The 57,671-nt window shown below is 62.2% G+C and carries 51 protein-coding genes, 1 rRNA gene and 2 pseudogenes (2 of these 54 only partly in view); 20 read left to right on the forward strand and 34 right to left on the reverse strand.

What is annotated here, in order from left to right; genetic code table 11:
• The 3 genes from KZ498_RS13870 to KZ498_RS13880 all read right to left on the reverse strand — a co-directional run.
• On the reverse strand, positions 1 to 1,229 hold the 5' portion of the coding sequence (locus tag KZ498_RS13870; protein ID WP_312619548.1) for a proton-conducting transporter membrane subunit. 259 nt of this gene lie to the left of the window's left edge; the window shows 1,229 of its 1,488 coding nt (coding positions 1-1,229); the start codon lies at positions 1,227 to 1,229; its stop codon lies off the left edge, out of view.
• A gap of 425 nt (positions 1,230 to 1,654) precedes the next feature.
• Positions 1,655 to 2,128 carry a winged helix-turn-helix transcriptional regulator gene (locus tag KZ498_RS13875; RefSeq protein WP_312619550.1) on the reverse strand — a complete coding sequence of 158 codons (474 nt, stop codon included), beginning with the start codon at positions 2,126 to 2,128 and terminating at the stop codon, positions 1,655 to 1,657.
• A 277-nt stretch (positions 2,129 to 2,405) separates the two neighbouring features.
• Positions 2,406 to 2,759 carry a winged helix-turn-helix domain-containing protein gene (locus KZ498_RS13880; RefSeq protein WP_312619551.1) on the reverse strand — a complete coding sequence of 118 codons (354 nt, stop codon included), beginning with the start codon at positions 2,757 to 2,759 and terminating at the stop codon, positions 2,406 to 2,408.
• Positions 2,760 to 2,907: 148 nt separating this feature from the next.
• Between KZ498_RS13880 and KZ498_RS13885 the strand changes: the two genes are divergently transcribed.
• Positions 2,908 to 3,411: a MarR family transcriptional regulator gene (locus KZ498_RS13885; protein ID WP_312619553.1), complete on the forward strand. Its 504-nt coding sequence runs from the start codon at positions 2,908 to 2,910 to the stop codon at positions 3,409 to 3,411.
• A gap of 8 nt (positions 3,412 to 3,419) precedes the next feature.
• On the opposite strand, the gene KZ498_RS13890 is transcribed toward KZ498_RS13885, so the two are convergent.
• The 6 genes from KZ498_RS13890 to KZ498_RS13915 form a co-directional block, all read right to left on the reverse strand.
• Positions 3,420 to 3,971, reverse strand: coding sequence for a hypothetical protein (locus tag KZ498_RS13890; protein WP_312619555.1), 552 nt, complete (start codon positions 3,969 to 3,971; stop codon positions 3,420 to 3,422).
• 132 nt (positions 3,972 to 4,103) lie between these two features.
• Entirely contained in the window at positions 4,104 to 5,147 is a 1,044-nt protein-coding gene (locus tag KZ498_RS13895; protein WP_312619557.1) for an ABC transporter permease, read from the reverse strand.
• Positions 5,147 to 6,220 carry an ABC transporter permease gene (locus tag KZ498_RS13900; protein WP_396276133.1) on the reverse strand — a complete coding sequence of 358 codons (1,074 nt, stop codon included), beginning with the start codon at positions 6,218 to 6,220 and terminating at the stop codon, positions 5,147 to 5,149. Before KZ498_RS13900 ends, KZ498_RS13895 begins: the two co-directional genes overlap by 1 nt.
• Before the next feature lie 53 nt (positions 6,221 to 6,273).
• Positions 6,274 to 7,899, reverse strand: a complete 1,626-nt coding sequence (locus KZ498_RS13905) for an ABC transporter ATP-binding protein (RefSeq protein ID WP_312619559.1) — start codon at positions 7,897 to 7,899, stop codon at positions 6,274 to 6,276.
• Positions 7,900 to 7,936: 37 nt separating this feature from the next.
• The gene (locus KZ498_RS13910; protein WP_396276134.1) at positions 7,937 to 9,031 is read right to left on the reverse strand and encodes a BMP family protein; all 1,095 of its coding nucleotides are present in this window, start codon (positions 9,029 to 9,031) and stop codon (positions 7,937 to 7,939) included.
• 220 nt (positions 9,032 to 9,251) lie between these two features.
• Complete coding sequence (locus tag KZ498_RS13915; protein ID WP_312619561.1) at positions 9,252 to 10,061, reverse strand: hypothetical protein; 810 nt, start codon at positions 10,059 to 10,061, stop codon at positions 9,252 to 9,254.
• A 175-nt stretch (positions 10,062 to 10,236) separates the two neighbouring features.
• On the opposite strand from KZ498_RS13915, the gene rrf reads away from it, so the two are divergent.
• Both rrf and KZ498_RS13925 read left to right on the forward strand, forming a co-directional pair.
• A 5S ribosomal RNA gene (gene rrf, locus KZ498_RS13920) occupies positions 10,237 to 10,359 on the forward strand.
• A gap of 182 nt (positions 10,360 to 10,541) precedes the next feature.
• Positions 10,542 to 11,366 (forward strand): hypothetical protein, encoded by an 825-nt coding sequence (locus KZ498_RS13925; protein WP_312619562.1) that lies wholly within the window; start codon positions 10,542 to 10,544, stop codon positions 11,364 to 11,366.
• 77 nt (positions 11,367 to 11,443) lie between these two features.
• Here the strand turns inward: KZ498_RS13925 and KZ498_RS13930 are convergent, their stop codons facing one another.
• The 4 genes and pseudogenes from KZ498_RS13930 to KZ498_RS13945 form a co-directional block, all read right to left on the reverse strand.
• Positions 11,444 to 12,454: a hypothetical protein gene (locus KZ498_RS13930; RefSeq protein WP_312619563.1), complete on the reverse strand. Its 1,011-nt coding sequence runs from the start codon at positions 12,452 to 12,454 to the stop codon at positions 11,444 to 11,446.
• A 313-nt stretch (positions 12,455 to 12,767) separates the two neighbouring features.
• Positions 12,768 to 13,082 (reverse strand): annotated as a pseudogene (locus KZ498_RS13935) (cytochrome C biogenesis protein); the annotation flags it as partial.
• Between the two features lie 352 nt (positions 13,083 to 13,434).
• Positions 13,435 to 14,169, reverse strand: coding sequence for a universal stress protein (locus KZ498_RS13940; RefSeq protein WP_312619564.1), 735 nt, complete (start codon positions 14,167 to 14,169; stop codon positions 13,435 to 13,437).
• A 2-nt stretch (positions 14,170 to 14,171) separates the two neighbouring features.
• A complete protein-coding gene (locus KZ498_RS13945; RefSeq protein WP_312619565.1) occupies positions 14,172 to 15,602 on the reverse strand; it encodes an APC family permease in 1,431 nt (476 codons plus the stop codon).
• Positions 15,603 to 15,763: 161 nt separating this feature from the next.
• On the opposite strand from KZ498_RS13945, the gene KZ498_RS13950 reads away from it, so the two are divergent.
• Both KZ498_RS13950 and KZ498_RS13955 read left to right on the forward strand, forming a co-directional pair.
• Positions 15,764 to 17,017 carry an inorganic phosphate transporter gene (locus KZ498_RS13950; protein WP_312619566.1) on the forward strand — a complete coding sequence of 418 codons (1,254 nt, stop codon included), beginning with the start codon at positions 15,764 to 15,766 and terminating at the stop codon, positions 17,015 to 17,017.
• 36 nt (positions 17,018 to 17,053) lie between these two features.
• Positions 17,054 to 17,530 carry a Mov34/MPN/PAD-1 family protein gene (locus tag KZ498_RS13955; RefSeq protein WP_396276130.1) on the forward strand — a complete coding sequence of 159 codons (477 nt, stop codon included), beginning with the start codon at positions 17,054 to 17,056 and terminating at the stop codon, positions 17,528 to 17,530.
• Positions 17,531 to 17,617: 87 nt separating this feature from the next.
• On the opposite strand, the gene KZ498_RS13960 is transcribed toward KZ498_RS13955, so the two are convergent.
• Complete coding sequence (locus KZ498_RS13960; protein ID WP_312619568.1) at positions 17,618 to 19,180, reverse strand: sodium:solute symporter family protein; 1,563 nt, start codon at positions 19,178 to 19,180, stop codon at positions 17,618 to 17,620.
• A 419-nt stretch (positions 19,181 to 19,599) separates the two neighbouring features.
• Between KZ498_RS13960 and KZ498_RS13965 the strand changes: the two genes are divergently transcribed.
• The 3 genes from KZ498_RS13965 to KZ498_RS13975 all read left to right on the forward strand — a co-directional run bounded on the left by KZ498_RS13965 (position 19,600) and on the right by KZ498_RS13975 (position 22,706).
• Positions 19,600 to 20,616 (forward strand): phosphate uptake regulator PhoU, encoded by a 1,017-nt coding sequence (locus KZ498_RS13965; protein ID WP_312619569.1) that lies wholly within the window; start codon positions 19,600 to 19,602, stop codon positions 20,614 to 20,616.
• Between the two features lie 194 nt (positions 20,617 to 20,810).
• Complete coding sequence (locus KZ498_RS13970) at positions 20,811 to 21,917, forward strand: agmatinase family protein (protein WP_312619722.1); 1,107 nt, start codon at positions 20,811 to 20,813, stop codon at positions 21,915 to 21,917.
• A 90-nt stretch (positions 21,918 to 22,007) separates the two neighbouring features.
• Complete coding sequence (locus KZ498_RS13975) at positions 22,008 to 22,706, forward strand: SDR family oxidoreductase (protein WP_312619723.1); 699 nt, start codon at positions 22,008 to 22,010, stop codon at positions 22,704 to 22,706.
• Between the two features lie 6 nt (positions 22,707 to 22,712).
• On the opposite strand, the gene KZ498_RS13980 is transcribed toward KZ498_RS13975, so the two are convergent.
• Positions 22,713 to 22,889: a hypothetical protein gene (locus tag KZ498_RS13980; RefSeq protein ID WP_312619570.1), complete on the reverse strand. Its 177-nt coding sequence runs from the start codon at positions 22,887 to 22,889 to the stop codon at positions 22,713 to 22,715.
• Positions 22,890 to 22,986: 97 nt separating this feature from the next.
• A complete protein-coding gene (locus KZ498_RS13985; RefSeq protein ID WP_312619571.1) occupies positions 22,987 to 24,195 on the reverse strand; it encodes a PQQ-dependent sugar dehydrogenase in 1,209 nt (402 codons plus the stop codon).
• Between the two features lie 161 nt (positions 24,196 to 24,356).
• On the opposite strand from KZ498_RS13985, the gene KZ498_RS13990 reads away from it, so the two are divergent.
• Positions 24,357 to 25,031: a ribonuclease HI family protein gene (locus tag KZ498_RS13990; protein WP_312619573.1), complete on the forward strand. Its 675-nt coding sequence runs from the start codon at positions 24,357 to 24,359 to the stop codon at positions 25,029 to 25,031.
• A gap of 121 nt (positions 25,032 to 25,152) precedes the next feature.
• The gene (locus KZ498_RS13995) at positions 25,153 to 26,220 is read left to right on the forward strand and encodes an NAD(P)/FAD-dependent oxidoreductase (RefSeq protein WP_312619575.1); all 1,068 of its coding nucleotides are present in this window, start codon (positions 25,153 to 25,155) and stop codon (positions 26,218 to 26,220) included.
• Positions 26,221 to 26,381: 161 nt separating this feature from the next.
• On the opposite strand, the gene KZ498_RS14000 is transcribed toward KZ498_RS13995, so the two are convergent.
• Complete coding sequence (locus KZ498_RS14000) at positions 26,382 to 26,807, reverse strand: transcriptional regulator (protein ID WP_312619576.1); 426 nt, start codon at positions 26,805 to 26,807, stop codon at positions 26,382 to 26,384.
• A 578-nt stretch (positions 26,808 to 27,385) separates the two neighbouring features.
• Between KZ498_RS14000 and KZ498_RS14005 the strand changes: the two genes are divergently transcribed.
• A complete protein-coding gene (locus KZ498_RS14005) occupies positions 27,386 to 27,985 on the forward strand; it encodes a TVP38/TMEM64 family protein (RefSeq protein ID WP_312619577.1) in 600 nt (199 codons plus the stop codon).
• Positions 27,986 to 27,993: 8 nt separating this feature from the next.
• Here KZ498_RS14005 and KZ498_RS14010 read toward each other — a convergent pair whose 3' ends face one another.
• Positions 27,994 to 28,383 (reverse strand): hypothetical protein, encoded by a 390-nt coding sequence (locus tag KZ498_RS14010; protein WP_312619578.1) that lies wholly within the window; start codon positions 28,381 to 28,383, stop codon positions 27,994 to 27,996.
• Positions 28,384 to 29,039: 656 nt separating this feature from the next.
• Between KZ498_RS14010 and KZ498_RS14015 the strand changes: the two genes are divergently transcribed.
• Positions 29,040 to 29,960 carry a sodium:calcium antiporter gene (locus tag KZ498_RS14015; protein WP_312619579.1) on the forward strand — a complete coding sequence of 307 codons (921 nt, stop codon included), beginning with the start codon at positions 29,040 to 29,042 and terminating at the stop codon, positions 29,958 to 29,960.
• Between the two features lie 55 nt (positions 29,961 to 30,015).
• Here KZ498_RS14015 and KZ498_RS14020 read toward each other — a convergent pair whose 3' ends face one another.
• A complete protein-coding gene (locus KZ498_RS14020) occupies positions 30,016 to 31,572 on the reverse strand; it encodes a DASS family sodium-coupled anion symporter (RefSeq protein WP_312619580.1) in 1,557 nt (518 codons plus the stop codon).
• 255 nt (positions 31,573 to 31,827) lie between these two features.
• On the opposite strand from KZ498_RS14020, the pseudogene KZ498_RS14025 reads away from it, so the two are divergent.
• Positions 31,828 to 31,974: pseudogene (locus tag KZ498_RS14025) on the forward strand (IS5/IS1182 family transposase); the annotation flags it as partial.
• 816 nt (positions 31,975 to 32,790) lie between these two features.
• Here KZ498_RS14025 and KZ498_RS14030 read toward each other — a convergent pair.
• From KZ498_RS14030 to KZ498_RS14060, 7 genes are all read right to left on the reverse strand, one after another.
• Entirely contained in the window at positions 32,791 to 33,645 is an 855-nt protein-coding gene (locus KZ498_RS14030) for a DMT family transporter (RefSeq protein ID WP_312619581.1), read from the reverse strand.
• 387 nt (positions 33,646 to 34,032) lie between these two features.
• A complete protein-coding gene (locus KZ498_RS14035) occupies positions 34,033 to 36,195 on the reverse strand; it encodes a type B DNA-directed DNA polymerase (protein ID WP_312619582.1) in 2,163 nt (720 codons plus the stop codon).
• A gap of 2 nt (positions 36,196 to 36,197) precedes the next feature.
• The gene (locus KZ498_RS14040) at positions 36,198 to 36,503 is read right to left on the reverse strand and encodes a hypothetical protein (protein ID WP_312619583.1); all 306 of its coding nucleotides are present in this window, start codon (positions 36,501 to 36,503) and stop codon (positions 36,198 to 36,200) included.
• A 2-nt stretch (positions 36,504 to 36,505) separates the two neighbouring features.
• Positions 36,506 to 37,435, reverse strand: a complete 930-nt coding sequence (locus KZ498_RS14045) for a hypothetical protein (protein WP_312619584.1) — start codon at positions 37,433 to 37,435, stop codon at positions 36,506 to 36,508.
• A 502-nt stretch (positions 37,436 to 37,937) separates the two neighbouring features.
• Positions 37,938 to 38,345, reverse strand: coding sequence for a PIN domain-containing protein (locus KZ498_RS14050; RefSeq protein WP_312619585.1), 408 nt, complete (start codon positions 38,343 to 38,345; stop codon positions 37,938 to 37,940).
• Positions 38,342 to 38,572 (reverse strand): antitoxin VapB family protein, encoded by a 231-nt coding sequence (locus KZ498_RS14055; RefSeq protein ID WP_312619587.1) that lies wholly within the window; start codon positions 38,570 to 38,572, stop codon positions 38,342 to 38,344. The genes KZ498_RS14050 and KZ498_RS14055 overlap by 4 nt, the downstream gene beginning before the upstream one ends.
• A 245-nt stretch (positions 38,573 to 38,817) precedes the next feature.
• Positions 38,818 to 39,711, reverse strand: a complete 894-nt coding sequence (locus tag KZ498_RS14060) for a GRP family sugar transporter (protein WP_312619588.1) — start codon at positions 39,709 to 39,711, stop codon at positions 38,818 to 38,820.
• Between the two features lie 968 nt (positions 39,712 to 40,679).
• On the opposite strand from KZ498_RS14060, the gene KZ498_RS14065 reads away from it, so the two are divergent.
• Positions 40,680 to 41,987, forward strand: coding sequence for an MFS transporter (locus KZ498_RS14065; protein WP_312619589.1), 1,308 nt, complete (start codon positions 40,680 to 40,682; stop codon positions 41,985 to 41,987).
• Positions 41,984 to 42,856, forward strand: coding sequence for a polymer-forming cytoskeletal protein (locus tag KZ498_RS14070; protein ID WP_312619590.1), 873 nt, complete (start codon positions 41,984 to 41,986; stop codon positions 42,854 to 42,856). The genes KZ498_RS14065 and KZ498_RS14070 overlap by 4 nt, the downstream gene beginning before the upstream one ends.
• 319 nt (positions 42,857 to 43,175) lie before the next feature.
• Here the strand turns inward: KZ498_RS14070 and KZ498_RS14075 are convergent, their stop codons facing one another.
• The gene (locus KZ498_RS14075) at positions 43,176 to 43,688 is read right to left on the reverse strand and encodes a TspO/MBR family protein (RefSeq protein WP_312619591.1); all 513 of its coding nucleotides are present in this window, start codon (positions 43,686 to 43,688) and stop codon (positions 43,176 to 43,178) included.
• A gap of 373 nt (positions 43,689 to 44,061) precedes the next feature.
• Between KZ498_RS14075 and KZ498_RS14080 the strand changes: the two genes are divergently transcribed.
• On the forward strand, positions 44,062 to 44,778 hold the full coding sequence (locus KZ498_RS14080; protein WP_312619592.1) for a hypothetical protein: 717 nt from the start codon (positions 44,062 to 44,064) through the stop codon (positions 44,776 to 44,778).
• Positions 44,779 to 45,318: 540 nt separating this feature from the next.
• Entirely contained in the window at positions 45,319 to 46,206 is an 888-nt protein-coding gene (locus tag KZ498_RS14085; RefSeq protein ID WP_312619594.1) for a type II CAAX endopeptidase family protein, read from the forward strand.
• 338 nt (positions 46,207 to 46,544) lie between these two features.
• Here KZ498_RS14085 and KZ498_RS14090 read toward each other — a convergent pair whose 3' ends face one another.
• Complete coding sequence (locus tag KZ498_RS14090) at positions 46,545 to 47,414, reverse strand: CPBP family intramembrane glutamic endopeptidase (protein ID WP_312619595.1); 870 nt, start codon at positions 47,412 to 47,414, stop codon at positions 46,545 to 46,547.
• Positions 47,415 to 47,698: 284 nt separating this feature from the next.
• Between KZ498_RS14090 and KZ498_RS14095 the strand changes: the two genes are divergently transcribed.
• Positions 47,699 to 48,586 carry a type II CAAX endopeptidase family protein gene (locus KZ498_RS14095; protein WP_312619596.1) on the forward strand — a complete coding sequence of 296 codons (888 nt, stop codon included), beginning with the start codon at positions 47,699 to 47,701 and terminating at the stop codon, positions 48,584 to 48,586.
• A gap of 287 nt (positions 48,587 to 48,873) precedes the next feature.
• Here the strand turns inward: KZ498_RS14095 and KZ498_RS14100 are convergent, their stop codons facing one another.
• Positions 48,874 to 49,434 carry a DUF2703 domain-containing protein gene (locus KZ498_RS14100; RefSeq protein ID WP_312619598.1) on the reverse strand — a complete coding sequence of 187 codons (561 nt, stop codon included), beginning with the start codon at positions 49,432 to 49,434 and terminating at the stop codon, positions 48,874 to 48,876.
• 138 nt (positions 49,435 to 49,572) lie between these two features.
• Here KZ498_RS14100 and KZ498_RS14105 point away from each other — a divergent pair, with 138 nt between their 5' ends.
• Positions 49,573 to 49,986: a helix-turn-helix domain-containing protein gene (locus KZ498_RS14105; RefSeq protein ID WP_312619600.1), complete on the forward strand. Its 414-nt coding sequence runs from the start codon at positions 49,573 to 49,575 to the stop codon at positions 49,984 to 49,986.
• Positions 49,987 to 50,191: 205 nt separating this feature from the next.
• Here KZ498_RS14105 and KZ498_RS14110 read toward each other — a convergent pair whose 3' ends face one another.
• Together KZ498_RS14110 and KZ498_RS14115 are read right to left on the reverse strand one after the other, a co-directional pair.
• Complete coding sequence (locus tag KZ498_RS14110) at positions 50,192 to 51,169, reverse strand: endonuclease/exonuclease/phosphatase family protein (RefSeq protein WP_312619602.1); 978 nt, start codon at positions 51,167 to 51,169, stop codon at positions 50,192 to 50,194.
• Between the two features lie 25 nt (positions 51,170 to 51,194).
• Entirely contained in the window at positions 51,195 to 52,145 is a 951-nt protein-coding gene (locus tag KZ498_RS14115) for a DUF5995 family protein (RefSeq protein ID WP_312619603.1), read from the reverse strand.
• Between the two features lie 863 nt (positions 52,146 to 53,008).
• Between KZ498_RS14115 and KZ498_RS14120 the strand changes: the two genes are divergently transcribed.
• On the forward strand, positions 53,009 to 53,959 hold the full coding sequence (locus KZ498_RS14120; RefSeq protein WP_312619605.1) for a patatin-like phospholipase family protein: 951 nt from the start codon (positions 53,009 to 53,011) through the stop codon (positions 53,957 to 53,959).
• An 811-nt stretch (positions 53,960 to 54,770) separates the two neighbouring features.
• Here the strand turns inward: KZ498_RS14120 and KZ498_RS14125 are convergent.
• The 3 genes from KZ498_RS14125 to KZ498_RS14135 form a co-directional block, all read right to left on the reverse strand.
• The gene (locus KZ498_RS14125; RefSeq protein ID WP_312619607.1) at positions 54,771 to 55,373 is read right to left on the reverse strand and encodes a hypothetical protein; all 603 of its coding nucleotides are present in this window, start codon (positions 55,371 to 55,373) and stop codon (positions 54,771 to 54,773) included.
• A 278-nt stretch (positions 55,374 to 55,651) separates the two neighbouring features.
• The gene (locus KZ498_RS14130) at positions 55,652 to 56,737 is read right to left on the reverse strand and encodes a hypothetical protein (protein ID WP_312619609.1); all 1,086 of its coding nucleotides are present in this window, start codon (positions 56,735 to 56,737) and stop codon (positions 55,652 to 55,654) included.
• A 136-nt stretch (positions 56,738 to 56,873) separates the two neighbouring features.
• On the reverse strand, positions 56,874 to 57,671 hold the end of the coding sequence (locus tag KZ498_RS14135) for a hypothetical protein (RefSeq protein WP_312619611.1). The gene runs 885 nt beyond the window's last position; 798 of the gene's 1,683 nt are visible here — the last part of the coding sequence; its start codon lies off the right edge, out of view; it ends in the stop codon at positions 56,874 to 56,876.

Raw genomic sequence — 57,671 nt, forward strand, 5'->3', positions numbered from 1 at the left:
ACGGCCCCGTAGCGGGCCGCCGTCGGAAGCGAGGCGTGTTGCACGGCGTTGCGCGCCGCGTGGAGCGTCGTGAAAACCACGAAGAAGGTCAGCAGGAGGCCGCTGTCGACCTGCGTCCCTTTCCCCGTCAGCACTGCGAACAGTGCGCCGCCGGCGAGGCCGGTCAGCAGTGTCACGCCGACGCCGACGGCGCTCGTCACGCGACCGGTCGTGTGTCTGTTCCCCTCGCTCGGGCTCGTGTGTTCGACCTGGTCGCCTGCGCTGAGGAACTGGTAGGCCTTGTAGAAGCCGTGCAGGATGAGGTGGGTGATTGCGGCCCCGAAGAAGCCGAGGCCGGCCTGCATGATCATAAAACCCATCTGGCCGACCGTCGAACAGCCGAGTTTGCCCTTGATGTCCGTCTGGACCGACTTCAGGAGTTTCCCGCCGATAGCGCTGGCACCACCGACGGCGACGACCGCGAGCATGAGCGCGGGGTCGACGGTGATGACCGGCGCGAAGCGGGCCAGCAGGATGCCGCCAGCGTTGACGAACCCGGCGTGCATCAGCGCCGACGCGGGCGTCGGGGCGGTCATCGAGGAGAGGAGCCAGCCGTGGAACGGAACCAGGGCGGACTGAATCATCGCCGCGAGCACGAGGGCGCCGGCGGCGACCAGCCACACCGGGCCGCCAAGCGTGTCAGCGGCTGCGCCGACTCCCGAAACCGTGGTCGCGCCGGTGGCCCACCACAGTGCCGTCAGCGCGACGACGAGGAGCGCGCTGCTGGCAACGAAGTACCTGCGGGCGACCGTCGCGGCCGCCTGCGCCTGTTCCCACCCGCTGACGATACCGATGAGCCTCGCCATCAACAGCCCCATCGCGAGCCACAGCGCCCCGAACAGGGCGAGGTGGTCAGCCGCGACCAGCCCCATCACGGCCACCGTGAAACCGAACACGGTGACGAAAAAGGACGTCTTGAGGCGACTGCCCGCCATATAGCGGCGCGAATAGCTGTGAACGATGCCACTGAAGAAGGTGACGACCACCCACATCAGAACTGTCAGCCCGTCGACGGCGACAACGCCGGGTAGCTCCCACGCGAACCCGGTTCGGACTCGGACGGCAAGCGCGGCGATGCTCGCGGCGAACATCGCCCACACGAGCCACGTGAGTGCGACGGGCACGAGCGGCGACGCCGCCGTCGTGTCCGGAAGTGATCCAACCGTCGTCGTTGAGTTGCGTCCTGACATCGTTGTTCGCTCGCGACCTCTCACGGCAACCTTGGAACCTGATTGACCGCTTCTGGTCGTCTTCGTCTCCATCACGAACGTACTGGTTATTAAATCCTTCTATATTACCAAAACGTTCTAAATAAGGTGGATTATAGAACATTATGTTTTTCTAGGGGGCCTCAGGACGAGAACCCCGACCGAGGGGGAGGTACGGAAACTTGCGACCCGTCCCATCGCTGTGAGACGAACTTCCGTTCGCACTCAGTGGCCTCGAATATCGGAACTAATCAGCTACTATACCGGACAGATATTACCGAACCGTTCGACAGGAGAGGTTAGAATACCAGGTCGCTATGAACCCCGATTCGGTCACGCTGGCAACGAATCCGACCGGGTCGTTCGGCGTCCACAGTCGTCGGCCCCGACACCGGACGCGGCGTCAGCTAGCTCCCGTTCCCGGAATCGAATTTGCCGAAGGGTGTCGTCTCGTGACTCCGAACAAGTACTTCGTCGGCCACCGTCAGGCCCATATCGAGCAGTGCCTGCGCGACGGGCGTGATGTCGCTGTCCGACTCACCGACGGCCGTCACGAGGAGATTCTGTTCGCCGGTGACCAGTTCCTGTACCGACACGACACCGTCTATGTCCAGTATCTCGGGGATCAGTTCGCCTCGTTCGGGAATCGACGCAGTGCAGAAGAGCAACATCCGGAGCGGATAGCCCGCCCGCTGATAGTCGACGTCGGCGCTGTAGCCTTTGATTATGTCGTCGGACTCCAGGCGGTTGATGCGCTTGCGGACGGTGCTGTCCGACGTACCGGTTCGCTCTGCGATATCTCCGGACGATGTGTTCCGAGCGTCCGCCTGTAATGCGTACAGAATCGCTCTATCCACCTCGTCGATCTCCTCGTCAGCCATACTGGTGTGTCCGCGACAAAGGCACTTTACTGTTGTACGTTACTCGGATAGTACGCCGAGATTTTCATCGTGTGCCAGTGTGGGATTACTCGCGCGCGCAGGATGCGGGTCCATATCGGGTCCCGGCCGTCGCGCTTGTTCGCTGCTCCGTGCCCTGTTCGTTCACATTCAGCGTTCAGTTGGATTCGAGCAGGTCCGTTCGTTGGAAGAGTCGACGACCCCTCGAGCTCCGACTGAAAACACCGCCTACGAATTGGGCTCGCACCGGCGGGTGATGCTACACGGACCGGTCGGTGGCGTCACCGAACTGCACGACGAGCCGTTCCGTGGCGAGGGCGTACACCGTCATCTCCGTCCCTTTCTCCGAGTACCACGTCTCGACGGGTTCGATGAGGCCAGCCTCAGCAAGACGGTCGAGGTGATAGGATACGCTCTGGAGCGAGCGGTCGACGGCGTCCGCGATATCCGATGCGGTCCTCGGTTCGTCTCTGAGCGCTCCCAGTATCTCCTGGGCGGCCTCGGAGGAGAGAATCTGAAGCACGTCGGTCGGTTCGGTACCGTCGACTACGACGTTCGTCTGCTCTCGGGGGACATACTCAACTGACGGCTGGTGGGGGAAGACGCTTGCCATGGGTTGTGTGGGGGTGGTGTTGCCGGACGGTATTGTTTGTTCGGCTCAATCCGAACAAATCAATCAAACAATTTAATACTTACGGAATCATTAGTAGGAGGTGTGACACAGCAGGGCCTGCGGCAAACAGAGCAGCCAGTTCCGACACATGAGTGGTGACGACAGCGCGGTCGCACGCGAACGAGTCATCGAATCGATGGAGCAATCGGCCGAGGTGTACGGCCTCAGCCGAAGCGCCGGCCGTATCTACGGTGTGCTGTATTTCGCGGGGGAGCCGCTCTCGATCCCGGAACTCGTCGATGAAACCGGGTACGCGAAATCGACGGTGAGTACCGTCACACGGACGCTGTCGCGTATCGGCCTCATCCACCGCAGGTCGTCGGAGGGCGGCGGGAGGCGAGTCCGGTTCGAGGCCGAACGGGAGGTCTGGTTCATCCTGCAGGACGTCTTCCAGCAATACATCCAGCGGGAGGTCCAGACGACGCTCCGTACCATCCGCCGAGCAGAACAACAGGCGCCCGCGGATGCCCGCGAGCGAGAGCGCATCCGGAACCTCCGGGCGACGTACGAGGACCTGGAGGAGATCGTCCAACTCGCATCGGAGTACTCCGCTGCGGAACTCCGTGAAGCGCTCGAGAGCTACGAGCGGTAGTCACCGCGCTACCAGTAAACCGTGTAGGCGCAGGTATCGTCCCCGTTCCGGCGACACGTCTCGCCCGTCTCTTCGATGAACACGAACGAGCCGACCGGCGCGTACTGCTGGGCGACGCCCCGGATGAGACCACGGTCGAACGGGCACGGATACGGGGTCTCGCAGGTCACCTCACCGGCCTGCTCGCCCACGGATTCGAAGCGGTAGTGCCCGATCTCCCCGCCGCGGTGATTGCGCTGGTAGGCCTCGTCTATCGACCGGAGCCCCTCCGGAACAGTGTCGAAATCGTTCGGCCAGTCGGCCACGCGCGGTAGCTGTTCGCCGAGCCGGTCGAGGACGTGCGGTTGCAGGTCCTCGGCGATGGTCTCGAACGCGTTCAGCCAGGCCTGTTGCGGGTACCACTCGTCAGCCGCGGGGTCGGTGATTCCCTCCGCAGCGAGCGCTGTTAGCGCCCGCTCCCGGTAGTCGTCTGAGAACTTCCCCATCGCCTCCTCGACTATCGTGAGAACCGTTTGACCGTTGACTTCGACGGTCCGGTCAAACGCGTCGTAGGATGCCATTCTGTCAGAACGTTCGCGGGCAAGGAAATAAAACCGGCCAAACACGCGGCAGGCGTGGCGCTTTCAGCCCGCCGAGGGAGTACCGGGACTCCGTTTCGACGTTACTTCCTGTATCGCCCGGTCTCTGGCCGCTCAGTCATCACTCTCGTAAGGCTCACCCAGCGCCGACGGCATCCGCGTCGAACTCCAGACCGTGAGTACGACGACGACAGCGGCGTAGGGAAACAGATTGACCAGCCGGTTCGGGACCTGGATACCGACGGTCTGGAACTGGATCTGGAGCATGTCGAGACCGCCGAAAAGCAGCGCGGCGGCGGCTGCCCCCAGCGGGTTGTAGTTGCCGAACAGGTAGGCGACGATACCGATCCAGCCGCGGCCGTTGACCATCGTCTGGCCGGTCCCGGTGAACGACCCCGAGTGAGCGAGCAACACGGCGCCGGCGAGTCCGGCCATCGCACCCGAGAATATCACTGCCGCGTATCGGACGCGGGTGACGCTGACGCCGGCGGTGTCCAGCGCTTTGGGGTTCTCACCGGCCGCCTGCAGCCAGTAGCCGTAGCGGGTCCGATACAGGAACACCCAGGCCGCGACCGCAACGAAGATTGTCAGCAGCACGAGCGGCGACGTATCGAACAGGACCGGACCGACGACCGGTACCCCGGCGAGGCCCGGCACGGTCACGTCGGCGACGCTCACGAGACCAGGGCTGTTGCGGTTCCCCCAGACGAGCACCGCGGTGAACGGACCGAACCCCAGCCCGATGAACCAGACGGCCAGCCCCGCGACGATCTGATTGGCCCTGTACCGGATGAGCAGGACGGCGAAAAACACTGTGTACGCGATGCTGAGCGCGACTGCGAGTCCCATCGCCACCCACAGGTCCGCCTGGGTTGGCGACGCACCGCCGAGCAGCCACACGAGCGCGCCGGTATTCGCTGCCCCGAATATCATGAACCCTTCGAGGCCGATGTTGAACACGCCGCTCTTCTCGGCATAGAGCCCGCCGAGCGACGCCAGCGCGATCGGCGTCGCCGCCTGGAGGGTCCGCTCGACGAACCCGACGGTCACGATATCCGCAAGCGGCCAGCCAAGCGCGAACGCCGCCGCAAGCGCCAGCACGACTGTCGCGACTGCCGCTCCGAGGCGGAGTCGCGTCCCGCGGTCGTTGCGGTCCATCAGTTCTCACCACCTAGTCCAGTCCGTTCAGCGGCCATGCGGAACAGTTCCGGCACGGCGACGAACAGGACGACGAGCCCGATGATGCCGTCGATCAACTGGACCGGCACGTCGCTGTTGATCCGGATATGGCTGCCAGCCGAATCGAGTGCGCCGAAGAGAAAGCCCGCGGGCACGACACCCAGCGGGTTGTTTGCCGCGAGCAAACTCACCGCGATGGCGTCGAACCCGTACGTTCCGATACCGGCGGGGTCGCTGTAGTAGCCCTGTATCATGATGGCAAAGAGCGCGCCCGCGACGCCGGCGACCATCCCGGAGAGCGTCATCGTCGCGACGACGGTCCGCCTGGCGTTTACCCCCGAGAAGGCCGCGGCAGCTACCTGGTGGCCGCTCGTCACCATGTCGTATCCGAACCGCGTTCGCGCCAGGACCCACGCGATGGCACCCACGACCACGAGCGTGACTGCGAGGCCGACGACCGAGAAGTCGGGGACGTCGAAGACGACCCGCGGTAGCGAGACGTACTCGGGAATCCGGGCCGTGTTGGGCGCGCGGTTCCCCTCGCCGCGGAACGGGCCGTCGACGAGGTAGCCCACGGCGCCGGTCGCGATGAAGTTCAGCATGATGGTCGTGACGATCTCGTTCGCGTCCCCGTAGGCTTTCAGTATGCCCGGGAGCGCGCCGTAGGCACCGCCGGCGACGACACCAGCGACGGTCCCGAGTAGCATCAGCAAAACGCCGCCGGTAGTTCCCGTCGGGAGCACTGGCGCGAACTGTAGAATGGCGACGACAGTCGCGAACCCTCCCACGACGAACTGGCCCTGTACGCCGATGTTGAACACGCCCGCGCGGAACGCGATGGCGACGGCGACCCCGGTCAGGATGAAAAGCGTCGTGAACTTGAGCGTCCGCGCGAGCGCGTTGGCGTCCCCGAACGCCCCGACAACGACGTTCCGGAGGAACTGCACCGGATCGTAGCCCGCAAACGCGACGACAAGCAGCCCGATCAGTATCGCAAGCGTCATCGACGCGGCCCCGATGGCGATGCGTTCAGCGACCGAGACGTCCAGCATCCGGGCGGCGATGCTATCTAGAACGGCACGGGCGCGTTTCGACCCGGCACCGCTCACGACTCATCCCTCCGGTCACCGGCCGGCGTCCCGCCGTCGCTCCAGCCGCTCTGTGGGGCCGGTTGGTCCGCAACCGCATCGGGGTCGGCCCCGGTCATCAGCAGGCCGAGGTCCTCCTCGGTGACGGCCTCGGGGTCGACGATATCGACGAACTCCCCCTCGTACATGACGGCGATACGGTCAGAGAGCGTCCTGACTTCTTCTAACTTCGAGGAGACGAACGCGACCGCGAGACCGGCGTCCCGCAGCTCCAGGAGGCGGTCGTGGATGAACTCTATCGACCCGATGTCCACGCCACGCGTGGGATGGGACGCGACCATCACCGCCGGCTCGTGTTCTATCTCCCGGCCGACGACGAACTTCTGCTGGTTGCCGCCCGACAGCGACGACGCCTCGGTCGTCGCATCGGGCGGCTGTACGTCGTACTCCTCGACGATTCCCTCGGCGTGGTCCCGGACGGCCGACCAGTCGACGACGCCGCGCTCGACGTATGGTTCGGTCGTCTGGAAGCCCAGAAGCGAGTTCCGGATCAGGTCGTAGTCCATCACGATGCCCTCCTCCTGGCGGTCCTCCGGGATGTAGGCGATTCCCTTCTCGATGCGGTCGCGGCGACTCGTCCCGGTGATGTCCGCCCCGTCGAACCGGACTGTCCCCGACTCGACCGGACGAAGCCCGGTCAGCGCCTCGACCAGTTCGGTCTGCCCGTTGCCCTGTACGCCTGCAATCCCGAGTATCTCGCCCTCCCGGACGGTGAAGTCGACGCCGCTGACCTGTTCGAGTCCCCGGTCGCCACTGACATACAGGTCAGCGATTTCGAGGACCGGGTCGCCGATAGTGGTCTCGCGTGGCTGCCTGTCGAAATCGATCTCGCGACCGACCATCAGCCGCGCCAGTTCCTGCTCGGTCGCGTCGGCGGCGTCGACAGTGCCGGCGACTCCGCCGTCGCGCAACACGGTGATTTCGTCGGCGGCGGTCAGTGCCTCGTCGAGCTTGTGCGTGATGAAGACGAGCGAGTGACCCGACGCCGTCAGTTCCGCCATCACGTCGAACAGCCCCTCGACTTCCTGGGGCGTGAGGACGGCCGTCGGCTCGTCGAGGACCAGGATCTCCGCGCCGCGATAGAGGCTCTTGACGATTTCGACGCGCTGTTGAACGCCCACGTCTAAATCCCGGACTGGTACGTCGAGATACTCGTCGACGTCGAACCCGTAACGGTCGGTTATCGCCTTGACGTCTGTGCGGGCGCTCTCGATATCCACCAGCCCGTGGTCGGTGGGTTCGTGTCCGAGGACGATGTTCTGGAGAACGGTCATCGGCTCGACTAGCTGGAAGTGCTGGTGTATCATGCCGATCCCAACGTCCATCGCGTCCCGGGGCGAGTCGAACTCCTGGCGGTCCCCGCGGACGTAGATGTCGCCGTCGTCCTGGTCGTACAGCCCGTAGAGGACGCTCATCAGGGTCGTCTTGCCCGAGCCGTTCTCGCCGAGCAGGGCGTGGACGGACCCCTTCTCGAGCGTGAGGTCGACGCCATCGTTGGCGACGACGTCACCGAACCGCTTCGTTATCCCGCTCAGTCGGACATCGGGAACAGGGTGGTCGTCGTCCCGTTCACTCTCGGCCATGGTGGAAGTGGTTGGACATCGGAGAGGAGAAGGTGGGTTAGTTACAGCCGGCGGCGGTACACGGCACCTCGATATCGCCGTCGAGGATGGCCTGCTTGGCCTCCGAGAGGTTCTGGCCGACGACATCGGGGAGCTGGTCCTGGAACGCCTGCCCGATTACACAGTCGACGGCCTCGTCTTCGAGGCCCAGCGTGTTGGCGCCCGAGACAGCCGACCAGTTGTCCTCGGCGACGGCGGCGGCCACCTCGCGGGTGCCCTCGTTGATGTACTTGACCGCCGAACCGAGGATGACGTCCTGGAAGTCCGGCAGCGTCTGTGACTGGTCGGCGTCGACACCGATAGCGAAGCGTTCGTTCTCCTGAGCGGCCTCGAACACGCCCCGACCAGCAGCAGCTGCGGCGTGATAGACGATGTCGGCACCGTCGTTGTACTGCGAACTGGCGATGTCCGCCGCGGTGTCCGTGTCGGTGTAGTTGCCGATGTAGCCGACGTTGACGTCGACGTCTCCGTTGACCCATTCGGCACCGGCGACGTACGACCGTTCGAAGGCGTTGATCAGGGACCCGTCGACGCCGCCGACGAAGCCGACCTGGGAGCTGTCGGGGGCAGTCGACCCGGCGTCGGTGGACAGTTCTTCCGTGGTCATCGTCCCCGCGAGGACACCTGCGAGGTACGACATCTGATGGTTCGCCCAGGTGTACCCCGTAACGTTTGGCTCGTCGACGTAGTCGTTGATGAGCATCCAGTACTGGTCCTCGTACTCGGGCGCGTTCTGGGACAGCGCCTCCGTGTGGTTGTACGAGACCAGGACGATCAGGTCGTAGTCGCCGCTCTGTGCGAGTTCGGCCTGGACGGACTGGTACTGGGACTGCTCGGTCTCCTCGACCTGGTTGATGCTGATGTCGTACTCCTCGGTGGCCGTCTGTAACCCCTCCAGTGCGAGGTCGTTGAACGCGTTGTCGTCGAACCCCGCCGGGCTCGACACGATTGCGATGTTCGTCGTTTCGCTGCCACCGCTGTCCCCGTCACCCCCATCACCGTCGGTGCCTCCGCCACCATCGCCGCCGTCACCGTTGCCGCTACAGCCTGCAAGCAACGCACTGCCCACGATGGCAGACCCGGACGCGAGCAGGGTCCGTCGGTCCATCGTCGGTGTCATCTTGCTCCGTGACTCCTCGGAGGCGTCGTTGTTTCCAGACCCATTCAACATAATTGTTTATACTATTTATGGATGTATGATAAAAAGATTTCGCAGACTACAGTTTGCGCCGAAACACACCACTGGAGACGGTTTCACAGCGACCGTCGCAGATAGTTCTCCCGCTACGGCAGGTCCCGCTTCGACTGACCGGCTACGATTCGGGTCGCGCCTCAGTGACCCACGCCGGCCGGTTCACCGTGGTCTCGCCCGAGTCGAACTCGAAGGAAAGGTCGTACGTTTTCGGGGCGTCGCTCGTCAGTCTGACCAGCCCGAATTCCGCGTACGTCCCCGCAGGCCTCGTCTGGTTCCACGTGACTGCCGCGGAACGAACGGCGGTCGTGTCGGCGGCTGTTCGCACTTCACCTGTCGCCGCCGTGATGCGATACGGTTCTGTCCCCTCGTACCACCCGTCTCTCGGGCCGTACACGTTCACTTCCCGGGACTGGTCGGCTTTGCGTTCGTATCCGGTGACGTATAGGCTCCTGACGACCACCGACCCCGTCCCGGAAACAGCGGCCGCCACGTCCCCGGACCCCTCCCTGACGACGAACGTGACAGTCTCACCAGTCCGGTTCTCCCGGAGAAGTTCCCGGTCGGTATCGCTCTGAATCCGGTCCAGTCGTCGGTCGGTACTGCCGTCGCCCTCGACGACTATCCGGCTGTAGACCGGGCTGGTCGGCGACGCCTGGTACTGTTCAGTTCGAACGTCGCCTTCGTCGACAAAGTGGTAGCGTCCGCCGTCGGCGGTCACAGAGCCCTCGAATTCCAGCGCTGTCGTCCCGTCCACGACGACCGCCCCCGTCGCCCGGTATTCGGCAGACTCCGGCACGCTGAACCGTTCGTCGACTGGGTTTTCCGAGTGCGGGCTCGCAGTGGTCAAGGGGTACACAGCGGCGAAGACGAGCGCGAGACAGCACAGCGCCAACACGCCTGTCAGTGCCCTCGCAGTACGACGGTCCATACGCCAGGACAACTACTAATCGAGAAAAGCCATTCGGAAACCGCGATGCGGTCCATGATGTTCGTGTCCTATATGCGGACATACCAGGGATGCAGACGTCCGATTCCGGACCGCCTTCCCGGGGTTCCCGTCTCCGAGTAGCTACGTTTATACGTATGGCTGTCAGAGGTGGAGTACAGGCGGCCACAGCGGTGGGGTCCCCTCCCGTACCCATCTCGAACACGGAAGATAAGCCCACCAGCGTTCCGGCGAGTACTGGAGTGCGCGAGCCTCTGGGAAACCCGGTTCGCCGCCACCATTCATACCTATTGTCCCGGTGAGCGACGCGAGTGTGTTGTCCCCGGGACGGATTCCCTGTCACCGTAGCCGGCGGACCCGCCTATGTCCCGTGGTTGGGGTTCAGTTTGTGCCGCCGAGTGACACACAAGTTCAGTTTTGAGTCTTGGGCACTTACTTACTGACGCTGTGATTTGACTCGGTATGGACCGCCGCTACGCCATTGGCCTCGTGGCGCTCGTCGCAGTCGGTGTCGGAGTGGTCGCTTTCACGACCTTCTGGTCTCCGCAGGCACCCGCTCCTGGTTCCGACCAGCCGTATCCTTCGGGGGCAGGACCGGACCAGATCAACTTCACGGCGCTCGAAGCAGACGATACGAACGTTTCGCACACCCCGCGGTCATACTGGGACTCCTACGCCATCGTCTACACCGCACCACCCGACCGCCCACTCATCGAGGGCGATTATTACATCAACTCCGCCACGGGCGAGATACTCGCCGACCGGTGGCACAACGCCACAGTCTATCGGAACGGGACGACGTATGCGGCCGTCCAACCGGCCGACGGTATCCCGAACGAGCGCCAGAGAGAGCAACTGGAATCGGACGACAGCTACGTCTACGACAACGCCACCGACGCCTTTTACCGATACGACCCGTACTACGGACAGATTGCGCCCACGAACATCGGTCGACACCCGGACCTCCTCGAAGGGTACACGTGGACGGCCACCAACACGACGACCCACCACGGTGTCCCCGTCATAACGTATCGCGTCACCGGCAAACGGGCGACCGCCGCCGACGCCCCGACGCCTCGCAACGGCACGCTCAAACTCGGGGCCGAGGATGGGGTCGTCTACGCGTTCGACATCACGTTCGAAAGCGGCGAGCGCGTAGACCGGTACACCTACCAGGTACGTCCCGCGCCCTTCCCTGACCACAGCTGGGTCGACTCTGCCCGCGAGGTCGCTTCCGGGAACGCTACCGAGACCACTACCCGGCGACAACCGTCCCAACCGCGATAACTCCACGCCCTGTGTTTCTCAGCGCAACAGCGAACAGCGTATGCTCTCCCCGCGGAGTTCCAGCGACTGACCGCCAGTCAGGGCGTCACGATCAGGCTGAACCGATAGACCGTGCCCTGGTATTCGGCCACGACGCCCCGGAAGTCGACTCGACCGTCGTAGCTGTCTATCTGCTGGAGGTCATCCGCGATACCGAACGCGTCCAGGACTTCGGCGAGTCCGTCGGAGGGAGGTGCGCCCTCTTCGTACCGGCGGGGCTCCTCGCTTATCGCGTCGTCTATCACCCCACGGGCGGCCTCCGAGAGGTCGCGCGAACTCAGGTCCAGTTCCAGAATCGCCGTTCGCGCGTGCTCCTCGAACTCCGCCCGATTGTCCGTGATCTCGTCGATAGCGTATGTCCACTCCGGAACAGTCACGGTCCGTTGCTCCGTGACAGGCCGGAAGTATTCGTCACTGTACTCGATGAAATCAAACGGTGGTGACGGGACGAGTTCGCTGGCGCCGGCGTCGAGGTGGCGGTGATACTCGACGGTCTGTAGCCCCTCGAACTGAGGCTCGCCCAGAAACCCGTCGCTGCCCGCATAGACCGCGTCGAGCGCTGCCTCGAGGACGCGTCTGTCCTGTGCTGAGCGGTCGAACGGTGGTCTCTCGACCGTCGCGTCCTCTGGCGGCGTCTCGTCAGTCCGCGTGACCGCAAAGTGCCAGCGTTCCCGTTCGAGATGCCGCTCTGCGCTGATCCGGACCTGATAAAAGACGCCGTCCTGCCGGAGGAACGACGGGCGCGGCCGCGTGTCCTTCCCCCACTGGTCCCGTCCGACGAGCGGCCACTGCTGGACGGTAACGCTGCCGGTGTCGTACAGTTCGGAGAGATACCCCTGCTTCGTCTCGGCAGTAAAGTCGACCCGGGTGGTCGCCGCAATAGCGGTCGGGTCGGGCCAGAGATACGGCCGCCCTACTGTCGAGAGGTCCTGTTCGCTGGCGATGAGCGCGTAGTCGTCGAGACCGCCGGGGTTCAGACAGCCGGCGCTTGCGGTGAGCACCCCGGACGCGCCGATGAGTCGGAGGGCGTGGCGGCGGGAGCAACGCATTGCTGTCCAGAAGTAATCAATAATCCGATAAATCGCTTGTGGTGTAGGCTCCGCCCACCGGTGTGAGTTTCGATGGGGAGCCACTCGTCGCCGTGGCGCGGTCACCCCACGTACGTCGCTGGCTCCTGACTATCAAGCTTAACTGGGACTGGGCTGTGCAGACAGGCTCGTCGTAGCGACGACCGACTGGCCGGATACGCTCGCTCGCCTTCCAGTGTCAGCCGCTCAGCTACTCCCGCGCCGCTGAACCCTCACCGCCTGATACTGTCCGTGACGACGTTCGCGTATGAAACACGCGGCCACTCGAACTATACTACAGCACGCCGAGTTCGAACACCGCGAGGTAGACCTGTCCGCCACCGGCCAGTATCGTCACAACGGCTGTGGCCTGTTGCATCCGTCTCACGTACATCCCGACGGTGTGCCAGAGGCCGACCCCAGCGCCCGCAAGCAGTGTCACGCCGACGAGCGGGAGCGCTACCCCGAGAGCGTACACTGTCAGGACGCGGATACTCGAGTGGACTGGCAACGCGAGCGCCTGGGAGACCACGCCGAAGAACAGCGGTACGACACATCCCGCTGGGGCGACAGCGTAGACAGCACCGAACACGCCGAAGCCGGTCACCGACCATCGGTCTAACCACACCGGTCGATTTGAGAACCGTCTGTCGGTGTATAGCCGGTACTTACGGCGTCGAATAGTTGGGAAATCTGGTGTGACTCTCGTAAACCGTCTTTCGCTGCGGTAGCACGATTTCGGGCTGTGTATGTGTGACAAATCCCCAGAGAAGCCAGGATGAGACGGCTTCCGCGGTCCGACCGGAATCCGGCGGGCCAGCGTGCTCCAAGGTCTTGCACAGCAGCAATATACCGGATGGGGACCCCGCCGACGCGATCCGTGGGCAGTGAGGCACGGAGTCTGCGCCTGGCTCGCCCACGCGAATAGCCATCCGGCCCACCGGACCCTGGACCTGACTGGGTCACTCGTCCTCGTCGCCCGGCGCTGGCTCGCGCTGGACCACGAACACCGGCCCGAGGAACCTATCGGCGACCTGGTCGGCTGGCATCCCGAACACGAACGTCGCAAGGGACGGGTCGGTTTCACCCATGACGACCGTATCGAACGACTCGGCCACGTCCGCGATGGCATCGAGTGGGTCTTGGTCGTGCTCGATTCGCGTCTCGACCCTCGAGGGGTCCATCCCGAACTCCGCCAATCGGTCCACCATCCCATTGAGAAGCGTCTGGACCTCCTCGTCTGTCGCGTCCTCGTCCGCGACGTGATACACCGTAACGGCAGCGTCCGTGTTTCCGAACACGCGGGCGACGACACGGGCGAGACGGTCGACTCCGATGGCCCCACGGACCGGAACAAGTACGTTTTCCACCGTCCCCGTCGCGTTCGGAACGAGAACGGCCATGCAGTCGTGCTCGACGGTCATGCGGTCGATCGTCTTCTGCCCGTTGTGTGTGAACACAAGCCGTCGCTCGACGGTCGCTCCGGCCGCCTCGAACATCTCCTCGTACATGTCGAGCCGTTCTACGGCTCGGTCCTCGAACTGCATCCTGGCCTGTCCGGGGGCAGTCTGTTCCGGGATGACGTGGTATCCCAGCAGGACGACGTGGGCATGCGCGAGAAGCTTGGGGACGCCCTCGGGGACCGATTCGCCTTCGAGCACGCGGATCGGGACGAGTATCGATGGTCGGTCCGTCATAGTCAGATGTCTCCTTTAAGGGTGACGTCCCCAGCGTAATAACGATACCAGAGGTACGAGACGAGCATGACCACGATGCCGATGCCGATCGACGCGGGCTGCATGAAGGCAATCAGTCCGAAGCTCGCGAGCGCACCCACGGCCGGGACCACCGGATAGCCCGGCACCTGATAGCTGGGTGAGTACCACTCGGGGTTCCGACGCCGCAACACTATCAGGGCGATACACATCAGCCCGTACATGATCAGGTGGAGAAACGACGCGACTTCGGCGAGGAGTTCGACCCGACCCGTCCCGACGAGGACGAGGATCGGACCGCCAGCAGCGAGCAACGCGACGTGTGGTGTGCCATACCGGAGGTTGACCTCGCTGGCCTTTCTTGGGAGCAAGGCATCGCGGCTCAGTGCGTACACCGCCCGCGAGGCGCTGAGAATCGACGCGTTCGCGCTCGAGAACGTCGCCAGCAGGCCGGCACCCAGAATCGCGACCGCACCGGGCAACCCGAGGAAGTCTCTGGCGACTTCGACCATTGCCGTCTCCCCGAACTCCCCCAGCCGGTCGGCGCCGAACGCGCTGGTCGCGACGAAGATCGTCACCACGTAAAAAACCGTCACGACCAGGACCGAGCCGACCATCGCCAGCGGGAGGTTCCGGCCCGGCCGTTTGATCTCACCCGCGACCGTTGCGACCTGGGCGAACCCCAGATACGACGTGAACACGAGCGCTGCGGTCGTCAACACCGGGAAGTATCCCCTGGAGAAGAACTGCTCCGGAACGGTTCCGCCGCCGAACACGCCCACGGCGTCGAGCACTCCGTAGGAGAGAAACCCCGTGAGCACCACGAGGAGAACTCCCACCACCACGTTCTGAATCTTCGCGGTGTTTTCGGTGCCGCCGATGCTCAGTGCCGTCAGTGCAACCCCGAACAACAGCCCGATGCCGATGACGGGACTGAACGGGAGCGCGACGCCGAGTTCGGCGAACACGGCGCTCGCGTAGTGACCGAGCCCGACCAGGTAGAACGCGGAGGCGAACATCAGGCCCAGCCACAGCCCGAGGCCGACGATCGAGCCGTAGGCCGTCCCCATTCCCCGCGAGATGAAGTAGTACCCGCCGCCGCTCCGTGGCATCGCCGTCGCGAGCTCCGACGTCGGAAGTGCCACGAGCAACGCGATCAGGCCGCCGATCGCAAACGAGAGGGTGGCAGCGAGGCCGGCGTTGGCGGCCGCCAGCCCAGGGAACACGAAGATTCCGGCTCCGATCATCGTCCCGATTCCGATCGCCAGCCCACCGACCAGCCCGATGGTCCGTTCGAGTTCGACGTCGTCGTCGTGGACCGTCGTGTCGTCGGTGACGGCTTCCGGCTCCGCGGCAGGCGATTCCCCGGCAACGTTCTCTCCCGCTGGTTCGACGTCGACCGGCTGGTCATTCATATGACAAGATAGTTTTAACTGTCGGATAAAACCGCCGACGGGGCATGTGGCTGACGCTGCAGACAGCGAAGCTCATCGGGGCGACATACACCGCACAACTCGAACTTAAATGAACAGGCCATTATGTCTGTATCCGAAATGGCGCGTAGAGAATCGCGTTCATGGTTTCGCTGCTTGTCATCTTCGGCCTCCTCGTCGCCGTGTTCGTGGGGTTCAACATCGGCGGCTCGTCGACAGGGGTCGCGTTCGGACCAGCCGTCGGGAGCAAGCTGGTCAGAAAGGTAACAGCGGCAGCCCTCTTCAGCGTGTTCGCGTTCATCGGGGCGTGGACGGTCGGCCGCAACGTCATCGTGACGATGAGCGAGGGAATCGTGCCGGCCGCACAGTTCACCCCCGTGGCCGGTGTCGGCGTCCTGTTTTTCACTGGCCTCTCGTTGCTGGTCTCGAACGTCTATGGCGTCCCAGCCTCCACCTCGATGACGGCTGTGGGGGCGATCGTGGGGCTCGGGCTCGCGACGGACTCGCTGAACGAGGCGCTGATGTTCACCATCGTCTCCGCGTGGATTGTCGCCCCGCTCATCGGACTCGGTATCGGTGCGGTCATCGGACGGTACGCTTATCCACAACTCGAAGCCCGACTGTCGTTCACCCGCCTCGAACGGCAGTTGCTACAGATCGACCGCTCGGGACGGTTCCCCCGCGTCCGGTTCAACAGGAACGCGTCTCCGCGTGATCTCGCCGGCTCGGCGCTGGTGCTTGGCATCGCCTGTTACATGGGCTTCAGCGCGGGGGCCTCGAACGCTGCGAACGCGGTCGCCCCCCTGGTCGGCAACGGCGCAGTGACGGTCGATCAGGGCGTGCTTCTCGCAGTCGGGGCCATCAGCCTCGGTGGGTTCACCATCGCCAGACGCACTCTCGAAACCGTCGGTGACGGCATCACCGACCTGCCCATTCTGGCGGCACTTATTGTCTCCTCCGTCGGTGCGACTATCATCACCATCCTCTCGTACTACGGCATCCCGGCGAGCCTCGCAGTGAGCACGACCTGCTGTATCATCGGCCTCGGGTGGGGGCGCGCGAGTCGTGCGGTCACGCTTGCGGAACTCGCCACGCCGCCGTCAGAGGCCCAGCCGGGACCGAATCTCGGTACTGGCGCCCTCGCTGCCCCATCGACCGAGGCGGACAGCGCAGCAGGGCCGACCGTGGGCGACCTCGCGTCCGGAGAGGCCCAGGACACCGAGGAGACACACGAGGAGTCCCTCTCGGTCCCACCGATCGGCGAGGAGGACATCGAAGAGCTGACCGCCGAGAGCCTGTTCGACCCGGCAGCGACGAGCCGAATCGTCGTTCTCTGGATTCTCACGCCCTCGCTGTCCGTCGTCGGGTCGTACCTCCTCTTCGCGCTCCTGCTGTGAGCCGGACATCACCGGCCGACCAGTCGAAACAACTCTATGGCTACATCCGCTATCTTCGGTACTGTGGGGCTCAGTAACCGGACCAAGGCGCTCACTATTCCCGACGACGTTCGGGATGCGATAGCGGCACATATCGCGGCGCGTCACCCCAACGAGGCCGGGGGATACCTCGCGTGTACCCGACGTGGTGACCGGTTGTACGCGACCGACCACGTCCCGCTCGAGAACGTCTCCCCGAGGCCGCGGCGTCGGTTCGTCGCCACGGCCACCGAAGAGGTTCCACCGGAGCCACGGGTGTTCTATCACTCACATACGTCGGCCTCGACCCCGTCCGGACTGACTGGCACCGACCGACGGAACATCCGTGACCGGTTCGCGCTCGTCGTGTTCGCCCCCCACGGGGACCCCTACAGTTACCGCCTGTTCCGACTGGGCGTGTTTCATTGGCGAGAGCTTCCCGTGACGTCTGGGGAGTCCCCCGAGGAGACGGCCAGACTGCCTCGGCTCGTCTGAGGCGGCTGTCGGCAGCGCCTTGAGTCGGCACTGCTGTACGCTGGTCGGGAACGGAATCAGCTGGTAGGGGTACAGAGCGGTATCGGGCTAGTCTTCCTCGCCGCCAGCTACGATGTTGGGGTTGCTCTGTTTCTCGACACTGTATATCGGGTAGTCGTCCTTGGTGACGTAGGCGATGACGAGGAACGCCACGAGGCCCACCGCGGCGGCGATGAACGTCGGCAGGCCGTCGAAGGCGGCGGTGAAGATGTCGTTGGGGATGTACAGGAGCGTGTTCTCGTAGGCGTAGGTCGTCGGCACCAGCACGAACAGCACGAGCCGGGTCACAGAGCCGGCGACCATCGAACCGAGCGCCGCCGGCGTCGTGGCGATATCGGACCAGTACAGCCCCATCACCAGCGGGACAAAGGCGCCGGCCAGCATGATGTCGAACGCCAGGACGAGCAACATCCCGGTCGCGGACACTCGTATCGCGAGGAACACGCCAAGCAGCGTGATCGGGACCGACATCAGGCGCGTGACGGTGAGCAGTTTGTCACTCTCCGAACCGAACAGGCCCTCATCGACGCCGCCGTCCGCGGCCGCCGCAGGGCTGCCAGCGCTCTCTTCGTCGACGCGGATGTTGCCGATGTTCCGGGCGATGACAGCCGAGGTGCCCAGTATCGCGCCGTCGCTCGTCGAGAACGAGGCGGCGACGATGCCAGCGAGGACGAGTGCGGCCAGCCACGGGGGTATGGCGTTTTGCAGGAGCGTGTACAGCACGGCCTGGTTCCCGGCCTCGACGCCGAGCGAGGCCAGAATCGGGTTTGCTGACAGCGCCACGATGGAGAACGGGATACCGATGACGAGCGTGCCGGCGGCCCCGATGAAGCAGGCCTTCTGTGCGGTTTCGGGGCTGTCAGCCGCGAACACCCGCTCCATGAAGTCGATGGCGACGATGTCACCGAGGCCGAGGGCGACGATGGTGGCGAGGTTGATGTACGCCCCCTGGCTCGGGTCGGTGAGTTGCCCGAGGTTGGTCGGCCCCATCCCGGAGGGAATCGTGATACCGTAGTTGGTCGTGACGTAGACGATGAGCGCGATGGAACCGACGAACGCGATGCCGGCCTGTATCACGTCGGTGTACGCGACCGAGAACAGACCGCCGGCGACAGTGTACGCGAGCACGAGTCCGGCGATGATAAACACGCCAAGCTGGAAGCTCGTCCCGACGAAAATCTGGAAGAGGTACCCGCCGGCGACGAGATTCCCCGCCAGCAGGAACGCGTAGGCGACGGACATAATCACACTCGCGACGATTTCGGCGGTGCGGCCGTACTTCCGGCGGTAGAAGTCCGGCAGCGTCGTGAGATTGAGCCGGTTCATCGGTTTCGCGAAGAACAGCCCGGTGAGGAACAGGCAAAGCGCCAGCCCCACCGGCAGTGCCGCACCGGCCCAGAAGCCAAAGCCAGCGGCGAGGTCGGTGTTGCCGAGCGTCGCGTTCGAGTCCAGCGACTGCGCCATCAGCGTCGCCGCGGCCAGCGGGAGGATGAGCCCCCGCCCGGCGACGATGTAGTTGATGCTGTCCCCCTTGACCTTCTTGGCGACGTAGAACCCGATCGCCATCATCGTCACGATGGTGCCAGCGAGGCCGTAGAGGATGACGCTCACGGCGAACCACCATCGCTGACGATTGAACAGGTATAGATGGTTTCGACGTACGATTCCACAGAGATAGGCCCGAACCGGTTTTGAATTGGGCGGTATTCAGTCACATGAGTTGCGTTTTGGGCACTACATAAAGGGGTTATGACAGTATTGTTTACACAGTAGAGTTATCCCGAAACGGCCATGGACTGTAGGCATAGGTAGATGGACACATGTACAGTACACAACGATATTACTTTCCTGAAATTGTTTTAATACTACACTGGAATACAGCACCATCCCTGTCCACTTTTGAAGCTATCTGGAGAAATTGTTTCAACCGGAAGTAGAAAATGCGTCCTAAACAGATACCAAGTAGAGAAATCGATGGCAGAACCGCAAAAATACAGGAGTAATAGACAGTGACGCCCGACCCGATTCGAATGAAACGGAAGGTCCAGCAGCTGGGCTCCTCCACGCTGGCGGTGACGGTGCCCGTCGACTGGGCGCGCCAACACGACATCTCGAAGGGTGACGAGGTCATCGTCCAGCGCGACGAGAACGGCGGGTCGCTGCTCGTGGTCCCCGAACAGCCAACCATCGAGGACGTGGAGGCGACCATCGACGCCGACGCGCTGACCCCTGATGCCCTAGAGCGGGCCATCATCACGCAGTACGTTCTGGGACGGCAACTCATCCGGGTCGAGGCGACAGCACCGCTGGGTATCGAACACCGCGACGCCATCATGAACGCCGAGCGGCGGCTGATGGGCCTAGGTATCGTCGAACAGGCCGAAACGACGGTGACGGTGCGGTGCTCGGTCGCACCGAAGGATTTCGACCTCCCGACGCTGCTCGGGCGGCTCAGCCGCACCGAAGCGGTGATACGCGGGGACGCACTGACCGCACTCATCGAGGGTGACACCGCCCTCGTCGAGACAGTGGAGAGCCGCCAGGACCAGGTCGAGAAGCTGTTTTACCTGTTCCTGCGCCTGGTGTTTACCATCTACCGGAACCCCCGGCTGAACCAGGCCGTCGGGCTGGAGACCGGCTTTCCCCTTATCGGTTACCGGTCGGTCGCACAGGACGTGGTGCTGATGACCGACACGGCCATCGAGATTGCGGAGCTTGCCACCGAGTCGGCGACGCCCGACCCGACAACCGCCTCGAAGCTCACCGAACTCGGCGACGCGCTCGCCGACGCCGCGAGCGCGACCCGGACGGCGGTGACGACGCCCGACTACGACACGACCGAAGACGCCCGCGCCGCGTTCGAACTTGTCGACGACCGGATCGCCGAACTGAACGCCCACCTCGAATCCGAGCGCCCCGAACCCCTGCTCGCGCTCCAGCGCGCCGTCGTCCTGCTGGAGCGAAGCGCCAGATACGCCCGCGACAGCCTCTCTGTTGCGACGCATCTGGCCTTCCGGAACGACCCCTCGCTGGTCACCGGGGAGTAACTGCCGTGCGGAGGCCGCCGGGCGCCGAGAATCCTTTAATCCCTTAAGGAAACTCCAACCGTACATGCCGACTCGTGGTCATTGGAGTGGGTTTTACACATCCGAAGGAACGCTTTTCAGTAGTTCTCAAGCATCTACTTATGTCGACAATCACACTGGGTTCGACCAGTTCGAATCCGGAAAACTACGAGAACATGACTGAACGAAACGGCGACGACATCTACGGCGAGAAGCACAAGGAAGCGAACGAACCCATCTTCAGCGGCATCCCGACCTTCCTCAAACTCCCCGAGGTGGACCGCGACGCACTCGACGAGGAGGACGTCGACATCGGTATTCTCGGCGCGCCACTGGACACGGCGACGACCATTCGTCCCGGCACCCGCTACGGCCCGCGTGCGGTCCGGGCCGCCTCGACGGTCCCCTCGCCCCCCTACGAGCATTTCAACATCGAGACCGGTATCGACCCCTTCGATACCTTCAGCGTCGCCGACACTGGTGACGCGGCTGTCTCCCCCGGCGATACCCGTCAGAGCCAGCTGAACATCGAGGACGCCGTCTACGAGATCAGCGAGCAGGCCACGCCCATCGTCATCGGCGGCGACCACTCCATCTCCTACCCCGACATCAAGGGCTGGGCCGAAGCCAACGGCTACGACGACATCGGTCTCATCCACTTCGACTGCCACGCCGATACCGGTGACGAGGGGCTGACCGGGTTCGAGTACGACCACGGCGCGTGGGTCAAGCGCGTCTTCGACGACGACCTCATGGCCGGCGAGAACTACACCCTCATCGGCCCGCGTGGCTTCTGGCCGGGGCCGGACACCTACGAGGAGATGCGAGACGCCGGCATGAAGTGGTACACTTCCATGGAAGTCGGCGGAATGGACCTCGACGACATCGTCGCCGACGCGGTCCAGCGCGCCACCGACGGTACCGACGCCGTGTGGGTCTCTTTCGACGTGGACGTTATGGAACCGGCCTACGCGCCCGGCACCGGGGAACCCGAACCCGGCGGCCTCATCCCGCGGGAAGCCATTTACATGGTCCGGGAGGTCGTCAAGGCACTCGACCCCGAGGACTTAGGCTTCGACGTGGTCGAGGTCTCGCCGGCCTACGACGCCAGCGACAGCAGCTCCTACAACGGTGGTATCACCAGCGGGCTGGCCAACCGACTCATCATCGAGGTGATGGGGAGTATGGCACTCGCCGAGAAGGGGCTCGAATCGGGCGACCCGATAAAACCGAAGGAACCGCTCGGTCCCGCGGAGGAAGCCGAGACGCCCGCGGACGACTGACTCGGATATCCCCTCGAATTTTTGACGGTACCGCCCCTACGTTGAGAAGTGGTAGCAATTCAGCCGGAACTGGACGGGCGAACTGTTCTTGTGACGGGGTCGGCAAAGCGCGTCGGCCGTGAGATGCTCCTCGAGTTGGCGGCTGCCGGTGCCGATGTCGCTGTCCATTACCTGACGAGCGAGGAAGCGGCGGCGGAGACGGCAGCCGACGCACGAGACCACGGCGTCGAGGCGACAACCGTACAAGGAGACGTAACGGACCCGGACGCCGTTGCTTCGCTGTTCTCTGACTGCGAATCGGAGCTGGGCGCCGTCGATATCTTGGTCAATGCCGTTGGCCCGCTCCCGCAGGGGCGATGGGACGAGCTGTCCCTCGACGAGTGGAAGACCGCCGTCGAGGGGTGCCTGTACTCGACGTACCTCTGTTCGCAGCGCGCGCTCCCGGCGATGCGGTCAGCCGGCTGGGGGCGGATTGTCAACTTCGGCGTGGCGGACGCGCGGGACGACAGGGCAGTGCCGATGAACTTCCCGTACTTCGCGGCGAAGAAGGCGGTCCTGCAGTTCACGCGGACGCTGGCGTACGATACACAGGACGACGGAATCACTGTCAACGCCGTGTCGCCGTTCGCCGTCGAGAACACCGTCGTGGACGTGTCTGAGTACCCGCGCGGGCGGCCGGCCACGTTCGAGGACGTCGCCGCACCGATTCTGTTTTTCTGCAGTGACGCGGCCGCCTACATCTCCGGCCAGAACGTCGCCGTCGACGGCGGTCGACTACAGGAAGCCTGACCGGTATCAGGCGCTATCGGCGGCGTCCGACCCGTCGTCGTCTCGCCGTGCAAGCAGTATGCCGGCGAGGAAACACGCAGCCCCGAGTCCGTACAGACCGTAGCTCAGCAGTTGTCCCGAAACGACGAACCCCGCGACGATTAGTACTCCGAACGCGGTGTGCAGAATCGCAGTCCCTTTCACAGTTATTTTAGCGTACTCTGAATCAAAAATGACGCGGTACGGGGCCGGCTCCTTGCGATTGTATCCGTATGGAACACGTGGAGAGGAGAGCCCCTGCTCAGGCAGGGCGGAGCCGGGCGATGGGGGCGTCCGGAGCGTCGATGGCAGCGAGTACGTGTCCGGTGTCGGGTGCGACCGCGACGTCACGGATTCGCCACCCGCGGTCCTCGAGGAGTGGCGTCGCTTCCTCGACTGTTCGCCCATCGACGGTGAACCGGGCGAGATACCGCGATGCCAGCCCGCCGACGAGCAGGTCACCGTTCCACTCCGGGAAGGCGTCGCCGGTGTAGAAGGTCGCACCGCTGGGCGGGAATCCCCCTGACCCGCAGTCCCAGGAGTACACCGGCGCCACGACGTCGTCGCGGTCCGCGTGGCTGACGCCGATCGGGTCGCCGCTGCCGTAGGTACAGCCCTCGTCGGCGACCGGCCAGCCGTAGTTGCCACCTCGCTCGACGATATTGATCTCGTCGCCGTCCTGCTCGCCGAACTCGGTCTGCCAGATGGCACCCGTGTCGGGATGGACGGTCATCCCCTGGGCGTTGCGGTGGCCGTAGCTGAATATCGAATCGACCGCGTCCGGGTCCTCGACAAAAGGGTTCGAATCGGGAATCTCGCCCGAGGGCGTCAGTCGAAGCGTGGTCCCGAGTTCGTTCGTCCTGTCCTGGGCGACGTGGTCGGGCCCGAAGTCCTTGAACTGCCTGTCACCGACAGTCATGTACAGGGACTCGTCCGGTCCGAACACGACGCGGGACCCGAAGTGCCCGTCGGAGTCGACGAACGGCTCCGCAACGTGCAGTCGTTCGAACCCCTCGAACCGCGCGTCGGCCACGTTCAGGCGACCACGGCCGAGGTGCGTGGCAGACTCGCCGCTGTTGTTGGCCTTCGAATACGTCAGATACACCCACGCGGGGTCCGGGAAGCCGGGATGGAGCGCCGCATCGAGCATCCCGCCCTGGCCGCTCGCGTACACCGACGGTGCGCCGCTGACGGGCGTGACTGTTCCGTCCGCTGAATCGACCAGCACCACGCGGCCGACACGCTCTGTGACTAGCACCTGTGAGCCCTCGGGCAGCGGCGTGACGCTCCATGGCGATTCAAGTCCGTCGACGACGGTCTCGACGGTCATGGCCGTCTCGGAACTGCCAGCCTGTCCGGAATCCGTCGGTGTGGCGCCGTCTACCCCCTGGTCGTCACTGGGGGCACTACAGCCCGAGAGCGCTCCAGCGACTGTGAGCCCGCTTGCAGCGAGGAAGGTCCGTCTGTCCATCGTGGTCACGCCTACGGTCCCGGTGCTGTTAACTGCGGTCCCGGCTGGTTCACTGAATCAGGGTCCCAGTCGGCAGCCGGCAGTCACGGTGCGTCTACAGTCGTTCTGGTCCCGGTGTGGCGAAGTGTCTTTACTCACTCGTGGGCTAGTACCCGTCATTGATGGACCGACACAATCAGCCAGCAGGTGACAGAGAGCGGCTGCCGGCAGAGACGCTCTCGCCGCTTGCGGCCCGGGTCGACGAACTGCTGGCGCTGTATCGGTACGAACTCACCCCCGCTATCGATGCAATCAACGCTGCCGTCCCCGGATACGGCGGGCTGTTCGACCCGGAGACCACCGCCGATGAGCTACGGTCCGCAATCGATGCGCTTCTCGAAGCCGGTCCATCCCCGTCACAGCAGACCGCCCCGGACTCCGCCGCGTCCCAGGTGGTCCTCTATGTAGACGGCAGCGCGCACAGTAACGGGCCGGCCGGTGCCGGGGCTGTGCTTCAGACGGAAGGGACACAGCTCGCCCGGCTCGGGCGCCCGGTCGGGTCGAAGACGAACAACAACGTTGCTGAATACGCGGCCCTCCATCTCGGCCTTCGGGCACTGGCTGTACGGTGTGACCCTGATTCGGTCGAGATCCGAATCGATTCGATGACCGTGATCAACCACATCTGGGGTGATAGCGAGAGCACTGTGCGGGCAACTCCGTACAGCACGGCTATCACTGACCACCTGTCGATGTTGCCCACCCACGAGTGGACGCACCTGGCCGACAGTGACCCGAACCCGGCCGACGCGCAGGCGGCAGTCGGGGCCGACATCGCTGCCCTCGGCCCCGGGTGAGACAGCGCCGCCGGCGGCCCGGCCCCGCCCTTCGCTCGCGGGTCGACCCGGCGGTGTCAGATAGCTGTGTATCTGACCGTTAGTCTGCCGTTTTTATTCCCCGACCCCGTAAAATACCGTAATGTACACCGATGGGCAGTTCGACTATGACGTGGCCGTGGTCGGCGGCGGGCCGGCCGGGCTGACGAGCGCACTGTACACCACCCGACTTGGAATGGACACGATTGTCATCAACCGTGGCGGGGGCCGCGCTGCGATGATGACCGACACGCACAACGTCATCGGCGTCACCGAGGACGTCTCGGGCAACGAGTTCCTGGAGACGGCCCGTGAACAGGTGCAGGACTACGGCGGTACCTACGAACGGGGCTTCGTCGAGTCGGTGGCCCCACTCGCAGACGGGGATGGATTCACCGTGACGACGAGCGACGACGAACTGGCGGTCAAACGAGTCGTCCTGGCAACCGGTTTCGCCGACGAGCGTCCGGACCCGCCGCTGCCACGCACCGGCAAGGGGCTCCACTGGTGTCTCCACTGTGACGCCTTCATGTTCGTCGGCGAACCGGTCTTCGTTATGGGGACCGGCGAAGCCGCGGCCCACGTCGCGATGATTATGCTGAACTACACTGACAGCGTTGATATCCTGACTCGTGGCGAAGCGCCCGAGTGGAGCGACGAAACGCAGACGATGCTCGACAACCACCCGGTCGAAATCGTCGAAACGGAGCTGTCTGGCAAACGGACCGACGACGACGGCTGGCTGTCGGCCTACGAGTTCGAGGACGGGAGCGTTCGGGAGTACAAGGGCGGCTTCCCGATGCTCGGGTCGAACTACCACGCGCAACTGGCCGACGAGCTAGACATCGCTAGAAACGACGACGGAACAGTGGCCGTCGACGACCACGGGGAGACCAGTGTCTCCGGCGTCTACGCGGTGGGAGACCTCACCCCGGGCCACAACCAGATCCCCGTCGCGATGGGCGAGGGCGCGGACGCGGGCATCGCGGTCCACAAGGACCTCCGGAAGTACCCGCGCTCAGTCGAAGACATCGAGTCCGACGGGGCGGTCGAGGACACCGAGGTGCCGGCTGTCTCGGAAGAACTGTTCGCGACAGCGCTGATGCACGAGGGGCACGCCGCCGGGCCACGTTCGGAGACTCCGCCAGAAGTCCGTGCTGACGACGACTGACGCTCCCAAGAGCTGACGGTCCGGTGCTCGCCGCGCTGGAGCGGTGTACAGAGACGAAGAATCCAACGGAGTTCTACCGAGCCCTCGCACCCGAAACAGCCGGAAGGAACTGCAGACCAGAGACGCGACGAGGCAAGCAGGTATCGGCTCCGGGAGGCGGGCTACTCGTCTTCGGATGCACGCTGACGATAGGATTCAAGCAGGTCATCGAGGAGCAAACAGCGGGGATCCGTGACCGGGTACGCGGTATCGATATACTCCTCTGCCGTCTCGATGTCGCCGCGAACAGCGAACTGCCGAACGCGAGCAGCGTTCTCGTAGAAGTTCTCGTTGATCTCCGGTGACATCTCGGCTCCGCTGGTGGCCGGCTGGTGCTGAAACACCTCTCTCTGGAGTTCGGCGAAATCAACCATCTCTGGCTCGTAATCCTCGATTTCAGAGAGGACATACTCGACTGCGAACCGCTGAAACTCGGACTTGTTCGAGAAGACGCCCTCCTCTACCATCTCCTCGACGCAGTCCATCACCGTTTCGGGAAACCGTACCGTTGATTTGACCACGTGTTTATCATCAGACTGTCGAACCATATAAAATATACTCCCGATAGACCTACACCGCGTCCCGACCGACTGGCGCAGTTTGCGGTGCGGTGCGACCGACTGACACAGTCCGTGGTGCGGTGCGACCGACACCCTCCCGGAAAATCCCATCACGGACAGCCCGAACAAGGCTCCAGCTATGGCCGTTCGACTGTCCGATACCAGCGAGTATGCGATTGGTTTCGAGTTCAGCAACACACAGCGGGTGTGGTCGAGAGTGAGAAGTGTGGAAAAAGGTCGACGCCACTGCACAACTCATTTCTCGGACCGACCTTGTGCGGGCATTTAATGGTATCCAGCAGAGTGGTCAATCACAGACATGCTCCCTTTCGGTGGACTGCCGTTTTCTCGTCACACCCGGATGTGCGGGACTGTGTCGTCTGGAACCCTGAACCGATGGTACTCCCTCGTGAGAGCGAGAGCCCCTTCTCGAACGGACTAGCGCAGTGATGCCCTTCCCGCCACGTCCCCCTAATCAGAGAATATTCGCCTCTTCACGTGCCCGGAGACAGTTTATCGTCCATCTACTGTTCGGTTCGATTCTACTCGTCGGGGGCGTCCTTCTATTGCGACAGCACCTGGCGTTTCTGTTCAACGCCGCGGCAGTCCGCACGTTCGTCCGAGGGTTCGGTATATGGGCACCGGTCGTGCTGATCGCGCTCCAGGCGATCCAAGTGGTGGTGGCTCCGGTCCCCGGCCAGGTACTGGCCGCAGTCGCCGGGTATCTCTTCGGGCCGTGGTGGGGCACGCTGTACAACATGATCGGGATTACGATCGGGAGTACGCTGGCGTTCTGGCTGTCGCGTCGCTTCGGCCGGGCCTACGTCGAACGCATGATTGACGACGAGGCGCTGGAGACGTTCGATGCGTTCGTCGAAAGTCACGGACTTCTCAGCCTCTTCATCCTGTTTTTGATACCGGGATTACCGGACGATGCCCTCTGTCTCGTCGGGGGGCTCACGCCGATTCCGCTCTGGAAACTCGTCCTCATCGCGATTATGGGGCGAGCGCCTGCCTTCTTTTTTGTCAACGTCTTCGGCCATCTCGTCGCAAACGGCGACCTGTACGAAGCGTTGGTTCTCTTGGGCCTCATCGTGGGGCTCTCGATTATCGGCTATCTGAATCGGAATCGAATCACGCAGTTCCTGGACCGACGGTTCTTTTGACGGTCCGATTATGCTGTGTCGGCCTCGCTTGTCGATGAGAGTGGCGTGACCCGAAACACGTAGTCTTCGTAGGTGTTATCGAGATTCGTCGGGCTCTCTTCGTCTGCGTGGTCTCGACACAAAACGGCCGTTGCTTCGACTGCACCGTGCCCTGTCTCCTCCTGGTATCGTTCGAGGACTTCAAACGCAGCCGGCTCGTCGCAGCCGCGCCGATGACACCGACGAGCCGTGTCCGGACTGTCAGCCTCCTCACGTCGAGTGTCATCGGGCTCAGCCACTGTCTCGTCAGGAGGTTCAACTTCGTCGGCCCGGGCGCGCTCCTCCGTTATCTCGCGCTCTCGCTGGCGCCGTTCTTCGCTATCCGCCTGTCGTTCGCGTCCCTTTTTCGTGTCTGCCATCTATCCATTTAGGGCAGCGGACGACATAATCCTGTGGTCGGCTCTCCACTATGCCGTGTGGGTAGAACATGTACTGTCTCCATGCATAGCGATTGTCTCTCGGGAGAACGGAACGAAATCTTCCTCGATTAGAAGCACTATCCGGTGACGAGTGAGTGAATTACTGCCCCACCCGTGACAAACGCTACCAATGGCTGCGAGAAACGGAACCAGCCATGGAACGGACCCGTCTTGAAACCACCAGGCCGCCTCGCTCGGTCTGAAATCCCGAGGTAGGAGTCCTCTGCGCTCTCGCGGCGAAGGAGGTCAATCCGGACGCGGTGCTATTAGTGACAGAGGTGTCTACGTCCACGTACAACGGACGATCACCATCACAGTCAATCCATGGTCACATCCGATACCGAGTTGTCTCCCGGACAGTTGGTTTCCTGCTGGGGGGAATTACTACGGTACTCTTCGCTGGACGAGTGGTACAGTTGCACGAGGGGACAGAAAATGCGCACTGTAGAACCGCCCCGATTATCCGGGAACAGCTCCACCGGACCGGTCCTCCGACGGACACTGCTCACCGCGGGGGCGAGTGTTCTGGGAAGACCTCGCCATGAGACGCACGCAGCGAGAACAAGTCATTACTCGCCGAGAGGAGACCATCGGTAATGCTACTGGAGGCATTGCTGTTTCTGGGCGGCCTGGCGGCTCTCGTGGTTGGGGCGGACCGAGCGGTCACCGGCGCAGGGGATCTGGCGCTGTACTACGGCGTCTCACCCTTTTTCATCGGTGTCACGCTCATCTCGATTGGCACCTCGCTCCCGGAGATGGTCACCTCGCTCTATGCCGCCTACTATGGCGCTGGGGACCTCGTGGTGGGGAATATCGTCGGCTCGGAGATATCCCAAATCACGCTCGCTATCGCCGTCGTCGCGTTCATCGCCCCGTTTGCCACTCAGCGGCGCGACGTCCTCGTCTACGGGAGCGCGATGATACTCGCGATGATCATCATGCTGTTGACCCTCAACGACGGCGTCATCGGTCGCTCGGAGGGGTTTCTGATGATGCTGGCCTACATCCAGTTCATTTACACGCTCTATACGAACAGGGGCGGCGAGGAGATCGCCGAGGAGGTCATCGAGGAACCCCGGACGCCGCGTGAGACCTACCCGTGGATCGTCGGCGGCCTCCTGCTAGTCGTCGTTGGGGGGCAAGTGATGGTCACCAACGGCGTCGCTATCGCCCGCCTGGTCGGGATTCCGGAGTACCTCGTCGGGCTGTTGACCGGCCTGGGGACGACTCTCCCGGAGATCGTCGTCGCTGGCATCGCGGCCCACGAGGGTCGGGGCGGTATTTCCGTCGGAGCGATCCTCGGGAGCAACATCACCGACCCGGTGTTCTCGCTGGGCATCGGTGCGCTCTTTTTCGACGTCGTCGTCGACGACGTTTCGGCACTGCAACCCTCGCTGACCTACATGCTCGTGGTCTCCATCCTCGTGTTGGCACTGTTCTACTGGCGAAGCGGTATCGACCGGAAGGCAGCGGTCGTCTGCCTGCTGTTGTATATCCCGACGTTCTTATTGCTGTAGCCTCGGCCGGTTTGGTCTGTGAGGGACCGACTGCCTGCTCCAGTGGTCGTCCGCCTCAGCCGAGCAGGCTCGGCCAGACGAGCCTGATCAGCAGGTACGCCACCCCTGTTGTCAGAAGGATGACGATTGCGTCGAGCAACGCCCCCGCGCGGAGCATGTGTTCGCGTCGGACGTATCCGGCACCGAACACGATGGCGTTGGGTGGTGTTGCGACCGGCAGCGCGAACCCGTAACTGGCGGCGATTCCGCCAGTCACCGCCAGCAACACCGACGCGACCTCCGACGTCGTGCCGAGCGCGGCCGCGTACGCTGGCCCGATGTTGACGAGTAGCGGAGCGAGCAGCGCTGCCATCGCCGTGTTCGACGCCAGCTCGCCGACCACGACCGTCATCGTCACGACGACGACCAGGATGACGACGACCGAACTCCCCGCAAACGAGCCAAACGTCACTTCGGCGAGCCATCTCGTGGCGTTCGTATCCGCCAGTGCGTTCGCCAGCGAGATACCGCCGCCCAGGAGCAGTAACGTCCCCCAGTCGATGTCGAGCAGGTCGTCCCACGCCGCCCCACCGCTGACGACCAGGGCAGGCACGGCGAGGAGGCCCACGAGGACGTAGAACAGCACTCCCTCGTGACCGACCGTTCCGAACACGCTGGTCGCTGACCCGCCGAACAGCGTGACGTGCCAGGTTTCTGAAAGCAGATCCGCGAACAGGAACCCGAGCCCGCCGAGCAGCCACAGGAACGCCGTCGCGCCGAATATCGCGACGGTTCGGAGTGCCGGCGCCGACAGCGCCCCCATCGAACGGCGCCGTTCACGTGCACGCTCACGGGCCCGGCTCACGTCGAACGACTCGGGCGGATACGTGACGTACGTCAGGAGCACCCACGCGACCGGGAGCGTGACGATGACCATCGGCATTCCGAAGGCCAGCCACTCCACGAAGGTGATCTCCACGCCGACGAGTTCGCTGAGTTGTCCGACGACAATCGCGTTTGGCGGCGTCCCGACCAGCGTCCCGACGCCACCGAGGCTCGCCGCGTAGGCCACGCCCAGCAGCATGGCGACCTGGAGGTTCGAGGCGGCCGGGGCGTCACCGTTCGAATCCCCCTCGAACTTCGCTACGTCCGTGACGCTCTCGACGATTCCGAGGACGATGGGCACCATCATCGCGACAGTCGCAGTGTTCGAGATGACCATCGAGAGCAGGGCCGTCGACACCATGACACCGAGGACGAGTCCCCGCGCCGAGGTTCCGAATCGGACGAGGATTGCGAGTGCGATGCGACGGTCGATACCGTGTGTCTGGAGCGCCTCGGCGAGCATGAACCCCGCGAGAAGCAGGAAGATGACCGGGTCAGCGAAGCCGGCGACTGCGTCCCCGAAGTCCGGGTAGACACCGAAGACCGTCAGGAGAATCGGGATGCACAACGCGGTGAGCGGGAGTGGAACGACTCCGGTTACCCAGAGGATCGCCGCGAACGCCATCGTGGCGACTGCATACTGTCCCGCCGTGGTGAGTGTTCCCGATGTGGGCACTGCCGCGACTCCGGCCATGCAGAGTATGGCGGCACCAATCGTCAGTAGTCGCGTGAGTTGTTTCGACGCCACGAGAAGTCACGCTCTACTCACTAGGTGACCTCGTCGGTCGGGAGCTGATATGTGTTACCCTTACTAGTTAGCTCGCGGTGTGGATACGGAACGGAGACGAGACGGTTTCGGCGTTGATAGGCGATCACGTCTGTTCTGGATGTTTCATCGGGGGACCCCGAAAATATTGGCCTTGCTTGGCTCTGTTGACGCACCAGGCGACAACAGGATGGCTCGCTAAATCGAAGCGGTTGAAACGGGAGACCACGGCCACCGATGTCCCAGATATTCCACTTCACCTCTGAGATTGCTCCGATAGTTCAAGTTGTTACCGGTGATCGAGACGAACCCGCCGCCCCGGAAGATGACGTTGGATTCGTCGATTGCGCACCTGTCTCCCGACACTGTCTGCAGATACGCCTTTGTTAACAGTAACTGTCGAATAGCGACTCGGATAGAGGTTGGTGATGCTATTTATAGAAGTAATTATGGAATATAAGAGTTAAAATAATGAATTTGGTAGTAAAAACTGCGAAAAATAGAGTTCAATAGTTGTATTAAGTTACGAAAGGTGATATATTTATATTATCGCCCAGAAATAACCTACGAGACTGGCAATATATGGACTTATTCTGGAGGACAGATATTTCACTAGGGATTCGGTCCAGGGGTCGTTTCTCTGGTGAACAGAACTGTCATGACCCAAGGCCGGACTCGATAGTACCCCAGAGCGACCGAGTTCCACAAACATACGTACGGATGTTATTCGAATACTGGGCTGAACGACGGCTATACGTCACGAAGCTATTTGACGTTCTGACTTTCGAGGTACCCATACGAAGGTATGGATGTGGCCCAGTTAGGGCCCATTACGGCCGGAAACCAGTTTTCGAGGGTTAGTGCCCAGAGGCAGGAGACTGTCTGTATTAACTCGACAACTACTGGACGTGGGTAGACGTACGCCATCGAGGTGTCGGAGCGAGTGATAGCACGTGAATCGAGAGGGTTTCGGGTGCCCGACCTAGTCTGCTGAATTAGAGCTGCTGTAGTGCCAATTGAAACGGTGTATACGCCGATTGACCTGTATTTCTCCCGAAGCAATGGCCGAATCCCTGCACTTCTAAGACGCCATCTATCGGTTCGAATGCAGTTCCAGTCACCAACCTGGTGGGTGTAGCTACTGTCCATGCTCTTGAAACCGATGCTACCGTTCGGTCCCTTCAGCTATCCCCGATTGAATCAGTACTGTGTGAGCAACACTGCGCCAATGACTAGTATCCCTCCCGCGACGACAAACGGTGTGAGTGGTTCGTCAAGGAGTGTCGCGCCGAGTGTGACGGTGACGACCGGTTCAACAGTACTTATTACTGCGACACGGCTCGCCTCCAGCCGGGAGACGCCCTCATAGAACAACAGCAGTGGCAGCACTGTTGATAATACCACCATTCCGATAATCACGCCCCACTCGTCGCGACCGACTGGAACCGCGAGTCCAGTGTCGAGAACGCCGAACACGAGCATGCTCCCTGTCGTGCCCACGAGGATTCCGAGCATGAGTCCGTTGGGAGAGATCGACGAACTCAAATGTCGACTACCGGCCGTGTAGATGGCATAACAGGCCGCAGCACCGAGGGCGAGTGCGACCCCGAGCGGGTCGGCTCCAGCGGTGTTCGTTCCGACGACAAGCCCAACACCTGCCATTGCCAATGTGAGCGCGGCTATTTTCGTATACGTTATATTCTCGTTCAAAAAGACCGTTGACAGGCCGATGACGATAGCGGGATAGGTATAGAGAATGATTGTCGTCAGGCCCGCTGTCAGATATCTCAACGCTACGAAGTAGAACAGCGTCATCCCAGTGTAGACGACGCCCAGTGAGAGCGTTACAAGCCAGTCGCGCTTTGTCGTGGGATATGACCACCCACGGATGCCTGCCAGCGTCCCGACGACAACAGTCGCAATCCCGAACCGAACTGGCAACAATGTCGCCAGTTCGAGGTTGATCGACGCCGCTATCTCACCGAATATACCGATTGTCCCGAATCCGGCGGCAGCAACAAACACCATCACTGTACCCGCTGTAGATTCGCGCACAATCAGAATACTATCACAGAATTATGTATTGTTTTCGACCCAAGACGGGGTTGTCTTGCGTTCTTTGCGGTCCGACGGAACAGCATGCACTGCCGACACTGCTGAGTGTACCAGGGAGCTTAGGGAGACAGAACGTGAGGATACCACATAGAGAAATCTGCCGGTGGTAATACTGGACCCAAAGTAACACTAAATAGTCCTGTACTGGCACCTATATTTCGGTTTGTAATTAGAAACGGTGAAACAGCAGACTTGTACGATTGAAATCTGGTTCCTTGTCTGAAATATTGCACTATTGTGGAGTAAAATTCGATATTTGGACTTAGATACCGGACCACCGATCTACTGGTTCGGTCTCACCCACCTCGGCCACCCGTATTCTGCTGGTCACCGCTTCGACGGAGTACTGAACGCCGCCAGCTCCAGTGCCTGTGTCTCGGTGAGTTCCTTGCGAATCTTCGCTCGGTTCCAGCCCACCGGGGAGAGGACACTTTCGACGGCTCTGACGAGTTCCGTTTCGTAGTACGACGGATCATACGACTCGGCTTGCTCGTGAGCCAGCGCAACCCGCTCCCGCGATGTCTTCGCATCGTCGACGACGATGTACTCGATGTCCTGTCCCGGATGGACGGCGAGGCCCTGGTCGCGGGCCCGTTTCAGGGCCGCCACGTTCTGGGTGTTCTGTGAGTACCCTTCCAGCGGCCTGGAGACGCGATTCCGTTCGACGAGTTGCTCGGTCGGGACCGTTCCAGCGTGGAGCCGCTCGATTGCCCCGTTGAGACAATCAAGCACTGCGTCCGGTGACCGGGTCGCATCGAACCGTTCGAGGCACTTCCGCTGGACCGCTTCGATGAACGGTGGCGTCGAGCGTTGCCGGGCTTCTATCCCTCTGATCTTGAAGTTCCCACTGCCAGCTTTCTTACCAAAGTATTTCGTCAGCGCGCCGGCGTCGCTCTCGCGTTGCGGGACGAACGCGACCCAGTCGTAGTGGGCTTCGTGTTCGAGTCGGATCTCGACGGCCTCCGTAATCTCCGTCGCGAGCGCCTCGAGGTCCTTGCGATTCTCGCCGTCGACGTCGGGATCGGGCGTCACCCAGATAGAGTCGACGATACCGTGGACGACGCGCCAGCCCCCGGCCTCCAGGCGTTGCTTCGCCGCTAACAGGATTTCGCGAGCGTACGCGTTGATCGCCTCGTGGCACTCGATGCGGCCGAACTTCGCGTTGCTGAACCCCTGATAGCCGAAGCAGGCGACGAGAATCCACTTCAGCGCTCCCGACCGCCCCTCGAGTTCCGCCAGTCGGTCCTCGTCGGGGTCGTCCCGCTCCGTCTCACGACGGATGGCCGCCTTGATCTCGTCGCGGGCGTCGATGATGGGCTGGAGGACATCGACGAGGTAGCCCCGGTCATCGCAGATCGAGTACCCGAGGTCGGGGACGTCCTCACGGTCGCTGTGGCAGTCACACCGGATGGCGTCAGGTGAGACGTTCCGGGTACAGATGATGTTCGGGTAGAGACTCGAGAAGTCGAGTTCGTGGACGTCCTCGTGGACGCCGACTTCGGGAGCGAAGATGAAGCCGCCACGGTCGGCGTCGTCGAGCGTCCCCATCGGTTTGTAGAACTCGTGGCGCCAGGAATTCCACGGAACGAGGACGCCGCGATCGTGGGCCTCACAGATCTGGATCGCGGTCAACACGTTCCCGATCGACGCCCACGCGAGCTCCTGGACGGGCTTTTTCGACCGCGAGACGAGATCGAGGACGCCGTCGAGGTTCGTCTCCCCGTAGAAGAACGTGTTCGACTCGTCGATGATCGCCCGGCCGGGTACGTTGTACCGCGCCGGGGAGTGGCCGACGCGGCCGTAGCTCGCATACGTCGACCGACTCGCGAGCTGCTGGTAGCCGACGTCGGGCCACCGGCTCAGCGTGAACTCGTCGACGCCGGCAGCCGCGGCCATCTCGTACAGTGTCGGGACGATCTCGCTCGTCGAACAGACCAGGATATCGGGGTTCTGGTCCTCGAGTGCTGTCTGGACTGCCGTCAGGATATCCACCGGCGAACCGGTGACGGTGTCGTCGGCGACGGACAGCTCGGCGTAGGACTCGTTGCTCGTTTCGGTCACCGGGACGCTGAGTCGGAGCGTCGAGAGCTCGCCCGCCGGCGTCGGGTCGATATCTTCCTCGAGACAGTACCGAAACTCCCGCGAGAGGTCGACGTTGAAACAGGCGAGGTCCCCGACCGGATACGCAGGAAGCTGCCGTGCCTGGCCTGCGAGTGAGGTGACGCGGTCGATATGTGCGACGTCGACGGCGAGGACCGGCTCCTCGTCACGGCGGAATCCGGGGCGCCGGGTCACCATCTCGGTCGCGACGACGTCCGGGTGCTGGTCGTAGAGCGACCGAAGTGCCGTGAGGTCGATGTCGCCGTCGGGGTCCCGGGCGGCGACGTGGAACCGCGGGGTGTAGTCGTCGCGCTCTGTCGCGACAGCGCCGTCGGGGGTGGCGTCCCACTCGAGGACGCCGTCGTCCAGGAAGTCGATAGTGAACGGCATCGTCACGGGTCCGAGTCCGGCAGGACTGCTTCCTGGTCATCGCTTGCTGCGACCGCGGCTTCGAGCTCCTCGAGACGCTCTTCGTGGTCGTCGAGGCGGGTTTGCTGTTCGATATCGATGCTGAATAGCGCGGGCAGGAGCGGATTCTGGTGGTTCAACAGCCCGCTCGCGTCGGCGTGCTCGCGGGCGTACTCGAACAGCCGGTCGAACCGAGGTTGGTCGCGACGCCGCAGTGCACGCCGGAAGTCCGCCCAGCGCTCCTCGATGGCCCGGAGGGCATCTCGGTACGTCGGGCTCGTGCGCCCCATCGCTATCGCCCTCCAGTGCCGGTCGCCGTCCACGCATCGAGCAGGGGGTCCGCGGCGGCGGACCCCGTCTCACCGTCAGCCCTGACGCCTGTCTCGACGCTCTCCGGCGTCGACGCCGTCGGTTCCACACCGACCTGCGTGGCGCGAGCCGCGAGCAACTGCCGCCAATACGCGAACGTCGTCTGGTAGTACGCGCCGCCGTCGACGGGATACACGAGCGTCTCGAAGTCGTCGCCGACGAACCGCGGTCCCATACGCGTTTGCTCGCACGTGAGGTGGTGACCGGCGGCCGCCGCGACCGGTCCGGTGAACTCATCGCACTCACTGCGAGTCACCAGAACGGGGATATCGTAGCCGTCGGCGTAGGTCGACAGCTTGGCGAGTGTTCGTGCTTGTAGCGTTTTCGCGTGGGTCTCGTTGAGAGTGTCGTCGCTACGGTACTGCGCGTCGATGGCCGGCGCGACGATGAGTGAGGGTGTGTACCGGGACGAGTCCCCGTCGCGGTTTGGTGACTGTCGACAGGGCCTACCGGTGTCGGAAGTCGACTCCCGGATAGACTGGTTCACCGCTCCGGAGAGATCGCAGACGGCGCCGTAGTGCTGGTAGGCGGTGAACCCGCGCGCGACGTGAATCCGGTCAAGCAACCGCTGGCTGGGGGCGATTCGGGCGAGCGTCGTCGTCGTTGCGTGACCGTTTGCGTCAACCCAGAAGGCGGGCCCGTCGTTCATGAGGAGGTGGTCGAGCACGAGTGACTGCAGGGTCGGGACGCCGCGTTCGCCCTCAACATCGAGTAGCGTGATGCCGTCTGAAAGCGACGGGAGGAGGGCATCGTCAGTCGCTCGATCGGCCCGGTCGGCAATGGACTGGTTTCGGTCAGCGCCCCGGGTCGGCTGATCGACTGCCAACTGATTCGTCGGTGCGTGATCTGGCATACCCGGATAGAGGCCTACCTTGCCATTAAGCCGCGGCGTGTACCTTCCGCGTTTCAGAGAACGCCCTGTAGCACTGTCGGGGTCCCCGCCGTATCCGGGTTCCAGACGTTGCTGTCCGTTTCCGCGACTCCTTCCGGAACGGTCTGGCGAAATATGCACAGCGCATTCGCTAATCATCCGAACCCTGTCACTAATGGCGCGACCGATACAGAGAATGGGTTCAGCAGAACGGGCCCGATGGTCTGGCCGGTTACGCTGGCGATTCGTCGGGGGTCTCTGCCTCTGGATTGCACGCATCCCCCATCCCAGCAACCCACCATTCCCTCGATGGCCTGAACCGAGGGTCTGTACGGACTCGTGATCGTTGTGCGAGAGTGAGACTGCCGTCGTTGCTGTGTACCCCCAGTGACAGCCCAGGGCTGGTCACAGAGGCGTGTGAGCGTGTCGGCGCGAGACTGACGTGGGCGTATGACAGCGTCGGTCAGCGTATACACGTCGATGCCTACCGATAGCTTTCGTGGGTAACACCGGGAATGCTCTCAAAATGGCTGTCGCCGGCGAGAATAGGCTCGTCGCGCTCCAGAGCGGTTGCAGCGATGGCCGCATCTCCTTTCCCAATACCAGGCCCCTCGTCACTGTCCGCCTCGGCCATGCGGTCACCGAGTAGCCGTCCAGCGCGGCGCGAGATGCTCGGCGTCATGTCGACCAGTGGGTACGAGTCAAGCACGGCTTCGACGGTCTGGCGCTCCTCGCGCGTATTCGCTACCTTGCCGACGCCAATGTAGAGTTCCAAGACGGCCATCGATGGGATCACCAACGGGACGTTCGCCGCTTCGAGTTCCCGTTCCTTCTCTACAGCCGCTTCTACATCGTCGATGATATCCAGGATGAAGCTCGTATCGACAATCATTCGAATCGCTCTGCGACATCACGGACTTCGTCGCGGTCCCGTTTGTCGGCTTGCTCGATGGCGTCCCGCATCTCGCTCACTCGGCCCCCGTCGAAAACACCGCGGAGGTCTCTGAGTGATCGCCCGCCGATGAGCCGCTCCACGGCGTCGCTGAACGACTCGTCGTCGCGCTTATTCGCTTTGATGCGTTCGTACACATCGTCTTCAAGACGGACCTGACGTGACATCCCTGTTGACAGCGTTGACGCTCTTCGGAAATCAACTTTGGGGTGTCACAAAACGAGTAACAGAGCCGACGCTTCTCAGGGCCATTGAGGACATCTGCCGGTAGACGACTTCTCGTGTCCACTCCCCCTTGACGTGTCGGAACTACAGTGCCTGCTGGGGAGTCCGGCCGCTCTGCTCGGGACAGTGCTGGTGATTCTGGTCGTCGGGCCGCTCAGCGACGAAATCGGCTGGCGCGGCTCTGAATTCACTGCGAGACGGCGACGAGGACGGTGCCGACGAGAACCAACACAGTGGCGACAACCAACCGTGGGGTGACCCGCTCTATATCTCGGAGGAATGCCACAGACAACACTAGGACGAACAGCAGGCTCGTCTGCGTGAGCGGAACGACGAGTGCGACCGGCGCAATCGAGAGCGCGAGGTAGTACACCAGCAGGAAGAGGGTATTCGCCACCCCCGCGACGACGTACCACCGCATACTCGGGGAGGCCATGAGGAAAGACGTCGGCAACGTGTTTCGCGCCTGGAGGTAAGCCGCGAACACGATAGTCGCCGCGATCGTCTTGATCGCGAGCCCGATGAGTGGGGGTGTCCCCGCAGTTATCCCGATCTTCGCAAATATCGGTTCGACCCCGAAGCAGAAGGCGGCCGCCAGCGGGAGGCCGAGCCCGCGCCACGAGACGTGGTCGTACTCCCGGTCGAACCGCCGCGTGCTTACCCGCGACATGAGTGCGATTCCGACGACGATCAGTACGATCCCGCCGAACACAACCAGACTCAGCGACTCGCCGAGAAAGACGACTGCCAGGAGCGCAGCATGGAGCGGCTGTGACGCTTTGATCGGTTCGCAGCGGCTCGCGCCGATTCGCGCGATGGCGGCGTACTGGAACGCACGGCCCAGTACGGTTCCGACGAACCCAGCACAGACAAACGAGAGGAGTGCTACTGTGTTGAGCGGGTACGTCGGAAAGTGGACCACCAGTGCCAGTGGGACGATCACGCCGAGATTGACCACCAGAACGACGACGAGCGCGTCCCGCGAACTGCCCGTCGTGGTCCCGATACGGATACAGATGACCTGGACCGCGATCAGCAGCGCCCCAACGAGGGCGAGTGCGATGCCGAGCCCGACACTCACCGTCGCGCCCCATCGGCCATCACGCGGCGGATTATGGTTGTCACCCCGATATTCTCCCGGCGTAATAGCTCGTTTGCCTTGTTCTGTGAGCGGGTACCCTCGGCACCCGTCGCTCGCTCTCGTCCTTACTCACGAAGCTAAGCGTCGCGTCGTCCCCCTGACTGGCCGCATGACCACATCTAGTGGTGAGAGAGGCCCGCGAATCAATGGCCGTTCCCGTTGGATACCTGCAGATGTAACTCCCTCTCACAAACTGATACATTTCACAAATTTAACACAGACACCAAATTAATGTTTCCGTTGAAATACACAACAGCTGACACGACTCACCCGCTGCATAGAGAGCGTCTATCGGCCAGTATTTCCAATCGACTCGACGGACGTACGAGCGGATGCTAGCCTCTTTTACAACGCGTAACGAGACCTGGAATTTGGCATGAGTAGTGAATGCCCGTAACTCTGAAGCCCACCTGAAAGCCAGCCACGAGGAGTGACGGGTTTCTCGGGTCGGGCCGGCCCGCATTGCACACTCGGTCCTCGGGCGGTAATTCGACTCTCGTGGGTTACTGGCTAGTACAGGGTCTGTCTGACCGTCGACGTCGTCCGACGGTATTCGGCCCGTGATATTATTCGTCGGGGTGTAGACCATCGTTGCTCTCGCTGAGCAAAGCACCCACTACTCGGACTGTAACGGGTCTGAACCGGAGGTTCGATCGATCGCAAATCAGGTTTGAGCTTTGAGAAAACCCGGAGCGGTGTCGAACTATCAGGTCAGCGGAGACGGGACTCAGTACTCCCGGGCACGCCGTTGGACGGTCGCAGTGAACTCACAGTCAGGTGTCAACCCAGGACCTAAGGGACAGGGAGCATCCAGGTGCGTGGATTAAGGGAACGGTGACAGCGTCCCGACTGGCGTCGACGCTGTATTTAATGGCTGTCCGTGTCCACGACAGGTCAAGACGGCACAGATGGAGCTTATCACACACGTTCGGGAACGCCGGTGGACGAGGGTGGCCGGGTACGGACTCTTCGTCGCCCTGATGGTCGCCGGGTACTACTACAATATCACGTTCGTCCAGTTGGGGCTTATCGATCTCGGGACGCGCCTCGTCGGGATGTCCGAGACTGCCGTCTCGATGTGGATGGCAGCACTCGCACTGGTGACGCTCGTCGTCGCGGCCGTGACCGGCGTGACGATGGACCGCCGCGGCTGGAGCACGGCACTCCGGACGAAGCTCCGACTCCTGTTCGGCGTCGTCTGCGTCCAGTTCGCGCTCACGCTCGTCGCCCCGGCGGTTCGTACCGTTCCCGAGTTCGGCGCGTGGATCGTCCTCGCGTCGATCGGACTCGGGGTCGGATTTCCGGTCTCGTTCTCGCTCGCAATCGACCTCGTTCCGGTGCCGGACCGGGGGTACGTCGCCGCGGCGATTACGGCAATCGCGTACTTCTTCGCAAACGCGATTCCGCTCTCCTGGTCGGTCGACGTCTTCAGCCGGTTGATGGTCACCGCGATGGCCCCGGGAATCGTCGTGCTGGCCGTCCTCTCGTTCGCCGGCTTCGGTCGGCTCGATACGATCCTCGACGCGCTCGGGGCCTACCACGAGACGTACGGCAGGGGACGGTTCTGTCATGATGACCTGATTCGGACGCGCAGTCTCGCCTTCGCAGTCCCGGTGGTCTTGATGTTCGGCGTGTTCTTCATCGATAGCCTCGGGTTTCTCCGAATCATCGACACGCCGTCACTCCTGTTGAGTTCCTGGCAGTCGCCCGACCTTTCGACACGTCTGTTCATCGCCGTTGCACACGTCGTCGGCGCCGTGATGGCCGGCGTCATCTACGCGAACTACTCGCTCTCTCGCGTCTTCCTCTGGACGTTCGCGCTGTTCGCTCTCACGCACGTTATGTACACGTCCGACCTGCGATTCGCCGAGGTGTTCCCTGCGATGGCGAGTGAGGGGACCTCTCCGCTAAATCCCGCTCTCTATGCGATCGCTGTGAGCTTCTACACGACGCTGAACTTCGCGCTCTGGCCCGACCTCTCGACGCCTGAGACGGTCGGCACCCACTCCGCGGTCGGAATCGGCGTCGCCGGATGGCTCGCCACGTTCTCCAGTACTGCGCTCGCGCTATACTTCCAGGCGGCCGATCTCACGCTCCTTTCGCATCTGAACGTGGTGCAGGCACTCTCCCTTCTGCTCCTGTTCGGGCTCGCGGTCGGCCTGTATGCCAGACGGATGATCGAACTCGCTCGCGAGAACGGAGGTGCGAGTCCATGAGCCCCACGGAAGCTATCCCGCTCCTCATCGTCGTCCTCCTCATGATCTCAATCGGCGGCGGCGACGTCCAGGAGCTGTCCGTGACGTTCCAGGGCGACAATACCGTCGATTCCCTCGCGGACGTCCACGTCGTCGCCGGCGGGACCACGACCGTCCCCGGGGACGCGACCGTCGACGGCGACGTCTTTGTCATCGGTGGGACCGCAGCCATCGATGGAACGGTCGACGGCGACGTGACGCTTCTCAACGGGAACCTCTCGGTACGTGAGGGCGCGACCGTTACCGGAACCCTCCAGACGTATTCAGGCTCCGCCGCGGTCAGCGCCGACGCGTCGGTCGGGCGTGTCTCGCAATTCGAGGCGCCCACCCCATCGAGTTCGCCCGCACAGCGGGTCGGGAGCTTCCTCCTGCAGTTCCTCGTTCTCGGCGCGTTCGGGTGGTGGCTCGTCGACCGGCACCCGCTCGTCATCGAGAACGTCGGCGCGGCCATCACCGAGCACGCGCTCGTCAGCGCCGTCGTCGGCAGCCTCGGCGCAGCGACCCTCCTCGTGCTCTTCGTCTATATGGCGTTCACACTCATCCTGCTCCCGCTCGCCATCGTCGGACTGTTCGCCGAGTTCCTGGTCATCCTCTATGGCCAGGCTGTATTCGGATACCTCATCGGGACACGCCTCCCGATCGAGCGCGACGGTGTCGCGACGCTCGCAGGAATAGCCGCGTTCCTGCTTGTCCTCGAGTTCGTCGGGCTCGTTCCCTATCTCGGCGGAATCGCACAGCTCACCGTCGCAGTCGTCGGGTTCGGCGCCGTCCTGAACACGTACTTCGGCCTCCAGCGGTTCGAGCCCATCACTATCCCGGGAGGAACATAGCCGTGTACGCAGTATCCCACCGCCCGACGAGGGAGCCCGACGACTGTGGATTCCCTCCCCGAACTCAACTTCCGGACGCGCTAGCCACGACGACCACGACGGAGTAGACTTCTGCTGTCTCGACGACCAGGGGACCCGGCGTCGTCGGTGCCCGCCTCCTCCACCACCTCTCGCACTATCAACCGACCGGTCCGTGCACAATGCTGGGTCCCTCCCAGACATTGATTTCAGTGCCCCTGTTGAAATTCAGCCGGTGCTAGGTTTTCGAAGTCGGCCGAATATAGCGCGAGTATCACGCCCCAGGCTGGGGAGTCGCGAGCTAATTTAATATCCAGAACTGGTAGTTGAGATAGGCGGCAAACGAGACCCACAGGAGATACGGCACGAGCAGCAGTGCTGCCCGTCGATCAACGCGATCGAAGGCCCACATCGTTGCAACGATGAGAAGCCAGAGAACACCGATCACGGCAAGTCCCCAGCCAATCTCCTGCAGCCCGAAGAAAACCGCTGACCAGCCCACATTGAAGACGAAATGGACGAAGAACACGCCGAATCCGATCCAGACCGCCCGAGGCGACTGATCGAGTTGTCGCCAGACGAGCCACAGCGCGACTCCGATCAGTGCGAACAGGGTGGTCCAGACCGGTCCAAACACCCAGTTCGGTGGCGCAAGCGCCGGCCGCTGAAGGGTCGTGTACCACTCGCCGAGCCCTTGAGCCGTAAAGAGGGTCCCGGAAGCGCCGACGATCTCGACGAGCAAAATAGTACTCGCGAGCGCCAGAAGCGGGCGCTCGCGTGGAAATTCGCGGAAACCAGCCGACAGGGTGGGCATACGTTCTCGTTCGACCTGGTACTGCAAAGCTTTGTGTGTCGTCGTTCGTGACCGCTTGCTGTATCATCGAACAGAATAGTCGCAATCCGGCGTTTTTCGCCTCGACCTCCACCCGGCGGGCAGTCTCACTCTGGCGCCAGACGATGCCGGCAAACAAGACGACGAGGAGGGCAATAATCGCACCAGTACACAGTCGAGGACACGAGATGGCCGCCTGGCTGCTCCTCGGTGGCTTTCATCTAAAAGATATCAATCACGGAGGGTCAATGGGCTCGTCTCTCCGGAGTCTGTGGTCCCGACCATCTCCCTTCCAAGACAGACGCGACTGTGTCGTCGGGAAACCGTTATGATACGAAGCGGCCATGGTAGATTGATGACCAGTAGCCTGGGTAGCCACACGGATTTCACACCCCAGCATCGCACAATCGGGAGAGCCGCCGCCTGGAGCGTATTTGTCCTCGGAGTGGTATACGCACTCGTTACCGCTCTCGGCTTTCTCTCGCTCGAGTCGCCTCAGGACCCGATTGGAGATCCATACATCACGATCATGAGGCTGCTCATCATTCCGTTAGCGGCATTGTACGTCGTCACCATGGTCACGGTTCACGCGTATGCACGCCCTGCAGTCACGGTGTATAGCCAGATTGCGCTCGTCTTCATGATCGTGTTAGCGACGATTACGACCAGCGTCCACTTCGTCGGGCTCACTGTGGGTCCTCGACTGGAAGCGACTGGACTATCGTGGGTACCGTTGGTCGTCTCGTTCGAGTGGCCGTCGATAGTCTACGCGCTTGATATCCTCGCGTGGGACTGGTTCTTCGCCCTCTCGATTCTCTTTGCTGTACCCGTGTTCAGAGGCGGGAGTAGACTGGAGCGATGGGTGTGGATCCTCCTCCTCGTCAGTGGGGTTCTGAGTCTCGCGGGTATGATCGGTGTGCCGTTTTCGGATATGCAGGTCCGGAACATCGGCATCATCGGATATGCAGTCATCGCTCCAGTCGCGTTCCTCCTGATGGGCATTGTGTTCGGGCGGACTCAACCTGTACGGGAAGACTCTGAGCGGCGTCCTGATTCTCAATCGGCGGCCTGACACGCGCTTCAGAGGGCCTATGATGGACCGACCCGCCGCGACTCCACGGTGCAACGACGAGAAGTGAGACGGCCGCCAGGCCGATAGCTGGTTCAGGAGCGTTCTCGAGAACGGATATGTGACGTCGCCCATCGCAAGCGGCCCGGGGAGTGAATTGACCACCAACCCAGCGGCAATCGTCACGAGCGAGAGGACAAACCAGCGGTTCTGTGCGCCCTCTTCGTCGACTCGGTTGGTCTCATCGGGACCGCTCGCCACTGCCGTCTGCGCCGGCCACGACCGATACGTAGCGGCCGACAGAGTGGACCACTCGAACCGTGGTCGCGACTGGCGAGAGAGTTGATCGGATACCTGCCATACACGGGCCACTGGACACATTGCCAATGTCGGTTCATTGCGCATGTCGGGTAGGAATCAGTGGGCTACGAACCGGCCCACCGGTCGAGTGTCGAGAAACGATGTGGCGTCTACTGGTTCGTTTGTCCTGTCCGGTGAGACCCACCCTGTAAATTTACCACACCATCACACCTACACACTGACATGACTGAGTCGAGCTCACACAGACATCCGAAGGACAGTGTCGAGGACACCCCCGACCGTATCGGACGTTGGTGGGTGTATCTCGCCGTCGCGGGAGGAGGAACGTGGCTCTTCTGGCTGCCGGCCATCGTTCTGGGCGTGAGTTTCAATAGTGTCGCGGGACTCGTACTCCTCCTCGTCGGCCTTGCCGTCCCCGGCGTGACCGGCATCGTGTTCGTCTACCTCGTCTACGACGACCGCGGCCGAAGTGACTTCTGGAGCCGCGTCATCGATTTCCGGCGAATTAGACCCCGATGGCTGGTGGTGCTCCTGCTGGTTCCCCTGGGTATCGCCGTTCTCGCTGGTGTCGCGGATCTACTCCTCGGCGGACCCGGGCCGACGTTGGGTGAAGGCGTCACCGGATTCGCCGTGAACCCCCTCGCCATCCTCCCGGCGATGTTCTTCGCGACCCTGCCCCCGATTCTCGAGGAGCTGGGGTGGCGAGGCTACGCCCTCGACAGGTTACAACTGAAGTGGTCGGCGTTGAGCGCGAGCGTGATTCTGGGGGTCGTCTGGGCGCTCTGGCACCTCCCGCTTTTCTTCATCGGGGGAACGCATCAACACGACGTGGTCGGATTTGCGACCACAGGCTTCTGGCTGTTCATGACCGGGACCGTCGCGCTCTCGGTCGTCATCTCGTGGGTCTACAACAACACGGAGCGCAGCATCCTCGGCATCATCGTCCTCCACGGGTGGGTGAACTTCACCGCCGAGACCATCGTGGTTCCTGACCCATTCTATTACGGGCTCTGGTTCGTTCTCGCCGGGGCAATCGTCGCCACCTGGGGAGCGAAGACGATGACGACCGCCGACGAAGTGCCACACCCGCCGCTTCCGTCCGACGCGTAGATCGGCCGCGTAGTGCTGACCGGATGAGCGCCGTTCGTACTCGGTGTGTTGTTCGCTCTCATCTATGCCCCAACCGGAAACCTGGTCCTCACTATCGGCCTCCACGCACTCGTCAACGACCCCGTCGTCCTCGTGGATGCGGGTGGGGTCGTGCTGGTGCCTTCTGCTCATCGTTCTCGCCATCCTCCTGGCCTGGCCGGGAATACTAACGCGGGTCGGGACTGAAGAATCACGTCCCGAACCGTCGTCGTGAGGAGCTCACCTCGAGGGGACCGTCACTGGACGGAGGACGATTTCGACAGGTGAACACGCGTGACTGTGCCGGTCAGGGAACGCCGTTACCGCTGGCTTCCGGACGGACTTGTCGGGACCTCCACGTCGGCCAGGCGCTCGGGGCCGTAGGCTGTGACGATAGCCAGCGCGGCGAGGAGGAAGACGACGGCGTAGAGCGCGTTCGGTAGTTCAGTCTGGAGCGCAGCGCCGCCACCAGCAAGATAGAGGATACCGCCGGTGTTCACCGACGCGTGGAGCACCATCGTCAACAGCACGCTCCCGCCGGTCTCGTTGTAGAGCCACGTGAACACCACCGCGAGAGCGACGACCGCTAATCCGTAGTAGTAGACGGGGACGCCGGCCTGGGAGGACCCCGCGACTACGAACAGGGGCAGGTGCCAGGCAAACCAGCCCACGCCGATGAGGAGGCTCGCGACAAGCGCCGAATACGATCGCTGCAGTCGCGGGAGAGCGAACCCACGCCACCCCAGCTCCTCGTTGCCACCGCCGACTAGGAACACCTGGACGAACAGGACCGGATAGAGCAGCAACGTACTCACCGGTTCGGGAGCCAACTGTCCGTCGAAGATGAGGATATGGATGGCACTTGCGGTGACGATAGCGACGGCGGGGAAGAGCAACGCAAACGCCCAGTAGCGGAGAGACACGTTCCACCGGAGAAGCTGGCCTGCCCACTCGCGAACGCTGTCACCGATGCCCCACGTGACGATGGCTGCGGCGACGAGGGGGCCGAACCCCCCGATCATGATGAAAAGCATGGTCTGGATATCTCCTGTCAGGAGCAGGGGTGACCAGGTCGCCCACCACTCTGCAAAGACCAGCGGCGACCACGCAGTCCACGAGAGGGCGAACGTGAGGCCGAAGAACGCCGCCACGGGGTGCTCACTGAGTCGTCTGCGGATATTGGGGCCCATACTGAGATAGTGTTACCGGGTCCACATGAACGTTCCTCAGAATGCTCCCTCGAGACCCGATGGTCGCCCCCGACATTACCGAAGTGTCACAGCGGCTCGAAGATTGCTCAGCGGCCGCCAGACCCTCCACAGGATAGCGCCCCACCTGTTGAATCGGTTCGGGACTGCACTCTGGGGTCGCCCGGAGACGCGTGTCAGACCTATCGTCGAGAGGGTACTCACCCCCGCGATGGAAGTCGTCGGTTTATTTTCACGGCAGACGAACGTTCGCCCGTGATCTCACCGTGTCTCCGCTCCACTCTTTTGTCCGCCGGCATCGCTTCTCGACGTTCGTCGCCCTCACCTTCGTTCTGACGTGGGTCCCGTGGCTGACGGTCGCGTGGCTGCTGCGTACCGGTCGGCCGCCAGTCGTGACGACACTCGTCCTGATCGGTGGGTTCGGGCCGTTCCTCGCGGCGGTGCTCGTCGCCGCGGCCGGCGGTGACCTCCGGCCGTGGCTCGGGGCCCTCGTCGACATCGGCGCCCCGCTGGGGGTCTGGGCAGCCGCCGTGGTGGTTCCTGTCGCCCTCTACGTGCTCGCACTGGGGGTGTTCCTGCTCGCCGGTGGCGGGTTCGACCGTGCGAGCGTCCTGCCAGCCGCCGCGGTTCCAGCCGTCGTTCTTGCAACGTTCATTCGTGGCGGCCTCGAGGAACCCGGCTGGCGCGGGATGGCGCTCCCGGTCCTCCAACGATCCGTCGGCGCGTTCCGGGCCAGCATCGTCATCGGCGTGATCTGGGCACTCTGGCACGTCCCCCTGTTCCTGCTGCCCGGGAGTTCACAGGCCGGAACGCCGTTCTGGCTGTACGTGCCGGCCGTCGTCGGCATCAGCGTCATCGCGACGTGGCTCTACAACGCGGCCGGTGGCCGCGTGCTGGTCCCGGTCGTCTTCCACACGCTCTCGAACGCCGTGTCCGTCACGACGGCTACAGGCGTGGTCGGCGACGGATTCACCTCGCAGGTCGGCCTTCTGGTCGTCGTCTGGGCGGTCGTGGTGATTCTCGTCTGGCGGTACGGGACCGACCGTCTCGCCTCGAAGCCACTTCCCGAGGGGGGACTCGACTTCGTCACGGTCGACGACTCGGGCCGTCCGGGGAAATCACGCGATGACGTGTTCGGGGACGAACAGACCTGACGGCTCGACTTCACGGACGTTGCTGGATTCACCGGCACGGCGCTCCTGGCGCTTCAGAGCAGTCTCATCCCATCCCGGTCACGCCGCTGGTGGCAGCGGTTCAGCGAACTCGTCACCGGCTGCCTCGTTTACAGCGTGGAACGGAGCCCGGCACAGGTCGCGAATGCCCGTGACTCTGAAGCCCACCTGAAAGCCAGCCACGAGGAGTGACGGGTTTCTCGGGTCGGGCCGGCCCGCATTGCACACTCGGTCTTCGGGCGGTAGATACGACTCTCGTGGGTTACTGGCTAGCAGTCACAGCCCCGCTCCGGTGTGTCGTCTTCGGTGGTGGTGAAGAAGCTTTGAACGGTCGGCGAGATCCGGTCGGCCCGTGTCTCATGCGAGTCGTCATACTGCGTCTGGTTCGGCGTGACGGCCTGCACCAGAGCTTCGACGAGTAGCCCAACAGGTGCCGTCGTGTACTCCTGACCACGGTAGCGCCAGAGACGACAATCGACATCACCCTCACACGCACAGAGGTCCCCACACGATTCGCAGGTGTTTTGCAGATAGTCTGGCTGGATGTCCCGTCCATCGATGCGAATCGTCGGCGAGACGGGGAGTTGCGTCGCTTCAGCAGCCTCTAACGTCGAGATATGGATATCTCTGACAGTAATGGCGACATCCAGTGCGTCGAGGATTGGTTCGACGTGTTCGAGTGCCGTTTCGAGGGCATCTTCGGTCCCGATACATCGCTCGCACGACTCGTTGTCCAGATAGAGGAAATCGACGGTGACCGTCCGCCGTGTATACTCCCGGGCTGACGGCTGCACAATCGAGACGGTGTTGCTGTCTGTAGTGTCTTTCATCGCAGTCCACAATACGTCTCGGCGGCACATATATTGGTCAGTAATAAGACACGAACGGGGTTAGCGTACTGAAACCGCCCGGGGCACGCTACGGGGTAGAACCAACGTATATTACGGTACAGCCCTGATGGTGCGGTAATGAGCGAAAACGAGGAGTGGCAGGCGAAATGGCACGGATTGCAGGACATCCTCGGACCGAAGTGGACTCTGCACATCCTCCGTCTCCTCTCCGAGGGGTCGTACGGGTTCAATGCGATCCGAGACGAACTCGGCGGTCTGACTGCGCCAATGCTTTCCCAACGGCTCAAAGAACTCAGGTGTCATGGCCTCGTCAAGCGCTCCGTTACGGAGACATCACCACCGACCACGACCTACTCACTCAGCGACCGGGGCGAGCAGATCGCAAGACGTCTTCGGGAACTAGAGCCACTGGTCGAACTCCACGAACGGTCAGTTGCGGACGAACAGACGGACGGCTGCTCCGATACGGCGACGGAGTGTCGAACTGAAGCGCTTACAGACGGGTGCGTAACAGTCGTCGACCAGTGTTGAACCTGGATTACCAACCCTGAAGAGCCGGTTGCTACCTGCCTTCCCGGTTGGCTACCAGCGTGGTGATGCCAGCTGACGGAGCGTGGAATCCTCACGGGTTCGGGGGATAGGCTAGTTTCCAGGTCGACTGTCGTTGACCGGTTGGATTCACGCCCGCTCTCCATCCCGAAAGCGTGGGCAGGGAGCCGCTCTTAGGGAAGCTCAGTCAGCGGAGTTCGAACTCCGACCAGAGAGGGTAGTGGTCGGACACGTGCCACGAGAGCGATCTATCGCTCAGACCACGACGGGGGAGCGCCACGTCTTCGAAAGGGACGTAGCCGCTCTGTTTGTGCGACAACGACAGTGCGGGACGGCCTTCGGATTCGGTGAACCACGCGATCTGATCGTAGAATTTCTGTTTGCTCGGGGTTTCGGAATCGCTGAATATCGTTCGTGGGACCTCGTGGAGGTCGTCTGGAACGGTCAGTCCCGTCGCGGTGAACGCATCGTACCGTTCGTCGCCTTTCCGGTCGATGTTGAAATCACCGAGCGCAATCAGATTGTGGTCCCAGGAATTGATGTCGCGTGCCCACCTGTCGAGCCACCGAGAGATCGCCCGCAACTCAGGTATTCGGTCGGAGGCCGACTTCCCGTAGAGGACGTGCAGCGTGACGAGAATGAACGTGGTCTCGCCGCATCGAAAGCTCACCGCGTACGGCGTCCGAGCGAACTGCCGTTGCAACGCCTCCGGACCGACCTCTTCGAGTTCCTCCTGGGGGACCACCAGTTCCGCTGCAAGCCCGCTGATCTGGACTTTTCGCTGGTCGAACAGAAACCCGAGTCGTTCGTTGTTCCCGGCAGCACCCCGCGCCACGTCGGTCAGAATCAACCCCCAATCGGAGCCGAGAACCTTGAGCGTGTGTCTGAGTGCCTTGAGATTGCCACGGATTTCCTGGACCGCGATCACGTCGAAGCGACGAAGTATCTCGGCAATCGTCCGGATCGACTGTAAATCACGCTTGGGACTGTCGTCCTCATCGGAGACCCACTTCTCGGTGAGTCCGCCAAAGGCACGCAGGTTCCACGTCGCGAGCAACAGGTTCCGGTCGTACATCCGGGGCGGAACACGCTCGTCGAGTGCGTCCTGGAGCGTTTTCAGATCGGCCTGTACGTCTGGCGGCGGTGTGTCTGTGACCTCCGGCATGCCGTACCTACGGCAGCATCCGTCATTAATCTATTTCGATCACCCGTTCCCGAAGGCGTCGGTGAAACGCCTCTCGTAGTGGGTCCATCGGGACACGTTCGCGTTCGATGTTGCGAAGTGCGCGTATCACGGACTGATCCGTGCTCGGGGCGAGGATGAAGTGACCCGCGCCAGTCGAAACCGCTTCGACGCGCCAGTGGACAAACCGGCGGATCAACCTCGACTCCGTATCGGTCAACAGTACGGCGTTTCGCCAGGCCAGAGACCGGGCCTCTTTCAGTCCAATGAGCGTGAACTCCTCGTCCAACGAGCCGAGCAGTTCGTCTACGCGCGTGTAGCCACTCGCGTCGTACACGTCGGCTAACGCGCGCTGGACCACGTCGACTAGTTGCTGGAGGATTCCGTTGATTCGGTTGTGATCCCGGAGCTTGGACGGTCGCTCTGGGTCGATTTCGACGTCACGGAGCGCGTACGTCAGGTCGTAGTTGATATGCGCACTAACCCCGAGCAGTGCATCCTGAATGAGTATCGTGTCGCCGCTCGTGGACGCGTCGAACGCGAGTTGCCACGCCACGGGAACCTCGGCCGGATTTCCGCGTTCGGAGGCGACCAGCGCGGTTCGGTACCTGTCAGCGAAGGCGACGAGGTAGTCACGGACCCACTCCGGGTCGTCGAACGCGCCGGATTCAATACCGTCGTGTACGTTCGCGGTCATCTCGGTGTACACCGTCAGGAAGACCGACCGACGGTCGCCTCGGTCGCGGAGATACGTCTCCACTGCGCCCAACCGCTCTGAGACGTCACTGACCGAATCAAAGGGGTCGCCCATCATCCCGAGCAGTCGCTCGTCCGGAGCACGTTCGCGCCCGGGGTCCGACCAGGCGCCGTGGCGGGAACGCGTCCGTCGACGGATGGTGAGTGCCACCGCCCGCAGTTCGGCCAGCGTCGGCAGTTGGGTATAGGGGCTATAGATCATGTCGGCTCAACTGTGGCGTCAGGTGGTGTGTGTGCCACGTATATAAACGCTGGCGGCCAGTGGCCCACCGCATTTCGACCCGTTTTGTTGGAGCCATTGCGGAGTGCTAGTTCAGGCAGTGGTACAACCGAAAGCAGAATCATCCGAAGGTACAGCCACTCCGATCTGTCAAGATTGTAAATGCGTGCGTGCTCCTTGTGGTGTGTCCTCTATGGTATGCAGCAGTGCCTCTTCGGGCCACTTGGCCGTGTTGAAATCCGCTGCCGGTGATACTGTCGATAAGTCCTGTTGGGCACGGATTCAGCACACGCACTTCTCAGTTGTTACGTTTCACTCAGTTATTCGGAACTCGTCTTAGAGTTAAAATACTAACAATTTATGTTGGTTTGGTAGGCAGGTATAGAACATGGCCGATAGAAACCATCTCCACGTGTGTCGACACTGTGGTAACGTGGTGGCAACGGGGTCAACAACCGGGCCGCAGGAATGTTTTAATTGCGAAGGGCAGGACTTCTCTCAATTCATAAGTACTCCGGGCTCCCCCGACTGAAGAGGAGTAGACGTCTCAAAGAAACCAGCATGTCATAACGGGTTGTAGCCGAAGAGACACAGCCACGCTGGAGACGGGAGTCATTCAGATATGGATAGTGAACACACTGCACTCTGTTGAACCGGCGCTCTGCGCTCAGCGCCTCGTTTATATCCGTTGGCAAGGGGTTTCAACAGAGCGATCCGGATGGGAGGCCCTCGCAACGGGCAACCGATGACAGCCTCGTGGATACGCCCGGCACGGTCATGGCGACAACCGGGGACAGATAAGTAGGGTAGGAAACATTTTCCGGTCGCCGCTCGACCTACCAGTTATGCCAGAAGGGAACGAGACGGCCGTCGCGATCGCGTGTCAGGGCGGCGGCAGCCACACGGCCTTTACCGCAGGTGTGCTGAAAGAGATACTCCGGAACGGTCCCAGCGAGTACGAGATCACCGCGTTGAGCGGCACGTCCGGCGGGGCGATGTGTGCGGCACTCGCCTGGGACGGCTTGCGGCGGGACGATACGGAGGGGGCGATTGAGCGCCTGGACGGTTTCTGGAACGACGTCGCTGCGAGGGCTCCCTGGGAGCAGCTCACAAATAATGCGACGCTGTGGAGCAGTCGGCTCACGAGCGAAATCGGGACGTTCGGCCTGAGTCCCTACCGATTACCCCTCTCCGAATCGGCGGAACGGCAGTTTCGAGAGCTCATCGAGCGCCACGTTCGTTTCGACGGGACTGCCCGGACGGCGCCACCGCATCTGTATGTCGGTGCCGTCAACGTCGAATCCGGGTCGTTCGAGATATTCACCGACGGCGACGAAGGGGTGTCTGCCCTGATGGCGTCTGCGGCCATTCCGACGCTCTTTCGCGCCGTCGAGATAGACGGGGCGGGACACTGGGACGGCCTGTTCTCGCAGAACCCGCCGATCCGGCATTTCACCAGTGAGGTCCCGGCCGAGCAAAAGCCCGACGAGATCTGGATCGTCCGGATCAACCCACGGACGACGGAGGAGACGCCGCGGTCACTGGATCAGATCACAGACCGGCGCAACGAACTGTCGGGAAACCTCTCGCTCGAACAGGAGAAACACATGATCGACTCGATAAACGACCTCATCGCAGAGAAGATAATCACCCACGAGCGGTACAAACCGATCAAACTACGCGAGATCGAACTGGACATGGAATTAGACGTTCACTCGAAACTCAACCGCGACCCCGACTTCCTGGACCGGCTGATGACCCGGGGGGAATCGAAGGCCAGTGACTTCTGGCAGTGAGGTGGGTGGAGGCAGAGTTCCGGTACCTCCCGTCTTTCACCAAGAGCAAAACCACGTGACGGCTTCGACCGATCGTGTGATACGCGGGAGAGGAGTGCGGGGACAACACCTTTACACGGAAGTTAGTCCTCCGCTCGGATTGATAGTCCGCTCACTACGGTTCTCCGTCTGAGTTCATCGAAGAGCACGCTGGCGGTAGATCGTCTTCGAACGCGAGACTGGGCTTTCGGTTCCGATTCTTGAGCGCGTGTTCGGCTGTGGGGTGGATTATCAGCCGAGAGACCTGCCGCTATGAACGAGCAACCTAAAAGTGTCCGAGGAGATACTGTCGAGCAAGAGCCCAACTCCAAGCTGGTTCGTCGTAGCCTGCCCGCTCGGGGGACTCGTGGAAAGTAGTCACAGATAAATTACAGTGTTTACGTTGGACGCTTCGAACCGATTTAGCCACCCGTACACCGTTGTTCGCACCAGCCGTCCTTCGCTTCAATCTTGGCAGGTGAGAGTCCAGCTAGGTATTCACGAGCAGCAGTCAGGCGCTCCATCTGGGTCGCCCACATACGGTGGTCCATAATCGCGCCGTGAATGAAGACAATAAAGGGTGCGTCTCCTCGTCGTTCGTAGTATGTCTTAATTCCGTTTGTTTGAACGGTTGGCATTAGTGCCCTCAAGATAGTGATTCGACAGGAGTGTGCTCAACAGAGCAGTAAACCTATAGTAACAATTGAAACGATTTACACACCGACCGCACTGCAGTCGTGCGGTCGGGTGTGCATTGATTTTCAATGGCTACTATAGTGCGAGGGTTATCATGTTAGACATTCTGCTCACCAATCCGAAGGTGATATCCCAGCACCATCCAGGCAACTCCGTAGAATACCATCGGTCCGCCCCATGGGTCCGCACCCTCTCCCATCACAAATGTCGTAAAGGCAATAGTGAGTGGAACGCCAATCGGGAGCGCTAGAATGAAGAGCCATGCAGCAGACCGTGGAGCGATATCTTTACGAAGCATCGCAATCCCGAACCCAATCGCACCGAACATTGTGATGAGGAGCCCGAATAAAAACCCGATGAAGGCAACTCCCGGACCGTAGTCGGCGATGGGAAGCGAGATAGCGGTAATTATAGTACCGCCAGACATCATCCAGAAACTCAATTTACCAAGCCGACCGAACCAGGCCCGTTCAGACTCGTAATACGCCCACAGGCCTCCAACGAGAAGGAAGAATCCGACGACAGCAATCGGTGTGACAAACTCAAACTCCCGTTCACTCAGTACAGTGAACAGCGCAAGGCCCGATGAAGCCACGAGTGCTCCGCCAACAAGTTCACTGAGGATACTAATTTGATGCCACCGACCACCGCCGGTGCTCTCAGATTTTTTGTTTTGGCTCTTCTCGTGTTCGAGAGTCATACACGCAATTCAGACCAACTGCTATTCAACCCTACACTTTTTATACAGAACCTGAGTTTTGATTAAACGGGTTACCGACTCGTACACACGGAATGCAAAATTCGCGTTTTGTATCGCGCACTACGTTAGTACCGAAGGTCGATCCCCGTGGTGGGTTCAACAGTTCAGGCGAAAGCTCTCTAGACGACTACTATCGCCGAGACACCCGTCATTTCCATCTGGACTATGAAACACAGGGTAAAGAGTACTGCATCGACGAGGCAGAACTTCGAGTACGGTCACTCCGTATCCCCGACGACGGCTTCGACGGCCCGTAGAAGGAGCCGCTCCGAGAAGCCACCGAGAAAGGCGACTGCGAACATCGTATTCAGATTGCTGTCGATGCGGATGAACTGCTCGAGGATGCCCGCGACGAGAAACACCACCAGCGTCAGGGCAGCCGCCGCCCCGGTCACCATCCGCCCCACGGTCAGCCAGTTGCTCCCCACGCGCTCGGGAACGCGAGCAGCACCGAGAACGTCGGTAAGCGAAAGCAAACCGCTGACCGAGGCACCGAGGACGCCGAACAGAACGGCTGTCAGGAGCGACGGGAGGGAGGTCACCTCGGTTGCGTCCACGCCCATCAAACCGAACGAGACGAGGATACCGCCAACGGCAACCAGCGTCGAGAGGATGAACAGGACGAACTGCCGCTCGAGCGCCCGGAGGCGGCGGTCAGCCCGATACTCCTCTATGTGCTGTTGGTGGAGGATGTGAATCGCCGCGTAAACCTCGCCGAACCCGACGGTTTCCTTGACGACGCCCTCGTCTTCGAGGAGCAGCTCTTCCACTCGCTCCTGTCGGTCGTCCGGGAGTGCGTCGGTTGCCTCCATGAGCACCTGCTGGGCACGAAACTGGAGCGGCTTGCTCCCGGAACCCCGGAGTTCCTGCCAGGCCGCGAGCTCCCACTGTCTGGCCTCCGCCAGGTAGCGCCAGAACGAGACCACGTCGTCCCCCCGGAGCGCGCGTTGAGCGTTCTGTTGGCACATGGCAGCGTAGTGACCGTACTGGACGGCGGGCTCGTCCTCGTCGTAGACCAGTTCCGTGGTCGAGAAGTCGTACTGACGACCGTCCTTCGCGAGCTCCGCCTGAAGGTCGCGCAGACCCACGCTGAACGTGACCACCCGCTCGAACAGTTCACCCCTCCCCGCGCCCGGACCGTACTGCCTCGGTAGCTGTTCGTTGTCGGCCCAGAACTTGGTGAGTTTCGCACGGAGGGTTCCGATAGCTCCCTGCTCCGCTCTTGAGGCGGCTCGTTCGTGGCCGTCCGCCTCTCGGGCGCCGCCCGTTTCGCCGTCGGCTCCGACATTTGGCTCGCCCGACATGATACCGGAACCTACGGGCGTTACAGTGATAAAGTTACAGTCGCGTGACAGCCCGCTCTGAAGTGGGCTGGTCGACGGACAGAAAATCCCGAGCCGCGCCCCCCCGTGACATCTGGCGGATTCAGCTGTGCCCCGGTCACCGTCGACAGAACCGCCGCAGGCCTGCGACCTCCTGTCTCAAGATGATACGCAGTCGCGTGAGGTCGGGCTCAGACACCGAGAACCGATGCGTGGCGTCCCAATCACTGTCTGCCTCCCCCTCGAATATCTTGACCTCTCTGCCTTCCCTGTCGACAACGGAGAGTTGCAGGAATACGTCATCCCATTCGACTTCCGAGAACATGTCGAATTCGATGTGTGACGTCGGCGGGAAGTCCAGGACGGTCATCGTCTCTTCGAGACCGAGTCGCATCCCGTTGTCGTCCTCAATCAGTTCCAGGTTGTCCTTGCTGTCGAGTACGTAGTCGCCGTGGGAAAAGGGCCGCGGGAGCGCCTCCCGTTCGAAGGGGAAGCGGTCGAAGTCGAGGCAATCCCCCGTGAGACACGACGCGGCATCGCAGACGCGAATCTGTGCGATAGCCACGACGAGTGGTGTCGGATCATCGTCGGTGATTGCTTCTTCCAGTCGCTTGACGGACGCGGCATAGCGGTCGGTCCCGCCGATGAACGACCACTGTTCGTCCTCGAGTTCTTCGCTGAAATCCGTTTCCAGTTCGACCAGTTCCGAATTGCCCTCGAAGATGTCTAAATAGTCTATATCTTCTGCACGCCATTCCTCCAGGCGGGTTTCGAGTATCCTGGCGATTTTTCCGGGCCGCTCCATGTCGAAGCGGGCCGCCAGGTCTGCAAACGCGTTACACTCACACTGTAGCGATTTCTCCAGGAGGTAGTCGCGGTACTCCTCCGGGAACTCTCCGCCGACATCCCCACTGAA

The sequence above is a fragment of the Haloarcula sp. 1CSR25-25 genome (assembly GCF_032027985.1).
In the GTDB taxonomy this organism is placed as follows: domain Archaea; phylum Halobacteriota; class Halobacteria; order Halobacteriales; family Haloarculaceae; genus Haloarcula.

Coding starts and splice junctions, on each gene's coding strand:
- KZ498_RS13875 (WP_312619550.1), bottom strand. CDS start 2,128: ATGGCTGACGAGGAGATCGACGAGGTGGATAGAGCGATTCTGTACGCA.
- KZ498_RS13880 (WP_312619551.1), bottom strand. CDS start 2,759: ATGGCAAGCGTCTTCCCCCACCAGCCGTCAGTTGAGTATGTCCCCCGA.
- KZ498_RS13885 (WP_312619553.1), top strand. CDS start 2,908: ATGAGTGGTGACGACAGCGCGGTCGCACGCGAACGAGTCATCGAATCG.
- KZ498_RS13890 (WP_312619555.1), bottom strand. CDS start 3,971: ATGGCATCCTACGACGCGTTTGACCGGACCGTCGAAGTCAACGGTCAA.
- KZ498_RS13895 (WP_312619557.1), bottom strand. CDS start 5,147: ATGGACCGCAACGACCGCGGGACGCGACTCCGCCTCGGAGCGGCAGTC.
- KZ498_RS13900 (WP_396276133.1), bottom strand. CDS start 6,220: ATGCTGGACGTCTCGGTCGCTGAACGCATCGCCATCGGGGCCGCGTCG.
- KZ498_RS13905 (WP_312619559.1), bottom strand. CDS start 7,899: ATGGCCGAGAGTGAACGGGACGACGACCACCCTGTTCCCGATGTCCGA.
- KZ498_RS13915 (WP_312619561.1), bottom strand. CDS start 10,061: ATGGACCGTCGTACTGCGAGGGCACTGACAGGCGTGTTGGCGCTGTGC.
- KZ498_RS13925 (WP_312619562.1), top strand. CDS start 10,542: ATGGACCGCCGCTACGCCATTGGCCTCGTGGCGCTCGTCGCAGTCGGT.
- KZ498_RS13930 (WP_312619563.1), bottom strand. CDS start 12,454: ATGCGTTGCTCCCGCCGCCACGCCCTCCGACTCATCGGCGCGTCCGGG.
- KZ498_RS13940 (WP_312619564.1), bottom strand. CDS start 14,169: ATGACGGACCGACCATCGATACTCGTCCCGATCCGCGTGCTCGAAGGC.
- KZ498_RS13945 (WP_312619565.1), bottom strand. CDS start 15,602: ATGAATGACCAGCCGGTCGACGTCGAACCAGCGGGAGAGAACGTTGCC.
- KZ498_RS13950 (WP_312619566.1), top strand. CDS start 15,764: ATGGTTTCGCTGCTTGTCATCTTCGGCCTCCTCGTCGCCGTGTTCGTG.
- KZ498_RS13955 (WP_396276130.1), top strand. CDS start 17,054: ATGGCTACATCCGCTATCTTCGGTACTGTGGGGCTCAGTAACCGGACC.
- KZ498_RS13965 (WP_312619569.1), top strand. CDS start 19,600: ATGAAACGGAAGGTCCAGCAGCTGGGCTCCTCCACGCTGGCGGTGACG.
- KZ498_RS13970 (WP_312619722.1), top strand. CDS start 20,811: ATGACTGAACGAAACGGCGACGACATCTACGGCGAGAAGCACAAGGAA.
- KZ498_RS13985 (WP_312619571.1), bottom strand. CDS start 24,195: ATGGACAGACGGACCTTCCTCGCTGCAAGCGGGCTCACAGTCGCTGGA.
- KZ498_RS13990 (WP_312619573.1), top strand. CDS start 24,357: ATGGACCGACACAATCAGCCAGCAGGTGACAGAGAGCGGCTGCCGGCA.
- KZ498_RS13995 (WP_312619575.1), top strand. CDS start 25,153: ATGTACACCGATGGGCAGTTCGACTATGACGTGGCCGTGGTCGGCGGC.
- KZ498_RS14000 (WP_312619576.1), bottom strand. CDS start 26,807: ATGGTTCGACAGTCTGATGATAAACACGTGGTCAAATCAACGGTACGG.
- KZ498_RS14010 (WP_312619578.1), bottom strand. CDS start 28,383: ATGGCAGACACGAAAAAGGGACGCGAACGACAGGCGGATAGCGAAGAA.
- KZ498_RS14015 (WP_312619579.1), top strand. CDS start 29,040: ATGCTACTGGAGGCATTGCTGTTTCTGGGCGGCCTGGCGGCTCTCGTG.
- KZ498_RS14035 (WP_312619582.1), bottom strand. CDS start 36,195: ATGCCGTTCACTATCGACTTCCTGGACGACGGCGTCCTCGAGTGGGAC.
- KZ498_RS14040 (WP_312619583.1), bottom strand. CDS start 36,503: ATGGGGCGCACGAGCCCGACGTACCGAGATGCCCTCCGGGCCATCGAG.
- KZ498_RS14045 (WP_312619584.1), bottom strand. CDS start 37,435: ATGCCAGATCACGCACCGACGAATCAGTTGGCAGTCGATCAGCCGACC.
- KZ498_RS14050 (WP_312619585.1), bottom strand. CDS start 38,345: ATGATTGTCGATACGAGCTTCATCCTGGATATCATCGACGATGTAGAA.
- KZ498_RS14055 (WP_312619587.1), bottom strand. CDS start 38,572: ATGTCACGTCAGGTCCGTCTTGAAGACGATGTGTACGAACGCATCAAA.
- KZ498_RS14065 (WP_312619589.1), top strand. CDS start 40,680: ATGGAGCTTATCACACACGTTCGGGAACGCCGGTGGACGAGGGTGGCC.
- KZ498_RS14070 (WP_312619590.1), top strand. CDS start 41,984: ATGAGCCCCACGGAAGCTATCCCGCTCCTCATCGTCGTCCTCCTCATG.
- KZ498_RS14075 (WP_312619591.1), bottom strand. CDS start 43,688: ATGCCCACCCTGTCGGCTGGTTTCCGCGAATTTCCACGCGAGCGCCCG.
- KZ498_RS14080 (WP_312619592.1), top strand. CDS start 44,062: ATGACCAGTAGCCTGGGTAGCCACACGGATTTCACACCCCAGCATCGC.
- KZ498_RS14085 (WP_312619594.1), top strand. CDS start 45,319: ATGACTGAGTCGAGCTCACACAGACATCCGAAGGACAGTGTCGAGGAC.
- KZ498_RS14090 (WP_312619595.1), bottom strand. CDS start 47,414: ATGGGCCCCAATATCCGCAGACGACTCAGTGAGCACCCCGTGGCGGCG.
- KZ498_RS14100 (WP_312619598.1), bottom strand. CDS start 49,434: ATGAAAGACACTACAGACAGCAACACCGTCTCGATTGTGCAGCCGTCA.
- KZ498_RS14105 (WP_312619600.1), top strand. CDS start 49,573: ATGAGCGAAAACGAGGAGTGGCAGGCGAAATGGCACGGATTGCAGGAC.
- KZ498_RS14110 (WP_312619602.1), bottom strand. CDS start 51,169: ATGCCGGAGGTCACAGACACACCGCCGCCAGACGTACAGGCCGATCTG.
- KZ498_RS14115 (WP_312619603.1), bottom strand. CDS start 52,145: ATGATCTATAGCCCCTATACCCAACTGCCGACGCTGGCCGAACTGCGG.
- KZ498_RS14120 (WP_312619605.1), top strand. CDS start 53,009: ATGCCAGAAGGGAACGAGACGGCCGTCGCGATCGCGTGTCAGGGCGGC.
- KZ498_RS14125 (WP_312619607.1), bottom strand. CDS start 55,373: ATGACTCTCGAACACGAGAAGAGCCAAAACAAAAAATCTGAGAGCACC.
- KZ498_RS14130 (WP_312619609.1), bottom strand. CDS start 56,737: ATGTCGGGCGAGCCAAATGTCGGAGCCGACGGCGAAACGGGCGGCGCC.